This window comes from Dokdonia sp. Asnod1-B02 (genome assembly GCF_045063955.1).
Classification (GTDB): domain Bacteria; phylum Bacteroidota; class Bacteroidia; order Flavobacteriales; family Flavobacteriaceae; genus Dokdonia.
Genome location: NZ_JBEFNW010000002.1, coordinates 3,050,973 through 3,108,643 on the forward strand (window position 1 = coordinate 3,050,973; position 57,671 = coordinate 3,108,643).

At 37.5% G+C, this 57,671-nt stretch carries 59 protein-coding genes (2 of these 59 cut by a window edge); 31 read left to right on the forward strand and 28 right to left on the reverse strand.

The features are described 5' to 3' along the window. The 5 genes from ACJJVU_RS13650 to miaA all read left to right on the forward strand — a co-directional run. Window positions 1-777, forward strand: partial view of a DUF1015 domain-containing protein gene (locus tag ACJJVU_RS13650; protein ID WP_298326423.1) — the 3' portion only. The gene continues 444 nt to the left of window position 1, outside the view; the window shows 777 of its 1,221 coding nt (coding positions 445-1,221); its start codon lies beyond the left edge, outside the window; its stop codon occupies window positions 775-777. Further along, window positions 777-1,424: a YggS family pyridoxal phosphate-dependent enzyme gene (locus ACJJVU_RS13655; RefSeq protein WP_405226490.1), complete on the forward strand. Its 648-nt coding sequence runs from the start codon at window positions 777-779 to the stop codon at window positions 1,422-1,424. The genes ACJJVU_RS13650 and ACJJVU_RS13655 overlap by 1 nt, the downstream gene beginning before the upstream one ends. A gap of 68 nt (window positions 1,425-1,492) precedes the next feature. Beyond that, window positions 1,493-2,869, forward strand: coding sequence for an exonuclease domain-containing protein (locus ACJJVU_RS13660; protein ID WP_405227527.1), 1,377 nt, complete (start codon window positions 1,493-1,495; stop codon window positions 2,867-2,869). Between the two features lie 45 nt (window positions 2,870-2,914). Next, a complete protein-coding gene (locus ACJJVU_RS13665) occupies window positions 2,915-3,778 on the forward strand; it encodes an ion transporter (RefSeq protein ID WP_298326428.1) in 864 nt (287 codons plus the stop codon). Beyond that, window positions 3,771-4,682, forward strand: a complete 912-nt coding sequence (miaA, locus tag ACJJVU_RS13670) for a tRNA (adenosine(37)-N6)-dimethylallyltransferase MiaA (protein ID WP_405226494.1) — start codon at window positions 3,771-3,773, stop codon at window positions 4,680-4,682. The genes ACJJVU_RS13665 and miaA overlap by 8 nt, the downstream gene beginning before the upstream one ends. A 51-nt stretch (window positions 4,683-4,733) precedes the next feature. Here the strand turns inward: miaA and ACJJVU_RS13675 are convergent, their stop codons facing one another. The 13 genes from ACJJVU_RS13675 to ACJJVU_RS13735 all read right to left on the reverse strand — a co-directional run bounded on the left by ACJJVU_RS13675 (window position 4,734) and on the right by ACJJVU_RS13735 (window position 17,263). After that, entirely contained in the window at window positions 4,734-5,444 is a 711-nt protein-coding gene (locus tag ACJJVU_RS13675) for a response regulator transcription factor (RefSeq protein ID WP_013749909.1), read from the reverse strand. Between the two features lies 1 nt (window position 5,445). Continuing rightward, window positions 5,446-6,993 carry a HAMP domain-containing sensor histidine kinase gene (locus tag ACJJVU_RS13680; RefSeq protein ID WP_298326439.1) on the reverse strand — a complete coding sequence of 516 codons (1,548 nt, stop codon included), beginning with the start codon at window positions 6,991-6,993 and terminating at the stop codon, window positions 5,446-5,448. Window positions 6,994-7,099: 106 nt separating this feature from the next. After that, entirely contained in the window at window positions 7,100-7,699 is a 600-nt protein-coding gene (coaE, locus tag ACJJVU_RS13685; protein ID WP_405226498.1) for a dephospho-CoA kinase, read from the reverse strand. Window positions 7,700-7,703: 4 nt separating this feature from the next. Beyond that, window positions 7,704-8,648, reverse strand: coding sequence for a hypothetical protein (locus ACJJVU_RS13690; protein WP_405226501.1), 945 nt, complete (start codon window positions 8,646-8,648; stop codon window positions 7,704-7,706). Between the two features lie 31 nt (window positions 8,649-8,679). Next, on the reverse strand, window positions 8,680-9,675 hold the full coding sequence (locus ACJJVU_RS13695; RefSeq protein ID WP_405226504.1) for a glycosyltransferase: 996 nt from the start codon (window positions 9,673-9,675) through the stop codon (window positions 8,680-8,682). A 114-nt stretch (window positions 9,676-9,789) separates the two neighbouring features. After that, window positions 9,790-10,617, reverse strand: a complete 828-nt coding sequence (locus tag ACJJVU_RS13700; protein WP_298326453.1) for an enoyl-ACP reductase — start codon at window positions 10,615-10,617, stop codon at window positions 9,790-9,792. A gap of 91 nt (window positions 10,618-10,708) precedes the next feature. Further along, window positions 10,709-12,361: a DNA repair protein RecN gene (gene recN, locus ACJJVU_RS13705; protein WP_298326456.1), complete on the reverse strand. Its 1,653-nt coding sequence runs from the start codon at window positions 12,359-12,361 to the stop codon at window positions 10,709-10,711. A 120-nt stretch (window positions 12,362-12,481) separates the two neighbouring features. Continuing rightward, the gene (locus ACJJVU_RS13710; RefSeq protein ID WP_339847869.1) at window positions 12,482-13,369 is read right to left on the reverse strand and encodes a DUF4835 family protein; all 888 of its coding nucleotides are present in this window, start codon (window positions 13,367-13,369) and stop codon (window positions 12,482-12,484) included. Beyond that, entirely contained in the window at window positions 13,366-14,574 is a 1,209-nt protein-coding gene (gene coaBC, locus ACJJVU_RS13715) for a bifunctional phosphopantothenoylcysteine decarboxylase/phosphopantothenate--cysteine ligase CoaBC (protein ID WP_405226509.1), read from the reverse strand. The genes ACJJVU_RS13710 and coaBC overlap by 4 nt, the downstream gene beginning before the upstream one ends. A gap of 4 nt (window positions 14,575-14,578) precedes the next feature. Beyond that, on the reverse strand, window positions 14,579-14,920 hold the full coding sequence (locus ACJJVU_RS13720) for a DNA-directed RNA polymerase subunit omega (RefSeq protein ID WP_144783265.1): 342 nt from the start codon (window positions 14,918-14,920) through the stop codon (window positions 14,579-14,581). 11 nt (window positions 14,921-14,931) lie between these two features. Beyond that, window positions 14,932-15,744, reverse strand: a complete 813-nt coding sequence (locus ACJJVU_RS13725) for an outer membrane protein assembly factor BamD (RefSeq protein WP_405226513.1) — start codon at window positions 15,742-15,744, stop codon at window positions 14,932-14,934. A gap of 113 nt (window positions 15,745-15,857) precedes the next feature. Then, window positions 15,858-16,742 (reverse strand): 4-hydroxy-tetrahydrodipicolinate synthase, encoded by an 885-nt coding sequence (gene dapA, locus ACJJVU_RS13730; protein ID WP_405226516.1) that lies wholly within the window; start codon window positions 16,740-16,742, stop codon window positions 15,858-15,860. Then, window positions 16,742-17,263, reverse strand: coding sequence for a DUF6913 domain-containing protein (locus ACJJVU_RS13735; protein WP_405226518.1), 522 nt, complete (start codon window positions 17,261-17,263; stop codon window positions 16,742-16,744). Before ACJJVU_RS13735 ends, dapA begins: the two co-directional genes overlap by 1 nt. 56 nt (window positions 17,264-17,319) lie before the next feature. Here ACJJVU_RS13735 and ACJJVU_RS13740 point away from each other — a divergent pair, with 56 nt between their 5' ends. Both ACJJVU_RS13740 and ACJJVU_RS13745 read left to right on the forward strand, forming a co-directional pair. Then, window positions 17,320-18,093 carry a 5'-nucleotidase C-terminal domain-containing protein gene (locus ACJJVU_RS13740; RefSeq protein ID WP_405226521.1) on the forward strand — a complete coding sequence of 258 codons (774 nt, stop codon included), beginning with the start codon at window positions 17,320-17,322 and terminating at the stop codon, window positions 18,091-18,093. Further along, window positions 18,090-19,013 carry a metallophosphatase gene (locus ACJJVU_RS13745; RefSeq protein ID WP_339847883.1) on the forward strand — a complete coding sequence of 308 codons (924 nt, stop codon included), beginning with the start codon at window positions 18,090-18,092 and terminating at the stop codon, window positions 19,011-19,013. Before ACJJVU_RS13740 ends, ACJJVU_RS13745 begins: the two co-directional genes overlap by 4 nt. A 56-nt stretch (window positions 19,014-19,069) precedes the next feature. On the opposite strand, the gene ACJJVU_RS13750 is transcribed toward ACJJVU_RS13745, so the two are convergent. From ACJJVU_RS13750 to ACJJVU_RS13775, 6 genes are all read right to left on the reverse strand, one after another. Continuing rightward, window positions 19,070-19,699 carry a hypothetical protein gene (locus tag ACJJVU_RS13750; protein ID WP_405226524.1) on the reverse strand — a complete coding sequence of 210 codons (630 nt, stop codon included), beginning with the start codon at window positions 19,697-19,699 and terminating at the stop codon, window positions 19,070-19,072. A gap of 285 nt (window positions 19,700-19,984) precedes the next feature. Further along, window positions 19,985-20,350, reverse strand: coding sequence for a hypothetical protein (locus ACJJVU_RS13755; protein ID WP_339847889.1), 366 nt, complete (start codon window positions 20,348-20,350; stop codon window positions 19,985-19,987). A 343-nt stretch (window positions 20,351-20,693) separates the two neighbouring features. Beyond that, on the reverse strand, window positions 20,694-22,688 hold the full coding sequence (gene ligA / locus ACJJVU_RS13760; RefSeq protein ID WP_405226527.1) for an NAD-dependent DNA ligase LigA: 1,995 nt from the start codon (window positions 22,686-22,688) through the stop codon (window positions 20,694-20,696). Between the two features lie 114 nt (window positions 22,689-22,802). Continuing rightward, a complete protein-coding gene (locus tag ACJJVU_RS13765) occupies window positions 22,803-23,399 on the reverse strand; it encodes a TIGR00730 family Rossman fold protein (protein ID WP_298326492.1) in 597 nt (198 codons plus the stop codon). A 62-nt stretch (window positions 23,400-23,461) separates the two neighbouring features. Then, window positions 23,462-24,328: a peptide chain release factor N(5)-glutamine methyltransferase gene (prmC, locus tag ACJJVU_RS13770; protein ID WP_405226532.1), complete on the reverse strand. Its 867-nt coding sequence runs from the start codon at window positions 24,326-24,328 to the stop codon at window positions 23,462-23,464. After that, window positions 24,325-24,810: a GNAT family N-acetyltransferase gene (locus tag ACJJVU_RS13775; protein WP_405226535.1), complete on the reverse strand. Its 486-nt coding sequence runs from the start codon at window positions 24,808-24,810 to the stop codon at window positions 24,325-24,327. The genes prmC and ACJJVU_RS13775 overlap by 4 nt, the downstream gene beginning before the upstream one ends. 26 nt (window positions 24,811-24,836) lie before the next feature. Between ACJJVU_RS13775 and ribD the strand changes: the two genes are divergently transcribed. The 3 genes from ribD (at window position 24,837) to ACJJVU_RS13790 (ending at window position 27,221) form a co-directional block, all read left to right on the forward strand. Then, window positions 24,837-25,838: a bifunctional diaminohydroxyphosphoribosylaminopyrimidine deaminase/5-amino-6-(5-phosphoribosylamino)uracil reductase RibD gene (gene ribD / locus ACJJVU_RS13780; protein ID WP_405226538.1), complete on the forward strand. Its 1,002-nt coding sequence runs from the start codon at window positions 24,837-24,839 to the stop codon at window positions 25,836-25,838. Next, a complete protein-coding gene (locus ACJJVU_RS13785) occupies window positions 25,835-26,701 on the forward strand; it encodes a DMT family transporter (protein ID WP_339847903.1) in 867 nt (288 codons plus the stop codon). Before ribD ends, ACJJVU_RS13785 begins: the two co-directional genes overlap by 4 nt. 211 nt (window positions 26,702-26,912) lie before the next feature. Beyond that, window positions 26,913-27,221 carry a hypothetical protein gene (locus ACJJVU_RS13790; protein ID WP_405226541.1) on the forward strand — a complete coding sequence of 103 codons (309 nt, stop codon included), beginning with the start codon at window positions 26,913-26,915 and terminating at the stop codon, window positions 27,219-27,221. Between the two features lie 14 nt (window positions 27,222-27,235). Here the strand turns inward: ACJJVU_RS13790 and ACJJVU_RS13795 are convergent, their stop codons facing one another. The 3 genes from ACJJVU_RS13795 to ACJJVU_RS13805 form a co-directional block, all read right to left on the reverse strand. Further along, a complete protein-coding gene (locus tag ACJJVU_RS13795; RefSeq protein ID WP_405226544.1) occupies window positions 27,236-28,411 on the reverse strand; it encodes a GlmU family protein in 1,176 nt (391 codons plus the stop codon). Between the two features lie 80 nt (window positions 28,412-28,491). Next, window positions 28,492-28,959, reverse strand: a complete 468-nt coding sequence (locus ACJJVU_RS13800; protein WP_405226547.1) for a DUF4442 domain-containing protein — start codon at window positions 28,957-28,959, stop codon at window positions 28,492-28,494. A gap of 78 nt (window positions 28,960-29,037) precedes the next feature. Next, on the reverse strand, window positions 29,038-29,664 hold the full coding sequence (locus ACJJVU_RS13805; RefSeq protein WP_405226550.1) for a hypothetical protein: 627 nt from the start codon (window positions 29,662-29,664) through the stop codon (window positions 29,038-29,040). Between the two features lie 342 nt (window positions 29,665-30,006). Between ACJJVU_RS13805 and ACJJVU_RS13810 the strand changes: the two genes are divergently transcribed. The 6 genes from ACJJVU_RS13810 to ACJJVU_RS13835 all read left to right on the forward strand — a co-directional run bounded on the left by ACJJVU_RS13810 (window position 30,007) and on the right by ACJJVU_RS13835 (window position 35,323). After that, window positions 30,007-30,540 (forward strand): DUF4870 domain-containing protein, encoded by a 534-nt coding sequence (locus ACJJVU_RS13810; protein WP_405226553.1) that lies wholly within the window; start codon window positions 30,007-30,009, stop codon window positions 30,538-30,540. A 115-nt stretch (window positions 30,541-30,655) separates the two neighbouring features. Continuing rightward, the gene (locus ACJJVU_RS13815) at window positions 30,656-30,997 is read left to right on the forward strand and encodes a PadR family transcriptional regulator (protein ID WP_108878113.1); all 342 of its coding nucleotides are present in this window, start codon (window positions 30,656-30,658) and stop codon (window positions 30,995-30,997) included. Then, on the forward strand, window positions 30,994-32,847 hold the full coding sequence (locus ACJJVU_RS13820) for a PspC domain-containing protein (RefSeq protein WP_405226557.1): 1,854 nt from the start codon (window positions 30,994-30,996) through the stop codon (window positions 32,845-32,847). The genes ACJJVU_RS13815 and ACJJVU_RS13820 overlap by 4 nt, the downstream gene beginning before the upstream one ends. 112 nt (window positions 32,848-32,959) lie before the next feature. Next, window positions 32,960-34,006, forward strand: coding sequence for a serine hydrolase domain-containing protein (locus ACJJVU_RS13825; protein ID WP_405226560.1), 1,047 nt, complete (start codon window positions 32,960-32,962; stop codon window positions 34,004-34,006). Between the two features lie 2 nt (window positions 34,007-34,008). Next, window positions 34,009-34,455: a nuclear transport factor 2 family protein gene (locus tag ACJJVU_RS13830; RefSeq protein WP_405226563.1), complete on the forward strand. Its 447-nt coding sequence runs from the start codon at window positions 34,009-34,011 to the stop codon at window positions 34,453-34,455. A 130-nt stretch (window positions 34,456-34,585) separates the two neighbouring features. Further along, a complete protein-coding gene (locus tag ACJJVU_RS13835) occupies window positions 34,586-35,323 on the forward strand; it encodes a head GIN domain-containing protein (RefSeq protein WP_405226566.1) in 738 nt (245 codons plus the stop codon). A gap of 82 nt (window positions 35,324-35,405) precedes the next feature. On the opposite strand, the gene ACJJVU_RS13840 is transcribed toward ACJJVU_RS13835, so the two are convergent. Continuing rightward, window positions 35,406-36,161 (reverse strand): helix-turn-helix domain-containing protein, encoded by a 756-nt coding sequence (locus ACJJVU_RS13840; RefSeq protein ID WP_298326531.1) that lies wholly within the window; start codon window positions 36,159-36,161, stop codon window positions 35,406-35,408. A 266-nt stretch (window positions 36,162-36,427) separates the two neighbouring features. On the opposite strand from ACJJVU_RS13840, the gene ACJJVU_RS13845 reads away from it, so the two are divergent. The 7 genes from ACJJVU_RS13845 (at window position 36,428) to ACJJVU_RS13875 (ending at window position 46,199) form a co-directional block, all read left to right on the forward strand. Beyond that, the gene (locus ACJJVU_RS13845; RefSeq protein ID WP_013749943.1) at window positions 36,428-36,823 is read left to right on the forward strand and encodes a molecular chaperone Tir; all 396 of its coding nucleotides are present in this window, start codon (window positions 36,428-36,430) and stop codon (window positions 36,821-36,823) included. A gap of 11 nt (window positions 36,824-36,834) precedes the next feature. Continuing rightward, window positions 36,835-37,548: a PspA/IM30 family protein gene (locus ACJJVU_RS13850; protein ID WP_405226569.1), complete on the forward strand. Its 714-nt coding sequence runs from the start codon at window positions 36,835-36,837 to the stop codon at window positions 37,546-37,548. Window positions 37,549-37,607: 59 nt separating this feature from the next. Continuing rightward, window positions 37,608-38,324 (forward strand): hypothetical protein, encoded by a 717-nt coding sequence (locus ACJJVU_RS13855; protein ID WP_405226572.1) that lies wholly within the window; start codon window positions 37,608-37,610, stop codon window positions 38,322-38,324. A gap of 63 nt (window positions 38,325-38,387) precedes the next feature. Next, the gene (locus tag ACJJVU_RS13860; RefSeq protein ID WP_405226574.1) at window positions 38,388-40,454 is read left to right on the forward strand and encodes an SPFH domain-containing protein; all 2,067 of its coding nucleotides are present in this window, start codon (window positions 38,388-38,390) and stop codon (window positions 40,452-40,454) included. A 65-nt stretch (window positions 40,455-40,519) separates the two neighbouring features. Next, the gene (locus ACJJVU_RS13865; RefSeq protein ID WP_405226577.1) at window positions 40,520-40,786 is read left to right on the forward strand and encodes a hypothetical protein; all 267 of its coding nucleotides are present in this window, start codon (window positions 40,520-40,522) and stop codon (window positions 40,784-40,786) included. A gap of 3 nt (window positions 40,787-40,789) precedes the next feature. Further along, the gene (locus ACJJVU_RS13870; RefSeq protein WP_405226580.1) at window positions 40,790-41,287 is read left to right on the forward strand and encodes a hypothetical protein; all 498 of its coding nucleotides are present in this window, start codon (window positions 40,790-40,792) and stop codon (window positions 41,285-41,287) included. A 34-nt stretch (window positions 41,288-41,321) separates the two neighbouring features. Continuing rightward, a complete protein-coding gene (locus tag ACJJVU_RS13875; protein WP_405226583.1) occupies window positions 41,322-46,199 on the forward strand; it encodes a DNA repair ATPase in 4,878 nt (1,625 codons plus the stop codon). A 199-nt stretch (window positions 46,200-46,398) separates the two neighbouring features. Here ACJJVU_RS13875 and ACJJVU_RS13880 read toward each other — a convergent pair whose 3' ends face one another. From ACJJVU_RS13880 to trxB, 3 genes are all read right to left on the reverse strand, one after another. Next, window positions 46,399-46,983, reverse strand: coding sequence for an FMN-dependent NADH-azoreductase (locus ACJJVU_RS13880; protein ID WP_405226585.1), 585 nt, complete (start codon window positions 46,981-46,983; stop codon window positions 46,399-46,401). A 537-nt stretch (window positions 46,984-47,520) separates the two neighbouring features. After that, window positions 47,521-47,907, reverse strand: coding sequence for a hypothetical protein (locus ACJJVU_RS13885; RefSeq protein ID WP_405226588.1), 387 nt, complete (start codon window positions 47,905-47,907; stop codon window positions 47,521-47,523). Between the two features lie 3 nt (window positions 47,908-47,910). Next, window positions 47,911-48,909 carry a thioredoxin-disulfide reductase gene (gene trxB, locus ACJJVU_RS13890; protein WP_405226591.1) on the reverse strand — a complete coding sequence of 333 codons (999 nt, stop codon included), beginning with the start codon at window positions 48,907-48,909 and terminating at the stop codon, window positions 47,911-47,913. A gap of 283 nt (window positions 48,910-49,192) precedes the next feature. Between trxB and ACJJVU_RS13895 the strand changes: the two genes are divergently transcribed. The 8 genes from ACJJVU_RS13895 to ACJJVU_RS13930 all read left to right on the forward strand — a co-directional run bounded on the left by ACJJVU_RS13895 (window position 49,193) and on the right by ACJJVU_RS13930 (window position 56,202). Further along, entirely contained in the window at window positions 49,193-50,308 is a 1,116-nt protein-coding gene (locus tag ACJJVU_RS13895) for a PQQ-dependent sugar dehydrogenase (protein WP_405226594.1), read from the forward strand. After that, window positions 50,308-50,733: a c-type cytochrome gene (locus tag ACJJVU_RS13900; RefSeq protein ID WP_405226597.1), complete on the forward strand. Its 426-nt coding sequence runs from the start codon at window positions 50,308-50,310 to the stop codon at window positions 50,731-50,733. The genes ACJJVU_RS13895 and ACJJVU_RS13900 overlap by 1 nt, the downstream gene beginning before the upstream one ends. Window positions 50,734-50,911: 178 nt before the next feature. Beyond that, window positions 50,912-51,679, forward strand: a complete 768-nt coding sequence (locus ACJJVU_RS13905) for a ParA family protein (RefSeq protein ID WP_298326568.1) — start codon at window positions 50,912-50,914, stop codon at window positions 51,677-51,679. 1 nt (window position 51,680) lies between these two features. Further along, entirely contained in the window at window positions 51,681-52,586 is a 906-nt protein-coding gene (locus ACJJVU_RS13910; RefSeq protein WP_298326571.1) for a ParB/RepB/Spo0J family partition protein, read from the forward strand. Further along, window positions 52,576-53,178 (forward strand): DUF5683 domain-containing protein, encoded by a 603-nt coding sequence (locus ACJJVU_RS13915; RefSeq protein WP_339847951.1) that lies wholly within the window; start codon window positions 52,576-52,578, stop codon window positions 53,176-53,178. Before ACJJVU_RS13910 ends, ACJJVU_RS13915 begins: the two co-directional genes overlap by 11 nt. A gap of 3 nt (window positions 53,179-53,181) precedes the next feature. Then, a complete protein-coding gene (gene dapB, locus ACJJVU_RS13920) occupies window positions 53,182-53,886 on the forward strand; it encodes a 4-hydroxy-tetrahydrodipicolinate reductase (protein ID WP_405226601.1) in 705 nt (234 codons plus the stop codon). Between the two features lie 54 nt (window positions 53,887-53,940). Then, window positions 53,941-55,563 (forward strand): signal peptidase I, encoded by a 1,623-nt coding sequence (gene lepB, locus ACJJVU_RS13925; RefSeq protein ID WP_405226604.1) that lies wholly within the window; start codon window positions 53,941-53,943, stop codon window positions 55,561-55,563. A gap of 3 nt (window positions 55,564-55,566) precedes the next feature. Beyond that, entirely contained in the window at window positions 55,567-56,202 is a 636-nt protein-coding gene (locus tag ACJJVU_RS13930; RefSeq protein WP_405226607.1) for a WbqC family protein, read from the forward strand. On the opposite strand, the gene ACJJVU_RS13935 is transcribed toward ACJJVU_RS13930, so the two are convergent. Beyond that, the gene (locus ACJJVU_RS13935) at window positions 56,186-57,211 is read right to left on the reverse strand and encodes an endonuclease/exonuclease/phosphatase family protein (RefSeq protein ID WP_405226610.1); all 1,026 of its coding nucleotides are present in this window, start codon (window positions 57,209-57,211) and stop codon (window positions 56,186-56,188) included. The genes ACJJVU_RS13930 and ACJJVU_RS13935 overlap by 17 nt on opposite strands. 3 nt (window positions 57,212-57,214) lie before the next feature. After that, window positions 57,215-57,671, reverse strand: the 3' portion of a protein-coding gene (locus ACJJVU_RS13940) for a rhomboid family intramembrane serine protease (RefSeq protein WP_405226613.1). 428 nt of this gene lie beyond the right edge of the window; only the last 457 of its 885 coding nucleotides appear in the window; the start codon falls outside the window, past its right edge; it ends in the stop codon at window positions 57,215-57,217.

A 57,671-nucleotide genomic window follows, 5' to 3' on the forward strand; every position in this document is an offset into this window, starting at 1 on the left:
ACCTATAAAAATTCTGATGAGATTAAGAGCATTCTCAACAATGTAATGAGCAATCGCGCCGAGTATGAGTTTACAACTACCTATCGTGATACGCATCACTTATGGCCAGTAACAGACACAGCGACCATAGAAAAGCTGCAACATGCTTTTGCCAGCATGGATAGCCTTTACATTGCAGATGGTCACCATAGATCTTCTTCCTCTGCCCTACTTTCTAAAAATCATACAAAAAATCAAGAGACCTACCATTCATTTATGAGTTTCCTCATACCTGAATCAGAGTTACTCATTTATGAGTTTAATAGACTTATAAAGGACCTTAACGGCCTGAGTAAAGAAGCATTTTTAATAGCGCTAGACAGCAAGTTTAGAATTGAGAATCGCGGCACCACTCCCTATAAACCATCAAAGAAACATCACTTTAACATGTATCTGGATGGCGAGTATTACAGCCTTTACTTGAGACATAGCTTACGTAGTTTTGATACTCCACTAGACAGACTAGATACTCACATACTGTATGAAACTGTACTTAAACCTATTTTAGGAATCATAGACTTGAGAAATGATGACCGCATAGTATATGTAGATGGCAGACGCGATATTACAAGCTTAACAGACCGTATAGACAATAAGGAATATGCGGTAAGCTTTGGTATGCTACCAGTCACTATAAATGAGTTAAAAGAAATAGCAGACGCTGGATTAAAAATGCCACCAAAAAGTACGTATATTGAACCTAAACTACGCAGTGGCGTAACCATTTACGAATTTTAATGAGTATAGCAGAAAATATCTTACGCTTTCGCGAAAACATTCCTTCACATGTTACTCTTGTAGCTGTTTCAAAAACTAAACCTGTTTCAGACCTTATGGAGGCTTATGAAACTGGGCAACGCATTTTTGGGGAGAATAAGATTCAAGAAATGACAGACAAGTGGGAAGAAATGCCCAAAGATATACAGTGGCATATGATAGGCCACGTTCAAACAAACAAAGTCAAATTTATGGCTCCATATGTGAGCCTTATACATGCTGTAGATCGTTTAAAACTTATAAAAGAAGTAAACAAACAGGCGGAGGCAAATGACCGAGTGATTGATATTCTCATTCAGATTAAAATTGCTCGTGAAGATTCAAAATTTGGTATGAATGTTCAAGATGCCGTGAAGCTTTTTGAAGAAAACACATTAGAAAACTATCCCCATGTAAATGTGGTAGGACTGATGGGAATGGCAACTTTTACAGATAACCAAGATCAAATTGCGGCAGAGTTTGAGTTGCTAGAAGGATTATTTTTACGCTTTCGCGAAAGCGCAAATCTCACCATACTATCCTCAGGAATGAGTGGTGATTATAAACTCGCAATTGACAAAGGGAGCACCATGATTAGAGTAGGAAGCAGTATTTTTGGTGCTAGATAATTTTAATCACTTTGATTCACTTTTAAAATAATATAATTCCCTAAAACTGGAATTTTAAAAAATAGCATATTTACGCAATACTAGACATAGAAACCACTGGCGGTAAGTACAACGAAGAAGGTATCACAGAAATCGCCATTTATAAATTTGACGGACATCAAGTTGTTGATCAGTTTATAACTCTCGTTAATCCTGAACGCCCTATACAAGCATTTGTAGTAGGACTTACTGGCATTAATAACGGGATGTTAAAAGATGCTCCAAAGTTTCATGAGATAGCAAAGCGTATTATTGAAATCACCGAGGGATGTATTATTGTTGCTCATAATGCCCAGTTTGACTATCGCATTTTAAGTCTAGAATTTGACAGGCTTGGATATCCTTTTGAAAGAACAACGCTATGCTCTGTAGAGCTTTCTCAAGAATTGCTGCCAGGTCATGATAGCTATAGCCTAGGCAAGTTAACGAAGGCACTAGGAATCGCGATGTCTAACAGACATAGAGCAGATGGAGATGCTATTGCCACAGTAAAGCTTTTTAAGTTACTCCTAGAGAAAGACCCAGAAAAGACAATTATAACTAAAGCCATACGCTCTTTCCCAAAAAAGCATATGGACACCAAACTTAAGGACCTCATAAGAAGTGTACCTTCTGAGACTGGCGTGTACTTTATGCACAATGTGAATGGAACCATCATTTACATAGGCAAAAGTAAAAACATGAAAAAACGTCTTACGCAGCATTTTACCAACGATAATCGTAAGAGTAAGCAAATACAAGATCAGGTAGAAACGGTTACCTACCAGACTACAGGCACCGAACTCATTGCACTTCTAAAGGAAAATGAAGAAATAAAGGGCAATAAGCCAAAGTTTAATAGAGCCTTACGCAGAACTAAATTTAAGGTACAGCTCACTCACTATACAGATAGTGAAGGCTATATACACCTCAAGACCGAAAGAGCAGATGGCCGCAAGGAATCTATAACAACTTATAGCAACTCTATGAGTGCAAAGGCTAATCTAGAGCGCATTATCGACTCGTATGATTTATGCCAGAATAAGACACTGTACAATGAAAAGAGTGGCAACTGCTTTAATTACACTATTAAAAAATGCAATGGCGCTTGTATAGGTGAGGAATCACCAGAATCATACAACCAGCGTGTGCAAGCTTTTCTAGACAAGCATAGCTACAAAAACAAGAGTATGGTAATCGTGGAGCGTGGTCGTACCTCAATTGAACGCTCTGTAGTACTTATAGAAGATGGTGTTTTTATGGGAATAGGTTATTACAAACCTGATTTTGAACTCAACGATATAGAGACACTTAAATCTATTATAACTCCTATGGAAGATAATAGAGATGCTAGACACATTATCCAGAGTTATTGTCGTAGTAGAAAGCGACTTAAGATTATTCCGCTAGACCAGATTACTAACTAGCACAGAAAATACTATTTTTAAGCTTCTGTATAACAACTATATATTTTGACAAAAGAGGGCACATCATTTTGGCGCAGAAAACTGCACGATATTATTTACGAGGCAGACACGCCTGCCGGAAAATTGTTTGATGTGGTACTTCTCATTCTCATACTTGCTAGTATTGCACTAGTAATGCTGGAGAGTGTAAAAAGTATAGATGCAAAATATCATGATGTATTTGAAGTAGGAGAATGGATTATCACCATCTTCTTTACGCTAGAGTACTTTGCGAGAATTATAACGATAAAAAAGCCTACAAAATATATTTTCAGCTTTTATGGTCTCATCGATTTCTTCTCAACGATACCACAATATCTAGCCTTTTTCTTTATAGGCTCAAATGCTTTACTTACTGTAAGAGCACTCCGCCTCTTACGAGTATTCAGAATTTTAAAGATCACGAGATACGTAGGTGAGTCTAACAAGTTATCAAAAGCACTACGAGATAGTAGAGCCAAGATTAGTATTTTCTTATTTGCCGTACTCATTCTTTGTATAATTGCTGGTACTATCATGTACATGGTTGAAGGTGAAGAAAGTGGTTTCTCAAGCATACCTGTAAGTGTTTACTGGTGTATTGTAACGCTCACTACGGTAGGTTTTGGCGATATTGCACCCGTTACTCCACTTGGACAACTCATTGCCGCTGTCATCATGATTCTAGGATATGGTATTATCGCAGTACCTACAGGTATTGTAAGCGCAGAATATGCAAAAGACATGAGCTCAGAAAAAATCACAATAGATGGTGAAGATTATGTGCATATGAACACGCAAGCATGCGTAAACTGTAATGCAAAGAAACATCGTGATGATGCCGAATTTTGTCATAAATGCGGACACACGCTTAACGTCTCACATGAGTAAATACCTCATCCCCATCGTAGGACCTACTGCAATAGGTAAAACTGCTCTTTCCATTAAAGTTGCACAGCATCTCAAAACAGAGATTCTCTCTGCAGACTCAAGACAATTTTTTAAAGAGATGTATATAGGCACAGCCGTTCCAGAACCTGAGGAGCTTGCTGCAGCCCCGCATCATTTTATACAACACCTCTCTGTAGATCAAGACTACAGTGTGGGTCACTTTGAAAAAGACGCTATCCAGAAAATTACGGCACTACATAAAAAACACGACACACTCGTTATGGTTGGTGGTTCAGGCATGTACGTGGATGCCGTTATTAATGGATTAGATGAGTTTCCACCAGTAAAAGACGGTGTACGAGCAAAGCTAAAAGATTTACACGAGAACGAAGGTATTGAAGCGCTACAGGAACTTCTATTAGAAAAAGACCCAACCTATTACGAGCAAGTTGATATACAGAACACACAACGCGTTATAAGAGCTTTAGAAGTATGTCTTTCGGCAGATGAGCCTTTTTCATTTTATAGAAATAGACCTAAACCTAAGCGCAATTTTGAAACTATCAAAATAGGATTACAAGCAGACCGTAAAATTATGTACGACCGCATTAATTTACGTGTAGATCTTATGATTAAAAATGGTCTGGTTGAAGAGGTAGAAAGTTTGCTTTCGCGAAAGCATAACAACGCCCTTATAACTGTAGGCTACAGAGAGCTTTTTGAATACTTTGATGGAACAGTTACTCTAGAACGAGCTATTGAAAATATAAAAACAAATACCCGTCGTTTTGCAAAAAGACAAATGACCTGGTATCGCCGTGATGAGACTATCAATTGGTTTGACTACCAGACACCTTTTGAGGAAATAGCATCGTTTATAAATAAAAAAACGCACCACTCTTAGAGTGGCACGTTTTAATAGGTACACTAATATCGTTTATACCGATATTGGCTATTAGTCGTCTTTCTTTACAACTAGACGGAATCCTTCTCCGTGTATGTTTAAAATCTCTACAAGGTCATCCTTTTTAAGGTACTTACGTAGTTTTGCAATATATACATCCATACTTCTAGATGTAAAGTAATTATCATCTCTCCAGATTTTTGTTAGAGCTAGCTCACGTGGCATCAAATCATTTTCATGAAGTGCAAGCATACGTAATAACTCATTTTCCTTAGGAGATAATTTTATAGGCTCCTCTTCTTTATACGTTAAGAAACGTAGTTTTGAATTTAAGTGGAAATTACCAACATTAAATTCGAACTGCTTAGAATCTGCAACAGAATCAACAGACTTACGCTGTATGATTGCCTTTATTTTCATAAGTAGAACTTCACTATCAAATGGCTTATTTAGATAGTCATCTGCACCTACTTTATATCCTTTAAGTACATCTTCTTTAAGAGCTTTTGCTGTTAAAAAGATGATAGGAATATCTTCATTCTTCTCTCTTATTTCTTTGGCTAGTGTAAAACCATCTTTATATGGCATCATTACATCAAGGATACAAAGATCATAATCGTCTTTCTTGAATTTCTCAAATCCTTCCATACCGTTTTTTGCATGAGTGACATTGTAGTCATTCATCATAAGGTAATCTTTAAGAACTGTTCCGAAGTTCGGATCATCCTCTACTAGTAAAATCTTTTTGTTTTCAGTTTCCATATTAATATGATATTAGTGGTATTTTGATTATGAATGTACTTCCCATTCCTTTTTCACTTTCAACGGAGATTTCTCCTTGGTGGTCGTCTACGATTCTTTTTGCGTAGGCAAGTCCCAATCCGTGGCCTTTTACGTTATGTATGTCTCCTGTATGCTCACGATAAAATTTGTCAAATACTTTTTTCTGTACTGCCTTAGTCATACCATCACCCTTATCTTGAATCTTGATGATAATTGAGTCCTTTGTGTTTTCTGTATACACATCAATCTCTGGCGCTCTATCCTCTGGAGTATACTTTACAGCATTATCCATAATATTTACTAAGACATTAGTAAAATGTGACTCGTTTGCAAGTACCGGAGTACGATCTGCATCCAGATGAAGGTCTATATAACCTCCACGGTCTTCTACTATTAAAAGAACATGATTACTAGCATCCTCTACTAGTTCGTGCATATCTAAACGCTCTTTTTGAATATCTAGTTCGTTCTTTTCAAGTTTAGAAATACGCAACACGTTTTCTACTTGACCATGCATCCTTTTATTTTCTTCTCTTATGAGTCCTTGATAATAACTAACCTTCTCAGGGTTAGTAGATATTTTTGAGTTCTTTAAAGCATCTAGCGCAAGGTTTATAGTTGCTATAGGCGTTTTAAACTCATGCGTCATGTTATTTATAAAATCTGTCTTTATTTGAGAGATTTGACGCTGCTTATTAAGTTGATGCAATGCACTAGAATATGCTATAACAATAATGAGTGTAAATATTATAGACAAACCAGCCATTCCTAAAATAGAAGAAATTACAAATTTCTTTTCTCCTGGAAACTGTACATATAATGAGTAGTCACTTAAATCTTGATTATAAAGAAATATTGGCTCGCTATAGCCTGGAGCAGATTTTCTAAATTTAAAATTATCAGACCTTACTTTAGTAAGTAAATCATTACTATACACTCCAAAATCAAAATCTGTTTCTAGGTTTCTCTCTACAAGCTCTATTGTTAAGAGTCTTTCTATTTCTTCTGCAGTAAGTCTCTTATGAATAGGAATCTTAGTCGCTATCTCACTCACTATATCAGAAAATCTAAATTTCTCATAGTCAATAAGCCTTGAGAACTCTTGAATTCTGTTTGAAGTGGTTTCTTCTCCACCTTCTACATTATTCTTTCTTATAATTTGAGTAGACTTTCTGTTTGCATAACGTTTAAAGGCAATACTATCACCTTTTTCACCTATAAAACCAGGTGCTGTTATCTTAAAATCTTCTTGAAGGATACCGCTTGTATAAAGAATAAGTTCATTATTTACTAGATCTTCATTTAGGTAAAAATACTCGTCAAACGTAAGATCATCTGGCACTCCTATACTATCTACCATATTCTGCACTGGGTAGTAGTAATCTTCTAACTCTCTGTTTTCAATTTTATCGACAACGGCAGATAATGCTTGTCTAGCATTAAAGCTAAATTGCTCTCGCTTTGTCTCAACACTACTAGTTATCCAGTAGCCTTGAACAAAGATGATTCCTATGAGTGAAAGACTCATAAGAATGATTAATAAGTAAAACAGTTTTTTATTCACTATCCAAAAGTAAGATTTTAACATTTGAAGCCGATTCGGTTTAACCAAATGTTAACAAGCAGCTATTTTACTACTTCCAGCCCTTACCTATACGTGTCATAATATGAGTGTGAATGCGACTTACAGCGCTTTTAGACAACTCCAAAAACTCATTTTCTATGAGCACATCTGCCATAGCGGTCTTACGATTATCCGTCCATTGCGAATTCATGCGTTTAATTACGTCTTTTTCTGACGCTCGATCCCTTTTCATTACACGTTTAATTCGATCGCTTTTTGGAGCAGTAACTAGAATAGTATAATCACAATCAAGGTGACCACCGTTTTCAAAAAGTATAGCTACTTCTTTAATAACGTAAGGAGCGTTTTGCTCTGATGACCATTTTAAAAAATGGGCTTTTACCGCTGGATGAACTATGCTATTAAGCCTTTTCAATAATTTAGGACTACTAAAGACTTCGTTTGCGATATAAGCTCTATTTAACTTGCCGTCTATATAAGACTGATCGCCTAGTAAAAATGAAATTTGCTTTATTAAAACCTCATCTGTATTCATGAGCTTCTTAGCCTCCACGTCTGCAATATAGATAGGAACACCTAGTTCATTAAAAAACGAACCTATTGTTGTTTTACCACTTCCTATTCCACCCGTGAGACCTACAATAATCATACTCTTAGTTTACTACAATAAATTTAACTTGCTTATTAATAAGTCTTACAGACTTAACTCCCTTAGGTTCTCTAGCGATTGAAAGCGTTAAATATGCATCGGCATTATTTGCTGTGGCATAATCACAAGTAACTAAAAAATCTGATGGAGTTATACTTTCAAAATCTTCAAGCTCGACTAGATAAATAATTTCGGCTGTTTTAGGTAAGATTTTCACACGCTTACCTGGGTCGTTTAATACGTTTATAGGTACAGTAATCTTGCCTTCCGTAAACTTGGCGATTTCTTGATGGAACGTTATTGATTTATGAGAAACCTTAAGCTCATCTGGTAGCCCATCAAGTGATAGCAATACGCTGTTTGAAAGATCTGTATTAATATTTGTAATTTCCTTTTGCTCTGTAGGTATAGCTTCTATATTTAATAACAAAGAACTAGGCCCCACGACGGTAACACTATCGGGTACTATAGTCATTTTATTTCGACCTCCATACCCACTTTTATAGAGAAGGCTCGCCTTAGATATTACAGGGACCTTTTTTGAGGCAACAGAGTCTATTGTTATAGTAATTTGAGAAGGTGTCATCGCAATAATAGATAGCTCTCCATTAATAACGCTTTTAATTACCTGCTGGTTTTCATTTGTATCAAACGTAAACTCCCTATTAGACACTCGCTGTAACTGCTCATAGGGAATAGCTACCTCTGGCGCATCTAGCGCATTAGTAAGCAAAGAGAAGCCAGAACCCTCTGCCTGTATTTTGACGAGCTCCGGTATAATAGTCTGGATGGTTCTATCTAGAGGTACATCTGTAACACTTAATGCTACTTCATATTCTGTACTGTACGTTTTTGAGAGCTTGATAAGAGTAGCAACGATAGTAGTAAGCAAGAGAAAGAAAAAGAATTCTCGCGCAGTTACACTATTAATCTTAATTCCCTTAGACATAAATTACAAATCGTTTTACCCCTCTAATGTACTAAAAAAAAAGGTGCGGATAGTGTTTACGAGGCTCCTTGCCTAACCATTTAATATGTATCACAGAGGCCAGAAAGCCTTTGCCATACCCATAAAACTGTATGAATGTGGCTATTAGACTAAGCAATCCAATAGTGATACTTTTATTAATAATAGAAGCATGTAAAAATATAATAGCGGTGTAAAGTGAGTAAAAGCTTATTGCAAAATAATAGCCCACAAAAAGTAATCCTAAGCTCACAATGAGCCCTAATATAAAGAGTGTAGGAAACCAGTATGTTATTTTGGCCGTTGTAGGATGCCATTTATTTAAGATTGGTCTCACAAGTCCAAATTTATTCACTTGTGTATAAAACTTCTTCCAAGAAATACGGCGTTTGTGATATACAAATGCCTGCGGAATAAGTGCTGTTTGAAAATTAAGTTCCCATAATCTCAACACCAAATCTGGATCTTCTCCTGGGTGAATATTCCCAAAACCACCACTTGCTTCAAATGCTTTTTTAGAGAGACCCATATTAAAACTTCTAGGCTGGAATTTACCTGTATCTTCTCCTCCTCCTCTTATTCCTCCTGTGGTAAACAGAGAGGTCATACTGTAACTTATTGCCTTTTGTAAATTAGAGAAGTCAGGATGCGCTGCGTCTGGACCCCCAAAACAGTCTACATATTTTTTCTGTAATTGCTCATTCATAACGCCCACATATGATGGTGGCAATATGCAATCAGAATCTAAAATTATAAAGTAATTACCGCTTGCCCGTTGCATTCCATAGTTGCGAGAGCTTCCTGGTCCCGAATTTGGTTTTGGTAAATAGGTGATATTTAGATTAGGATATGCTGCAATTTCATCCTCACAAGAGATTGTAGATCCGTCTTCAATAATTACTATCTCGTAAGGAATTGTAGATTCTTGTGCGTCAAAACTTGCTAGTAATTCGGCAATTTCATCAGGACGATTAAAAACGGGTACAATAAAAGAATATGATAATTGCATAGAAGACAAAGCTAACGGTTACACAAAGGGTAAGCAACAAAAAACCACCGAGGATGTGTCGATGGTTTTAGTGTGTTTTTAGTACGCTTTCGCGAAAGCGTAAAAAATAAAAATCTATTCGTGCCCTTCTGCTTTCATAAAGGCTTCCATCACCTCGTTACTCACACCTGTATTGCTAAAACCTCCATCATTATAAAGGTTTTGCATAGTTACACGCTTTGTAAGGTCTGAAAATAATGTAATAGTATAATCTGCACAATCTTGAGCAGTAGCATTACCTAACGGGCTCATTTTTTCCGCATAAGCTATAAATCCATCAAATCCTTTTACTCCTTGTCCAGCCGTAGTAGGTGTAGGAGATTGAGAGATTGTATTTACACGTACGTTCTTTTCTTTACCGTAGAAGTAACCAAAACTACGTGCGATAGACTCTAAGTATGCCTTATTATCTGCCATGTCGTTATAATCTGGAAAAACACGCTGTGCTGCCATGTAGGTAAGAGCAACGATACTTCCCCACTCATTCATTGCGTCTTGCTTATAAAGCGTTTGCATCACTTTGTGGAAAGACATTGCAGAAACATCTGTTCCCTTTTGTGTCCAGTCATACTTTTGGTCTGTGTAAGCACGACCTTTACGTACGTTTATAGACATTCCAATAGAGTGTAAAACGAAGTCTAATTTACCACCTAGAATTTCTTGTGCCTTAGTTACAAGGTTTTCAAGATCTTCTAAAGATGTTGCGTCTGCAGGTATGATTTCTGAACCTGTCTTTTCGGCAAGGTCATTAATCTGTCCCATACGCATAGCGATAGGTGCATTTGTAAGAACAAAAGTCCCTCCTTCTTCGTGCACACGCTCTGCGGTTTTCCAAGCAATTGAATTAGGATCCAATGCTCCAAAAATAATTCCGCGCTTTCCTTTAAGTAAATTATAACTCATAATATTATTAATGGTTTGATGTGTTTTGTTTTCCTCCCTAGCTTGTTGTTGCTAGAAGAGTGTAAATATCGTGGTTTCTGTGTAAACAATCCTAATTAAGTAAATTTTTTGCGTGGTCTATTGCTGCTTGACTTTGCTGATTACCACCTAGCATTGCCGCTATCTCAACAATACGAGCATCTTCATCTAGCTGCTCGATAAAGGTTTGTGTGCGCTCATCTGTATCTTTCTTATACACTTTAAAATGAGAAGCTCCTTGTCCTGCTATTTGCGGTAAGTGTGTGATGCTTATAAGCTGCATAGTACGACCCATTTTTTTAAGGATACCACCCATTTTTACTGCAATATCTCCACTTACTCCAGTATCTATTTCATCAAATATAAGCGTAGGCAATTGCTTGTGCTTACTTAATACTGACTTGAGTGCGAGCATAACTCTTGAAAGTTCTCCTCCAGAAGCACCTTTTCCTAATGGTTTGAGCTCACTCCCTTTATTTGCCGAGAATAAAAACTCCAATACATCATTACCTGAAGCATGAAGATCTTCTTGCGTAGCTAGAGACACTTGAAATTGTGCATTAGGCATTCCTAACTCTATCAGTAATTTCTCAACCAGCGACTTTAAATGCGGCGCTGCCGTTGCGCGCTCCTTATGCAGCTTTGCTGCTAGTGTACTTGCTTTGTTATGTTGCGTTTTAATTTTATCTTCTAGTGCTTGAATCTTATCATCAACTCCTGCGATATCTTGTAAATCATTATCAAGATTATTTCTAATATCGATAAGCTCCTCTACTGTGGCCACTTGATGTTTCTTGAGTAGAGAATGTAATAATTGCATCCTGTTATTAAGTCGCTCTAGCGTAAGAGGATCTGCATCTACCGCATCAGACATCTCACTCAATGATGCTCCTATATCTTCTAGTTCTAAAAGCGCACTATTAAGCTGCTCATAAATTGCTGTATACTGAGTACCGTAGCTATTTAATCTTGACAATGCTGCTCTTGCATTTGTAAGTTGGTCTATTGCACCACTTTCATCTAGAGAAATATTTTGAACAGCAGTAGCAAGCTGCTGCATAATCTCGTCTGCATTACTTAACGTATTAAGCTCTTCTTCTAACGCCACATATTCCCCTTCTTTTAAAGAAGCTTCATCTAGCTCTGTAAAAAGGAAGGATTGATAATCATATTCTAGCTGTGCTTGTTTTTTTCTTTCTAGTAATTCTTTTAGTTCGCTCTGTAAGAGTTTCCAAGCTTTAAAAGATTCTTTGTACTGTCCAAGTAATTTAAGATTGTCTGAAAATGTATCAATCATCTCAAATTGAAAATCATTTTCCACTACCTGTAAAGTTTTATTCTGGCTATGTATGTCTACTAGTCTTGCTCCTAAAATTGTAAGCTGTGCTAGTGTTACAGGAGTGTCATTTATAAAAGCCCTGCTTTTTCCAGAAGGTAGAATCTCCCTTCTTACGATTGTCGCATTTTCATAATCAAGATCATGCTCTTTAAAAAAAGGATTCAGTTGATATCCTTCTATATGGAAGACACCTTCTACAATGCACTTCTGCGTCGCATCTCCAGCGCTTGACATATCTGCCCGCTTACCAGTAATAAGACCAAGTGCTCCTAGAAGTATGGACTTACCTGCACCTGTCTCACCAGTAATCACCGTAAAACCTTTATCAAATCTGAGTTGAACAGACTGGATAAGTGCATAATTTTTTATAGATAATGATGTAAGCAATAGTTATAAATATTTAATTAATCTTAGTGCTATTATACGTTTACAAATGTCGATTAAAGCTAATGAAAAATTCCCGCAAGACGGGAATTTTAAACACTGATTATTTTAGATAAAATAATTTTAAAACTTAATCTGCCTCCAAAAATTAGATTTAGTTGGCGCTACTTGATTAAGTACTTCTACAAGTGATGTTATATTAACTGAGGGTCCAGATGAGAATATAGATGCAATCTCTTCTGCCTTGGTATCAAAGAACACACGAGTTAAAAAATTATTAGGCCTTTTCTTATATAAAGATTGAAACTGAGATAAAGTGGTTGATATGGTTTGCTTACTGCGTTTTTTATCATCAACCATAAAATCTAAACCCGTACGGTGGTAGCTATACATGATTCCAGCAAACTCCCTAAAGTTAGGAGACAATAAATCTTCGTTTAATCTGTATCTAGATTGAGAACCATCTTGTGGATTCCATCCGGTCTGATTATTAGGTTGTGCTGTAGTAACAATTTGCTTTGCTTCTTGAAAATACTTATCCCCATCATTGAGTTTAAATGTATTTGCATCCATTCCAATAACTGTATAGGCATAAAAAGCCATCACAGAAACTAAGTTAGAGTCAAACGTATTAGGGTTATAAATTAGAGGCTGAAACTCTGTATATTCAAAATCAAACTGCTTGTCATTAAAATTAAAAGTAGCTGTATCATAATTAGATCCATAAACAGGTCTCGATGCTCCTACTTGCACAGTTGCTCTAAAATTATTTCCCTCTTGCTGAGTGATTATAATATTAAAAGAACAATCAATGCGCTCTTGCTGTTTGAATCTGCGATCTGTCCACTTTGTATTATTAACAAACTCTGTAAGTGATCTCTCTAGTGTTTTAAAAACCTGAAGATCTGCTTTGTTAGTTTGCTCTGCATTAATAACAACAACAGCGTTAAGCTCTTGAGCTATTGAATTAAAAGAAAACAATAAGACTATTAATAATGTAAAGATTCTCATAGTACTTGGGATGCTATTTTATCAAATATATCAATAGATACGGCAGCCTTAGATTTTAACTCATATGGTGTTGCGGTACCTTCTTTATCAATAAACGTAATTTTATTAGTTTTGGTCTGAAAACCAGCACCTTTATCATTAAGCGAATTTAAAACAATCCCGTCAAGATTTTTTTTCTTTAATTTCTTTCGTGCATTTTCAATCTCATTTTGAGTTTCTAATGCAAACCCAAGAAGGTATTGATGTGTTTTAATCTCACCTAGAGAAGCTAGAATATCCTTAGTTTTCACTAAGTCGATACTCATTGAGCTATCATTCTTTTTTATTTTTTCTGTAGCAACAGTAGCTGGTTTATAATCTGCCACAGCTGCAGATGCTATAGCAACATCCACATCTTTAAAAATAGCGTGTGCCGCATCATACATTTGCTCTCCAGAGACCACATTATGCACTGTGATTGCACTATTAGTAACTTTTATTGCACTAGGCCCTAGAATTAAATCTACTTGAGCACCCAGGCTTGCCGCTCTAAGAGCTAGCTCTACTCCCATTCTACCGCTACTATGATTACCTATAAAACGCACAGGATCTATAGCTTCATAAGTAGGTCCGGCTGTAATCATCACTCGCTTCCCTTTAAATGGAAGTTTATCAAGAACATCTTTCTCTATAAATGAAACGATATCCTCTGGCTCTGCCATTCTCCCTTTTCCCACAAGACCAGATGCTAGCTCGCCACTTGTGGCTTCTATCATCACATTTCCATAGGATTGTAATTTCTGAAAAGAATTTTCTGATGAAGGATGGATGTACATATCTAGATCCATTGCTGGAGCAAAATACACTGGACATTTTGCACTAAGATAGGTTGCAAGAAGCAAATTATCTGAGGCGCCATTTGCCATTTTTGAGAGTGTATTTGCCGTAGCAGGAGCTATCACCATAAGATCTGCCCATAGGCCTAGCTCTACATGATTAGTCCATACCGCATTCTCATCTCCTTCAATTGTAAATGAAGAGTGTACTGGATTACGTGAGAGTGTACTCAATGTAAGTGGAGTTACAAATTCCTTTGCTGCCTCTGTCATTACTACTTGCACAGAAGCGCCAGCCTTTATGAATGCTCTCACAAGACTGGCGCTTTTGTATGCTGCAATGCCAGCGGTAACTCCTAAAAGTATTTTTTTACCGCTTAAAACTGACATCTATCTACTCGTTACTTTTTCCTTCTTCAGTAACTGTAGTGTCTCTATGGTAGATACGATCTTCTAACCACTCTTGCACTGCAAGTGCATGAGCCTTAGGAAGACGCTCGTAAAATTTAGAAACCTCTATTTGTTCTTTGTTCTCAAAGATCTCTTCAAGACTATCATTAAATGTTGCAAATTCATCCAACTTTTCTGATAATTCCTTCTTGATTTCAGTGTTGATTTGTGTAGCACGTTTTGCGATGATAGATATCGCCTCATAGATATTATTTGTAGGTGCATCTACAAGATTTTTATCAATAGTCGTGGTACTCAAAGGTGCATCAATGTCCTTGATATTCATAGTATTCATCTTTAATTTAATAGATCATTTGCTTGCAGTGCTTCATTAATCTCTGCAAGTTCCTTTGCTGCCTCATCAGCATATTTACCTTGAGGATAATATTTCTCTAGTGCGTTGTAAGCTGTTTTTGCAGCTTCAAGACGCTCTGCTTGGCGACGTTTTACACTTCCCATTGCTAGTTGGTAAGCAGAGTTAAACTTCCAGTATAAAGCATCTTCTCTGTAAATAGAACCTGGATTATCAAGCAAGAAATTATCAAATGCACTTATCGCATTTGGAAACGTTCCTCTACTAGCTCCTATTTTGTTATATCCTTTTGCAATCTCATAAGATTTGCGCTCTAGTTTAGTGTTTAGTTCTTGCACTTTAGCATTAGCATCGTCCACCTGTTCAGAATCTGGATACTCGTTGATAAACCCTTGCAGCTTTTCTAGTGCTATATACGTGTCTCCTTGATCTAAGTTAAATCTAGGCGAACGCTTATAATAACTCTCTGCACTCTTAAATGCAGCTTCCTCTCTTTTTGTACTCTGAGGAAATGACTTTACAAAACGTTCAAACTGGTAACCACCATTATAATAGTCTCCTAGTTCATAATACGTATCTGCATATAAATAAGTAACACGTTCTGCTTGAGGTCTTCCTCTATACAAAGGAACAATCTGCTCCCAGAGCCTTAACGCTTTCTTGTATTTCCCTTGACTATACAAGGAATCTGCAAATTCATATTTTGCTTTAATATCATCGTTCTTGAGAACATCTTGATATGTTGAACAAGAGCTCAATAACACTACGGAAACTAATAGGAAAAATATATTCTTCATAAGGGTCTGAAACAGCAGGCAAAACTACGTAAAATCAATTACATAACATAACTTAATTAATAGTGCTCAAAAATAAACGCTTTGACCCTGCTAATTATTTTGTTATGATACGTTTAACTTTTTTGAATAACAGAAAGCGCGTTACCTATTTTTTCATGTAACACATCACTTGCTGCCATTAATGGCAATCTTACGTAAGGCTCGCAAATCCCTTGATGAGACAGTAATGATTTGATTCCTGCAGGGTTTCCTTCTTCAAAGATTAAATCTATCATTGATAGCAGTGGTAAGTGTTTTTGGTACGCTTTCGCGAAAGCGTTATTCAAACCATCATTCATAATCTGAGAAAAATAAGAAGGTAATCCTTGACCTATTACAGAAATAACACCACTTCCTCCTGCCGAAACTAACGGCAATGCAAGTGCATCATCTCCAGAAAGCACTACAAAATCTTCTGGCACCTTGTGTATCAAGTGTAATACTTGGGCCATATCATTTACAGCTTCTTTAATAGCTACAATGTTCTCAAAATCACTAGCCAGTCTTGCCGAAGTTACCGGCGACATATTACTAGAAGTTCTACCTGGCACATTGTATAAAATGATAGGCAAAGGACTCGCCGCAGAAATAGCTGCAAAGTGCTGATATATTCCCTCCTGTGTAGGCTTATTATATGCTGGAGAAACTGAAAGAATCGCTGTAATTCCATCAAAGTCACCAGTGGCAAGCTCCTCTACTATTGCAGCTGTATTATTACCTCCCACACCTAGCACTATAGGCAAACGCTTATTTGTAACTTTTATAATGTGAGCAACAATCTGTTGCTTTTCTTGAATGGTAAGTGTTGCTGTTTCGGCAGTGGTACCTAGTGCTACTAGATAGTTAATGCCTCCAGCAATGCAATGCTCTATAAGACGTGTAAGCCCGTCAAAATCTACAGATAAATCCTTGTGAAATGGCGTTACAAGTGCAACACCCGTCCCTCTCAACTCTTTCATTAATGTATAACTTTTAAAATCTTTAAATACTTCTCAAACTCTTTTATAAAAACTGACTCTTGCCCATCATTTACATGAATGGTAAGATCATTTACAGATTCCATTTCTGGAGACACTCCTATTTTTAAAACTGCATTAGACATAGCCGTCATAGCCCTAAGAGCGAGTGCATCTGAGTGGTAATAACTTATTAGAATATCAAAACGCTGTTTTTTAAAATCTTCAAGAGGTGCTGTTTTAAAAACACCTTTCCACCCTAATTGCTTTTCAGAGAAAAGTGATAGAAGCTCCTTTTGATCTTTAGTCATCGTTTTCACATACTCTAGCACGACCAAGTCCTTTTCTGAAAGATTTAAAATCTTAAGAATCTTCTTGAGAGATGCAGGATCAAAAGGCTTTGTACTGTCTTGTAATAATGCCACAACAACCGGCTTTGCCCCACTAGGCTTATAATCGCGTTTGCGTAGTTGCTTGTCTATTTGCTTATGAATAGATTTTGCTTTTAATCCGTTTAAAAACATGTAACTTTACTTTCATACAAATGTAGCCAAAATATACTGCTACTTATGACACAAAAATGAAGAGAACAACGCTTATAACTATCATTAGTTCTATTGTTATATATACAACAGTAGTCTCATGCAAAAAAGAACTTCACTACGCACCAGAACGTATAAAAAGCGAACTCATTACTGTAAATAATAACACAGAAGAAAACGCCGAAATTGTATCGTTTATAGATCCTTACAAAAATGCCATACAGGCAGAAATGGATAGTGTGCTTGCTGTAGCACCCGCATCTTACACAAAAAAAGATGGCAAGTTTAATACGGCAGTAGGAAATATGATGGCAGATGCTGTTTATGAAATGACAAATCCTGTGTTTGAAAAAAGGGCAGGTTATCCTTTTAATGCTGTTCTCTTAAATTATGGAGGAATACGCTCTGCGCTTAACCAAGGAGCTATTACTACAAGAACAGCATATGAGTTAATGCCTTTTGAAAATGAAGTAGTGGTTGTTGAGTTAAGTGGCAAGCAAATGAAGGCTATGTTTCAGTACTTAAAAAATGGAACTGCTCACCCTATTTCTGGAATGGAAATTCAACTATCTAATGATGGCGAAATAAAAAAGGCCCTTGTTCAAGGAGAAGAGGTTGCTGACAATAACACATACTTTATCGCGACAAATGATTACCTCATGAATGGCGGAGATAATATGACCTTTTTTGAAAACCCCGTAAGTGTGCTCCCTTTAGATTATAAAATTAGAAATGTGCTCATAGATTACTTCAAGAAATATGACACCATAGCACCAGTGAGAGATAATAGATTTACAAGAGACAGCAAATGATACGTAGAAAATTTATAAAACAAACTGCAGCTGCTAGTAGCCTTATAGGGTTAGGAGGGTTAACCATGGGAATGAATAGTAATTCACTCCTAAAACCAAGTAAAAAGCACATCACCATACTTCACACTAATGACGTGCACAGTCATGTAGAGCCTTTTCCATCTAATGATCCTAAATATGCAAATCTAGGAGGAGCCGCTCGTAGAATGAACATTATTCAGAATGTGCGCAAAGAAAACCCAAACACACTTCTTCTGGATGCTGGAGACATCTTTCAAGGCACTCCATACTTCAACTTTTACGGTGGAGAACTTGAGTTTAAGCTTATGTCTATGATGGGATATGATGCAGCAACGATAGGTAATCATGATTTTGACAATGGAATAGGTGGTCTTGCTGCCCAAATGCCTAATGCGTCATTTGAACTGCTTTCTTCTAACTATGACTTCTCAAACACCATTATGGATGGCCTTACAAAGCCATATAAAGTTTTTGTGAAAGACGGCGTACGCATAGGCGTTTTTGGAGTAGGAATACAACTCAGTGGACTTGTAAATAAAACGATGTTCAAAGAGACTACCTATCTCGACCCTATAGAGCTAACCACAGATACCGTAGATGCGCTTAGAAACAAAGAGCACTGTGATATCGTAATTTGTTTATCGCATCTTGGATATTCTTACAGGAACGAAGATAAAATTTCTGACCTCACACTAGCTGCAAAAACTGCTGGAATTGATTTAATTATAGGCGGTCACACTCATACATTTTTAGAAAAACCAACAATCGTTCAGAATAAAAATGAAAAGTTTGTGCTTGTTAATCAAGTAGGTTGGGGAGGTATTAATTTAGGTAGAATAGATTTCTATCTTGATGAATCTAATAACCTCAAATCATCTAGCTTAGTACTTGACGTGTAAATCTCGTAGCATCATTTTCTCTTAAACAACAAAACTGAAGAAATAGATGAAACCTATTAAATATATGCTTCATCTATTTTCTTAGTGCTTTCAAGTCGCGTTAAGAACATTGCAAAAATAACTTTGGCTATTCCTGCACAAAAGAGCGTTACTAGAAGGAAAAAATGAATATCAAGTATATAAGTGTAAATAAATGCAAAAGCAGACTCTACCAGCACTGCTGTAGCCACAAATGTCAACAAGAGATTTGATGGGTGCTTGTTAAATAAAGGGATTGCATATAACAAGGAAATAAAAACAAGTAATGCCACAAAAGAGACTAAAAAAACTGGAAGGTCAGCTATCTCCGGCAGTATATTGTAAGCCAAATAACTTATAAAAGTGGTCACTGAAAAGACACCTAAAAACACCTCTACAAATAAATGTTTTGGAAAGTTTTCAACCTTAAAATGCATAACTTCTCTTAGAGCATAAAGCATAGATAAGAAACAGAAAACCATTGCGATAGACACTAAATAGGTGTATTTATCAAAATCAATTAAAAAGAATATTTCCGCAATCATTCCAGAGACAAGCGTGATTAAGAATGGAAAGTGAAATTGTCCAGTTGCCTTATAAACGTATAGAAACATTAAAACACCAAATACTGGATATAGGTAAAAGGAGGCTTCGAGACTTAAAGCCATCGTTACTATTACGATTAAAATCGTGGTCGAAATTGCTGCAAGTCTATAGTTGCGCCCGTGTATGTAATATGCTTTATCGATGTATCAAAGCTAAATAATTCCACTTTAAAAAAAAACTAACGCACAGTTATTATGACAGTTACACAGTAAATCCCTTTTATAAATTGAAATAAGTATTTCAATGTACTAAATACAAAAGACGAGCAAATAAGCTCTTTTGAGACCTCTCAAAGTCTTACTGTTATTAGAACTCTTTAGAGAAAATTTCGCGAAAGCGTAAAGATCCTATACATCGGTACCATGACCATCATAATCTGCAATAGTATCTATTTTTGTCAAGAAAGTTGCCAGCACAACTTTTAAGTAGATGGTCATTATTGCTCCCACGAGAAGAAAACCAATTTCACTATAAATGTATTTATAAATAAAAGCAAAGACCATTTCTCCCATGTATGCACCGCCAATAGCAAAAAGAGAAATATTACCGGTATGCTTATTATAACTAGGAGTTAGAAAATACACCCCTATAGTGATAATAAATATGATTACAGAAATAATAAATATGCTTAAATCCGGAACTAGAGGCGCTATAGAGTAAATAAGATACCCCAGCACAAATCCAAATCCCAAAAAACCAATTATAAGCTCCAATACATAATGTTTTGAGAAGACTTTTGACCTTTTTTTAAGGACAGGCTTGAGCAAAAGCAGTAAACAAATAGATGAAACTCCAGAAAAAATAGAAGCTATGGTAACATAAGTTTGAAAATCGAACAGAAATAAGATTTCAGTAATGTTAGTACTTAGTAAAAACAAGAAAAACAAAAGATTGAATTTATTCGTCGCCTTGAATTCATATAAAAATAAACACAGAGAAAATATAGGGTACAGATAAAATGATAGCGATATGTCCCAGAATCCCATCACAAGCATAATCATCAGACCAGTTATTAAACCAGCTGTTCTATATGCCCTTCCGTTTTCTACATTAGTTTTATTCAACAACTAAATTTAAGAATTCTTGCTCAGAAATAATAGTTACCCCCAGGCTTTCTGCCTTCTGTAACTTACTTGGACCCATCTTATCTCCGGCGACAACATAAGTTGTTTTACTAGAAATAGAACTAGACACTTTACCGCCGTTGTCTTCTATTAATTTTTTTAAATCGTTACGAGGCATTTCAAAAACACCGGAAACTACAAATGTTTTACCCGCCAGCGTGTCAGATTGATTAGCAAGTTTCTCGGCAGATATTTCTAGCTGCACTCCGTAAGATTTTAAACGTTGTATAAGCGCTATATGTTCCGCTTTCGCGAAAAATGCTACTACACTCTCTGCAATCTTACTTCCTATTTCGTCTACAGCAACCAGCTCTTCCTCTGTTGCCGAAATAATCGCATCAATAGATTTGTAGTGTTTAGCTAGTTTCTTTGCTACAGTCTCACCTACATACCTAATTCCTAAACCAAACAACACCTTCTCAAAAGGAATCTGCACCGAGGCTTGCACTCCGCTTACTAGGTTTTCGGCACTTTTTTGAGCCATACGCTCTAGTGGTAATAATTGCTCCACTGTGAGCTCATATAAATCTGCATAATCTACTATCAACCCTTCGTTTACTAAGAGTGCCACGGTTTCCCCTCCTAGTCCATCAATATCCATTGCCTTTCTAGAGATGTAATGCTGTATTCTGCCTATAATCTGGGTAGGACAACCCATATCGTTCGGACAATAGTGTTGCGCCTCTCCTTCTTTACGCACTAGGGTAGTATTACATTCTGGACATTCTGTAATATACTTGGTAGGTTCAGAATCTGCAGGGCGCTTTGTAAGATCTACTGCAATGATTTTTGGGATGATTTCTCCTCCTTTTTCTACAAACACCTCATCACCTTCTCGTATATCTAGTCGCTCTATTTGGTCTGCATTATGTAAACTCGCTCGTTTTACAGTAGTTCCTGCAAGCTCAACAGGTTCAAGGTTTGCAACTGGTGTGATGGCTCCTGTGCGACCTACTTGGTATGTTATTTCGCGCAAGCGTGTAGAAACTTGTTCTGCTTTGAACTTATATGCCATTGCCCATCTTGGCGCCTTTGCCGTATAGCCCAGCTCTTCCTGTTGTTGTAATCCATTAACTTTTACCACAACACCATCTGTTTCATATGGCAAGTCATGTCTTGCCACATCCCAGTGATTGATAAATTCTAATACCTCATCTATATTTTTAGCAAGTTTTGCAGCATCAGGAACGCGGAAACCCCAATCACGAGCTTTCTGCAGGCTATCCATTTGGGTAGCAATACCTAGATTATTTCCTGTAATATTATATAGCAAGCATTGCAAAGGCCTTCTAGCAACCTCAGCACTATCTTGTAATTTTAAAGATCCGCTGGCTGTGTTTCTTGGATTGCGATAGAGCTCAAAACCTAGCTCTTCACGCTCTGCATTCATAGCATGAAAACCTTCCCATGGCAATACAATTTCCCCACGTATATCAAATTTTTCAGGATAATCACCCTTGAGCTTTAAAGGAACCGACTTTATCGTTTTAATATTTGTAGTCACATCATCTCCTTGTAAACCATCTCCTCGAGTAACTGCTTTGAGCAACTCACCATTTTCATAAGTAAGACTTATAGAAGCTCCATCATATTTGAGTTCGCAGGTATAGTTTACCTCTCCATCTACCATTTTCTTTACACGAGCTTCCCAATCCTCAAGATCTTCCTTTGAGTATGAGTTATCAAGAGAGTACATTCTATGCTCATGTACAATAGTCTCAAAGTTTTTAGTCACCGCTCCACCTACACGATGCGTAGGCGAGTTAGGGTCATCAAATTCCGGATGAGCCGCTTCTAGCGCTTCCAGTTGCTTCAGCTTTTGATCAAAGTCAAAATCTGATATCGTTGGTGTATCTAGCACATAATAGCTATGATTATGTGTTTGTAGTTCGTTGCGTAAAGCGAGGATTTGCTCTTCTATTGTCATAATAACAAAATTAAAAATTAAACCTCCGATATTCAGAGAATATCGGAGGTTTAATTAACCACTTACAAACAGTTTATATAAGTGATTTTCTACTCTAAAAATGAAGACTCCCTACTACTTCTTAGACTCTAGCGAAGCTTTTAACCACTTAGGCATTGCCATAGGCTTAAAATTCTCCATCTGATCAAGAAGTCCTTCTACCGTAGTATCTACAAGAAGGATATCATAATTTTCTTGCTTTAAAAATCCTTTATCGACCATATTTCTAAGCGCACTTAAAAGATCATCATAAAAGCCATTTACGTTAAGCATACCTACCGGTTTTTGGTGCAATGCTAGTTGGCTCCATGTAAGCACTTCAAAAAGCTCTTCCATAGTTCCAAAGCCTCCTGGAAGAGTAATAAAACCATCAGAACGCTCCTGCAATTCCATCTTGCGCTCGTGCATCGTTTCGTTTACGATAAGCTCCGTAAGCCCAGTATGCACAACCTCCTTTATTTTTAAAAATTCTGGAATAACACCTACTACCTTACCGTTGTGATCGAGAGCCCCTTGAGCTACGGCGCCCATAATACCAATTTTGGCAGCTCCATAAACTAGCGTAATATCTCGCTCAGCCAGTGTCTTACCTAGTATTTGAGCTTGCTCTACAATCTCTGGATCTGTACCAGCGCTACTTCCGCAGTACACGCATAATGATGTTAATTTCATAATAGCTATTTAGTTTTGAGCAAGCATAAACTGCTTCCCTTATTTATTGGTTATATCAATCTCTAGCGACTCGCTTTAATCATTCTATCTTTTCCAAACATATCTCTTTTAAGCTCGATATCACTAAAGCCTATTCCCTTTAAGAGATCAATCATTTCTTTTCCTAGGTATTCATTAATCTCAAAATACAAGAATCCATTTACAGAAAGACTTTCAAAAGCTAGCTCCCCTATTTTTCTATAAAAAATCAATGGGTCATCATCTGAGACAAAGAGCGCGCTATCTGGCTCATTACTAAGCACATTATTCCTCATCTCCTTTTTCTCTAGCATGCGCACATACGGAGGATTGCTCACAATAACATCGTATTTGTGCTCTAGCTCCTCTACGGCTAGTACATCTTGATTGTAAAAAGTAACATCTGCCTCATTCATTTTTGCATTTTGATATGCTGTGGCAAGTGCTTCTTGAGAAATATCAATCGCCTCAACATTAGCGCTTGATAGATTTTTTGCTATCGAAATAGCGATACATCCAGAACCAGTTCCTATGTCAAGAACCTTCAATTTTTCTTTCGTCTCACTCTTGACAAGGCTCTCAACTTTATCTGTAATAATCCAATCAACCAATTCTTCGGTTTCTGGTCTAGGTATTAAGGTAGCGGGATTTACTTGAAATTCCATCCCGTAAAACTCTGTCGTTCCTATAATATATTGAATAGGCTCGCTAAGAGATAATCTGCTAGTTAGCCCGTTTAATTGGGTAAGAGCTGATGTGGAGATGTCCATTTTTCGCGAAAGCGAGACCTCTACCCTATTCATTTTAAGAATATGCTCTAGCGTAAGAAAGCATAGATTCTCTATCTCTTCTGGCTCATACATGCCCGCGAGCTGTTCCCTAAAATAAATGCGAAACTCATCTATATTCATAAATCAATTATCATATGTACAGGGCAAGAAAAATGCCCAGTATCGCCCATAGGACCGTCTATATATCTAAAACCTGTGCGCTTGTATAATTTTTGTGCAGCCTCCATATAAGGCATGGTCTCGAGGTAGCATTGATCAAAACCAAACTCACGGGCTTGATTAAGACAAGCATCCATCATTTGCGATCCTAAGCCGCGGCCTCTTGCCTCTTTTAGAAAATACATTTTCTGCAACTCACACACATTGCCATCATAATTATCCAGCTGCGCAACACCTGCACAACCTATAACCTTGCCGTTATCTTCAACCACAAAGTACTCGGCTTTTGGTCTGCTATAATGCTCATACATGGTGTCTAAAGCAGCATCTGCATAAGCGGTACCTACCTTAGGAACACCTAGATCTACAAGCACCTTTCTCACAACTGCAGCTACTTGAGCATTGTCTTCTTTTTTAATCGGTCTAATGATTGGTTTGTCCATCACTTACAAAGGGTTATTTTTGTGCCGTGAAGATACATAACACCTATATAAATCGCTGTATTGCGCTAGCAAAAAATGGACTGCCGGCAGCGATGCCTAATCCATCTGTAGGAGCAGTGCTCGTGCACAACAACAAGATTATAGCCGAGGGTTATACAAGTGCATATGGTGGTAGTCATGCAGAGGTAAATTGTATCGCTTTCGCGAAAGCGAATACCCCAGAACTTATAGCAAAATCGACATTATATGTATCTCTAGAGCCTTGCTCGCACTGGGGGAAAACACCGCCCTGTGCAGATCTTGTAGTTGCGTCTGGAATTAAAAAGGTTGTAATAGGAACCATAGATCCTTTTGCCAAAGTAGCCGGCGCTGGTATTAAGAGACTAATACAAGCTGGAGTTGATGTTACCGTAGGTGTTCAAGAAAAAGAATGCCAAGAAATCAACAAGCGTTTCTTTACTTATCATGAGAAAAAGAGACCTTACATCATCTTAAAATGGGCAGAAACCGCAGATAGTTTTATCGCTCCAAAAACACGAGATGCTCAGCAACCTGTATGGATCACAAATTCCTACTCGAGACAACTCGTTCATAAATGGCGCAGCGAGGAAATGGCAATTCTCGTAGGCGGAAAAACCGTGCTAGAAGACAATCCTAGTTTAACCACGCGAGACTGGGAAGGTAAAAACCCATTACGTGTTGTTATTGATACTAAAGGAAATCTAGATAAAAACCTTACAGTTTTTAATAAAGAAGCTGAGACACTCGTTATCCCATCTACAGATCCTCAACTCATAAGTGAGACACTTTATGATAAAGGAATCCAATCTGTAATTATAGAAGGTGGCGCACAGACATTACAACATTTTATTGATGCAAATCACTGGGATGAAGCGCGTGTTTTTAAAGGCAACACTAGCTTTTCTGATGGTACAAGAGCACCTCAACTTTCGCAGTATTTTCTCTTAGAAAAAACGGACACTATTTTAGACAATACCCTACACTACTATAAAAATTCAAGCATTTGATTTACTTACTTCTTAGTATTGCTGCATCTAGCTTCATATTTGTAGTTTTTAAACTCTTTGCAAAGTTTAACGTAAACACCCTACATGCCATTATTGTAAATTATGTGATTGCCTGTTCTTGTGGTTTATTGCTATATGATGGGCCTACAACTATCGCTGTAATTCCTGAGCAACCTTGGTTTTATGCATCGGCTGGGCTTGGGGTATTATTTATTCTTGTCTTTAATCTGATGGCAGCGACCACACAACGCAGCGGACTCTCTGTAGTTTCTGTGGCTACTAAAATGAGTGTGGTTATCCCTATACTTTTTGGTGTACTATATTACAGAGAATCTCTAGGTATATTAAAAATTATAGGAATTCTAACGGCACTTGTCGCTGTATACCTAGCTTCTATAAAAGCAAAAGATGGGATTGCTATAAAGAAAGAAAACCTCATCTTCCCTATCCTTGTGTTTTTAGGCAGCGGAGCCATAGACACGAGTATAAAATTTATAGAAGGTGCTTATGTAAATGAGAGTGATGTGCCCATCTTTGGCGCAACTATTTTTGGAGCAGCTGCTTGTATTGGTTTTTTGGTCATTATGTATCAAGTCATCAAAGGCACATTTAAATTTGAGTTTAAAAATGTGATCGCAGGAATCTGCCTCGGTATTCCTAATTACTTCTCTATTGTTATGCTTGTGATGGCACTTCGAGATTCGGCTTTTGAGAGTTCGACCTTGTTTACTGTAAATAATGTTGCCATTGTGATGGTGAGCACTTTGATCGGGATTCTACTTTTTAAAGAAAAATTACTCACAAAAAACTGGATCGGAATTGGCTTAGCAGTGATTAGTATTTTGCTCGTTTCTATGTCTTAATACTCCCCAGAAATTAACAATCTTCTGATTAATTTTTATTTTTTTAAGTCCGCTTTCGCGAAAGCGTAAAAATCCTCGCCCTATAATTTTACTGTATTTTCTTGAGATAACACTCCGATGAACCCTTACTATCAAAAGGATTTACACATATTTACACTGTAACAATAAATTTCTTTTTGCTACATATCTATGTAACCAAAATGAAAATGATATGGGATTCGGTGGAGCAGCTCTTGCAGCAAATCAGGTAATACGTAATAATAGAAATCTACTTAAAAATAAGAGAAGTATAGGAAATCTATCTTTTGTATCGAGTACCAATGAGAAATGGGTAGACCCTAAAAAAGCAACTTTTGATCAGTTAATGGAAATAAGAACAAGAATACGTCATGAAAACAAAGTGCGTTTGTATAAAATCATTTTCCTCACCGTTTTGGGGTTTGTAATACTGATCTTGCTACTCGCTGTAATTCCTTGGGATTTGATATTTACAAATACGTTTAATCCTTATAGCCATTAAAATTATTGACAAGCTTACTCTCTACGATACTGTTTTGTCTCTTCAAAAACATGATTCAGGATTGCTTCATCTTGTTCTGTGAGTTCTAGATCACGACGCGCCATGGCAATTTTTGCAGTTTCGTAAGCCTTATCTGTTTTGTGTGTTACAAAGCCGCTAGCGCCTCCCCAAGAAAAAGAAGGAACAAAATTGCGAGGAAATCCGCTTCCAAAGATGTTTGTTGCTACACCAACCATTGTTCCGGTGTTAAACATGGTATTAATACCACACTTAGAATGGTCTCCCATCATTAAACCGCAGAACTGAAGTCCCGTATTTGCAAACCGACCTGTTTCATAATCCCATAACTTTACAGGAGCGTAGTTATTTTTTAAATTAGAGTTATTAGAATCTGCACCTATATTACACCATTCTCCTAATACACTATTTCCTAAGAAACCATCATGACCTTTACTTGAATACCCCATTAGTACGGAGTTATTTACCTCTCCGCCTACTTTACAATGAGGACCTATGGTTGTGCCGCTATAAATTTTGGCACCCATTTTTACAGCTCCATGATCACAGATTGCAAAAGGGCCACGTATGAGTGCGCCCTCCATAATCTCTGCATCTTTACCTATATAAATAGGTCCATCTGTAGCATTGAGATGTGAGTAATGAACCGTAGCTCCTTCCTCTATAAATATCTGTTCTTTATTTACCGCTATTACGTGTACTGGTATATCTTCAGAATCTCTATCCTCGGTAAGCATCTCAAAATCTCTAGTGATTGCTTCTCCATTTTTGGCAAAAATATCCCAAGTATGCTCGATTCTTAAAATATCTGAGGCCGTATAATCTATACTTTCATAAGTATCAAAATCCACTTCTTGACCTTCTTGTACTGAAAACGCGATTATTTCCCCCCCATCAAACAACACTTGCTTTGATGACAAATTTTTAATAATCTCAGCTAAGTTGTCTGAAGGAAGATATGATGCATTAATCATCACATTTTCTTCAAGCTCTATCATAGGCCACTTATCTGAAAGATACTCTTCTGTTACTGTTGAGGTAGTTGAACCTAGCACAAATTCCCATTTTTCACGTATAGTCATAATACCTATGCGCAAGTCTGCAACAGGTTTTGTGTACGTGAATGGTAAAAGCTGATTGCGTACGTTTCCGTCAAAAAGGATAAAGTTCATGGATTAGATTTTAGTCTCTACATAAAGCGCATGAGACAGATAGACTTAAAGATAAAACTTATTGAAAACGAAGTTACTTATTATTTACGAGGCTTCTTTACTAAAAGTGTCCACTCAAAGTTAAACTCAGACACTTGCACACCATCTTTGTTTGTCCCTACAGCTTTCATCCAGCATGTTTGCCCTTCTCCTGTAGCTACTGCATTTGCTATAGCTTGTTTAATAGCTAGACCATCATCACATACAAATTGAATTCTTCCTGTAGCTTTTTTTGTAAAGCTTGCATTATTGTTTGCAACAAGCATTGATATTTTCTGACCGCTTTCTTGTATGTGAGCAATCACTAAAGCTCCCGTAGCGAGCTCTGCAGCCATACCTTGTACTGCCCAGAACATACTATTAAAAGGATTTTGATTAATCCATCTGTGTTTTACAGAAGTTGTACAAGAATTAGGAGAAAGTTTTTTTACACGTACTCCAGTAAGCCACGCAGATGGAAGCTTAAACATTGTGAACGTGTTGAATTTACCAGGTAAGGGGAATGACATAATATCTTATTTGAGGCAAAAATAGGCAATAAAAAAGGTTCCCAAATGAGAACCTTTTAAGAATGAATATATAAATTTTTAATTGTTGAGAAGTTCTATTTTAAGATAACTACCTATACCAGTACCACTATTACCTACGGGATTAGCAAGTAGTACAAAATTCCCTGAAGCAAATCCAAAATTGTAAGATTCTCCAGCCGTAAGCTCTGCAATACCTGTATATGTTTTTGCACTCCCTACAGCTCCTGTTCCGTTCACCTCCTCTCTAGGCATTGAAAAACGCATAACCCATTTCCCATCAGTATCCATTAACCCTGCAACATAGTTTGCACTTGTAGTAGATATTCCAGATACAGTTAAAGTTATGGTCACTTCATAGACTCCATCTAGCGGAGCTACAAATGTACTTGTAGCATCGTTAAAGTCACTACCAGAATCAATAAGCTCTGTAATAGTATTAATCTTATAAATACCATTATCATTTGCAATATTACCGGCAAGTCTAGAATCATAATCAGAAATTAAGCGACCTCTAAAGTTACCTACTAGACTATTAAGTTGCTTCTTTACATTACCATGGCTATCAATTACTAGAGGTACATCATCTGTAGATGTACTAGCTGCTGCATTACGCACTCGCAAATCACCATTTACATCTAGCATTGTGGTGGGGTGAGCAGTATTAACTCCAACCTGAGACCACATTATCTGAGATAATAATAGCACTATTATACATAAGGGGGTTTTAAAAATATGTCTTGTTTGCATTACTATTTAATTGTAAGAAACCTTAATTAGCTTCTATCGTGCAAATTTAAGACGCTCGTGTAAATGTTAAATTTTAGAAAGTTGCAAACTAAAGTTTTTAGACAAAAGAACAATTTCACAAGCTGTAATACGCAACACCACTCTATTTACATGACATTAGTTATTTATTTCACCTCAAACAAGCAGATTCACAAATCTTAATTAAAAGTTAATTTTTAGTACTATGCGTAACAAAGTACCTTTTTTTAGACATATATTTGCATAAGACATTAATAGACTATGGAAACTAGCATTTCAACACATCAAAAAAATATAGGCACTTTAATACACCTATCTACATTCTCTAAATACTTATTTCCTTTTGGGAATTTTATCGCACCTCTCATTTTATGGAGCGCTCAAAAAAGGAATGCCGCTTTTATAGACAAGCATGGTAGGGATGCAATCAATTTTCAACTAAGTATTCTCTTATACCTCATTGCCTTAGTTGTCATTAGCATTCCATTCTTTATTTATTTCGCAATAAGTGCAGGTAATGGAAGCGAGAGCTTACTCACAAATGGTTACATAAATGACCCAAGTGATTTTGCCGACTTAGGAGGGTTTCTTGTTACCGCAATAGTGGTTGCCATTCTTGCATTGGGAATTTTTCTTTTAGAAATTATAACGGTGATTTCGGCAGCAGTTAAGGCATCACAAGGAGAAATATATCAGTTTCCGCTTACCATCAACTTTATTTCTGCGGCTTCGGTTTCAGATTCAGCAGAGACTCAAGAGACTTCATCACCTATTGAGGATAAAACGGTAGTTTAATATATGAGTTACGCTTTCGCGAAAGCGTAAAAAAAGAAAAATCATCAATCAATCAATCTCCCAATAGTTATTGGGACAAAAACGAACAGTTTAATGCATTTAAAAATGAAAATCTATGAAGATTGAAAACACCAAAGCGCAGATGCGTAAGGGCGTGCTAGAGTATTGTATCCTCTCTGTATTAAAAGACGAGGATGCCTACGTAGCAGAGATCTTAGGCACACTTAAAGACGCTAAGTTGCTGGTGGTGGAAGGAACGATATACCCACTACTTACACGACTCAAAAATGCTGGCTTGCTCAATTATCGCTGGGAAGAATCTACCAGCGGGCCACCACGTAAATATTACGGACTTACCGAAACAGGTAAAATATTTTTAAAAGAACTCTCAACCACTTGGGATGAGTTACAGACCGCAGTAACGGTAGTAACCGCCACTAAAACCGCAACAAAATGAATAAGACAGTAAACATAAATTTAGCAGGGGTTTTCTTTCACGTAGATGAGGATGCTTACGGTAAATTACAGAGATATCTTGCTGCCATCAAACGTTCTTTTGAAGGTGTACAAGGGGAAGACGAAATTATAGCAGACATAGAAGCGCGTATCTCAGAACTTTTTTCTGAACGCATTAAAGACGAACGCCAGGTCATAAGCACTAAGGAGCTTGACGAGGTTATCGCTATCATGGGACAACCAGAAGATTATATGGTAGATGACGATATTTTTGAAGACACAGCATCTTCTCAAAAATCATCTAGCCGCTCTTCAAGTAAAACGCAACAAGCTAAGCGCATCTCAGACCGCAGATTTTTTAGAGACACAGATAATGCTTACATAGGTGGTGTATCTAGCGGTATGGCGCATTACATGGGACTTGATCCTTTGTGGGTACGTGTAGGATGGGTATTGCTTATCGCTCTTACTTGGTTTACACTAGGTGGAACGGCTCTTATATATCTTGCGTTATGGGTATTTGTACCAGAAGCACAATCTACGGCAGATAAACTCGCAATGCGGGGAAAGGCTGTTAACATTGACAATATCACAGAAAAAGTAAAAGAAGGATTTGAAAATGTTGCAGACACGGTTAAGAATGTCGATTACGATAAGTACGGTAATAAGGTTAAAAATGGGGCTCAAGGAGTTTTTGGGACTTTAGGAAAGATCATCATGTTCTTCTTTAAAATCATTGCAAAAATTGTGGGCGTACTATTAATAATCACGGGTGCTACAGTGGTTATTTCACTATTAATCACGTTACTTACTGGAGGAGTGGTAGATATTTTTACTCCTAATCTAGCAGATTTACCTTGGGTTAATAATGAGACGGGGTTACCAATCTGGCTTGTACTTCTTCTCACATTATTTGCAGTTGGGATCCCTTTCTTCTTCCTGTTTTATTTAGGACTTAAAATTGTTTCTTCTAACCTAAAATCTATGCCGGTGAGTGCAAAGCTTAGCCTCTTTGGCCTATGGCTAGTATCTGCGATAGTAATAGGCGTATTTTCTGTAAAAGAAGCTATTAAGTATTCTAACACAGAAACTGGCAAAGTAGTAGAGCGCACAGAACTTGCTATTACAGCAAGTGACACGCTGCGCATACAGATGCGAGAGAGTGATCGTTATGATATTCCCTTAATGAGATCTAAAGGAAACAGAAAAATCACAAAGATTGACGGTCAAAATATGTTAATAGAACGAGATCTAAGGCTTATTGTGCGGAGTACAAAGGATAGCACTGCTTATATTCAACTAGAGAAACGAGCAGACCATTTTACTTATGACGAGGCTCGGGATATCGCTACAGGTATTAATTATACATTTGGACTTGAAAATAAAACGCTATTCTTAGACAGTTACTTCACTTCTACATCATCGGAAATATCATTAAGTAATTGGAATGATCGTGAGGTACAAGTGATTATCTACCTTCCAGAAGGTACTACGCTTATTGCAGACGAAAACACCTACTCCTATCATAAAAACGATAGACAGTCTCGTGATATTCTAGATAATGGTGATGAAGAAAAATTTCTTACCGTAGGTAATGGCAAGCTTATATGCAGCACTTGTCCAGAAGATCGTGACAATGATGATGATAATTCTTGGCAACAGTCTGATGATAATGACGCTTGGGAAGAGCGTAGTTATAGAGAAGGTGAAGATACACCAGCATGGGAGACAAATAATCAAGCTCCTGATGCTCCAGATGCTCCAGATACTCCTGATGCTCCAAAAAGCAAAGACCCTAATATGGCTCCTACTCCTCCACAGGCTCCTAGTACAGTAGGAGACGATAATTAGTTTTGGCTTTAGTGAAAGCCGCATAAACACTACCAATCAACCAATCAGTGCGCTTGCAAAATCTCAACATTCAATCTGTTGAGATTTCTGCAACGTACAATCCATCTATATTATGAAAACTATTTATGCTACGCTTTTTGCAATTTCTACAGCTATATCTGGTATTGCTCAAGAGAATTTAAATAAAATGGACAGTCTCATCACTAGCGGACATTTTAAAGAAATGTCAAGTGTTGTCATAGCACATAAAGGAAAAATCATCTTTGAGAATTACTATAATGATGCAACAGCCGCTACCTTACATAATACTAGATCTGCAACAAAATCAATTACTGGCACCTTAATAGGAACACTTATTAATGATGGTAAATTATCATCTACGCAAGAACCGGCCTGGAAATACGCTCAGGTAAAAAATCTTCAAAACCCAGATACCCGTAAAGAAAAAATTACCATCGAGAGCCTACTTACAATGTCATCTATACTTGAATGTGATGATTGGAATGATATTTCTCGTGGTCAAGAAGAAAAAATGTACCTCCTTGAAGATTGGGTAAAATTCTATTGGGATTTACCTGTTAAGGGGTATCCAGAGTGGGAAACTAAACCAGAAGACAGTCCTTACGGTCGAGATTTTAGCTACTGTACTGCTGGAACCGTTGTATTAGGAGATGTGATTAATACAATTTCAGGTTCCTTAGAAACGTATGCAGAAACTGCACTTTTCTCAAAGCTGGGCATTACAGATTATCACTGGCAGCTTACTCCTACAGGAATCCCTATGACTGGCGGCGGCCTAGGTCTTAAGAGTAAAGATCTCATTAAGATTGGACAACTTTATCTCAACAACGGTAACTGGAAAGGGGAGCAAATTATTAGTTCCGCTTTCGCGAAAGCGTCTAAAGAACCAAAAGCCGTTATGGGAAGTCCAGATTATGAATACGGATACTTATGGTGGATAGGAGAGTTTGGAAAAGACAAAAAAGAGACTGGATATTTTATGCTAGGTAATGGGGGAAACAAAATTGCCGTATTTGACGACCTAGACCTTGTTGTAGTTCTTACTAGTTCGCTTTTTACTAAAGGTATAGAAGCACATAATCAAACAGCCGAACTACTCGACACCTTTATCATTCCCGAAATTCAAAAATTAAACTAGTTATGAATACACTTAAAAACTTATTCTGGATCCTACTGTTAATCCCATTATTAGGAGTAGCACAAGTTTCTAAAGACAGTGGTCTTTACAAAGAGATTCTAGCTACAGATGCTGCCCTTTTTGAGTCCTACAATACGTGTGACCTCGAGACTCATGCTTCACTCATATCAGAAGATTTAGAGTTCTACCATGATAAAGGAGGACTGGCTACAAGTAAAGAAGATTATATGACCTCTATGAAGGCAAATATATGCGGCAAGGTAGAAAGAATACTTACTCCAGATACTTTTGAGGTGCATGAGATTAAGGATTTTGGAGCCATAGCTTTAGGGAAACATAGTTTTCATAACCTTAACGAAGACAGCTATTCTGAACCTAGTAAGTTTATCACCATATTTAAAAAAACAGATAAGAAATGGATAATTACGCGAGTAATAAGCCTGCACTAGTCATCTATTTGCAACTCATCCGTTAAAAACTACAATTGAGTAAGTTACGCTTTCGCGAAAGCGGACTTATCTACATCTTTACATCATCAATCAAAACAATCAATAATTCATCAATCTAAAACCAACCATCATGACAACAATCATCAAATTTATCATCGGAATTCTCGTCGCTACACTCGTAACTTCTTGTCAGTTTGACCTCAACTTAGGTCAATTACAAGGCAATGGAAATGTAGTTACAGAAGATTTAAATATCACAGAAGACTTCAACGAAGTCTCAGCTGGCGACGGATGGGAAGTTTTTCTAGAAAAAGGAAACTCAAACTCTGTGATTCTAGAAGCAGATGAAAACATAGTAAACGCTGCCGATATTTATGTAAATGACGGTAAGCTCAAAATCTATAGTGATAAGAGTATAGGTAGCGCTACCTCAAAAAAGGTTTTTGTAACCTACTCAGAAAACCTAACCGAAGTGAGTGTAAACAGTGGTGCTAGTCTTACTACAAAAGAAGCGCTCACTGGAGATGAAATAGATCTAGACGCATCATCTGGAGGAACTTTACGTGTTGAGGTTACTGTAAATGACGTAGAGACCAACGTAAGTAGCGGCGGTGTAGTACGCATCTCGGGGACAGCAAATCGTGTAGATGCATCTGTTTCTAGTGGTGGCGTAGCAAGAATAAGCAAGCTCAAATCTGTATCTGCTATCGCAGATGCTTCTTCTGGAGGAGTGATGGATGTATATGCATCACAAGATCTAAGAGCAGATGCATCATCAGGTGGTGTCATAAATTATTATGGGAAGCCAGCAAACGTAGACAAACCAAAGGAAAGTTATTCTGGAGGTATCATACGCTCAAAAGATTAAATACTACCTCATCAATCAAATCAATACACAACAAAGGCTCGATATCATCGAGCCTTTGTTATTTTAAAAATACAAGCTGAGCTTATAACTCACCTTTTATCTGTAAGAATTGCGCTTGAAGCATCGCCATTTTCTCTTCAAGTCCATCTGCAAGTTCTGGCACTCTGTGATAAAACACATAGCGTATGCGCCACAGTTCTTTCACTTCCTTGATAGGGAATTCAAGATCATCTATATTCTTATGATCTGCACGTAGTGTTATGGTATTTCCTGACAGATAGCATCGTCTCAACACAAGCTGATCTTCAAATACAGCGAGTACTAGATGACCATTATTTAGCTTCTTGTAGACATCTTTTGGGATCATCTCCCCTATTACAATATCCTTAGGAAAAAGTCCTTTGTCATTGCTACTCATCTCTAGATTATCTACCGTAAATGCTCTGAATTCCTTTTCAGGATTGATAGGTAACTGTAATACTTGCATATCACTTACAAAAGCTTCTTTATCATTATAGAGAAGATATTCTTTTGCATTTTTTGACGTTATGCAAGGAATACTTGCAAAGGCTTGCTTTGTGATGATCTCATGATCTGTTGTAAGATTTGCTTTGAATTTGAGTAAACTATTTACCGTAAGCTCTTTTGTGAGCAAGTCATCGATAGGTATGCTAAAATAATTAGCAATTTTAATAATAGTATCTATTTTGGGTTCACTCCTACCTTCCTCATAAGCTCCTAACGTCCCTCTTTTCAAGTCAAACAGCTCAGCAAACGACTGCTGACTTAATGTCTTGACAGTTCTAATCTTTCGTATGTTTTTTCCAAAAAATGACATATTTTGCTAATTTTATTTGCAAATGATAAATTTATCTGTATATTTACCTAACAATTTTAGCAAAAAGAATTCACTTTTGCTAATTTATTTAGCTTTTTCGCGAAAGCGTAATTGCATCATCAAACATTCATCAATCAAAAATCAATCATTATGACCACTTTAATTATTTACATCCTGAGCCAGTTATAAACAATTGGGTATTTACAGAGACAAGTTTTCGTATTATTAACCTTCCAACGCATTGGAATACAACATCAACACTCTTTATGAAGAACCATTTTAATATAACACGAGATTTTTTACTGGAACTTAACTTTAATATTACCACAGAAAATACAGAAGATGGTATTATGGTAGTACAAAAAGAAAACTCAGGAATTAAAAACCTCATTCTAGGCGTTGCTCCTCCTATCTTAATCATAGAGCAGTTTATTTTTACCATAAATAACCAGTCTGAAAAGATTTTTAAAAGTCTGCTACAAAAAAACCGCGATATCATTCACGGAGCATTTGTTCTAGATGAGACAGGGAAGAAAGTAATATTTAGAGATACCTTACAAATAGAAAATCTAGACTTAAACGAACTAGAAGGAAGCTTAAACTCGCTCAGTTTATTAATGAGTGAATACTCAGATCACATTATCGAATTTTCAAAATACTAAAACACAACGTTATGAACATATTTAAAAGACTTTTTAAAATAGGCCAGGCAGAAGCAAATGCTTCTATTGATAACATGGAAGATCCTATTAAAATGACCGAGCAAGGCATAAGAGATATGAAAGAAGATCTTGCCAAAAGTGTAGAAGCAATGGCTCAAGTAAAAGCAATGGCCATCCGTTCTAAAAATGAGCGAGATGAACACCAGGAAAAAGCAAAAGATTATGAAAGTAAAGCAATTGCTATACTTAAAAAAGCGCACGCAGGATCTATGGAAGCTACAGATGCAGACCGTCTAGCAAAAGAGGCGCTTGCCAAAAAGGAAGAAGCACAAGCTCATGCAGATCGCGCTGGTGAAGACACCACAAAATTTGAAGGAAATGTAGCCCAGCTTCAATCTACTATCCAGACTATAAAAGATAATATAGGCAACTGGGAGAATGAGCTTAAAACACTTAAAGCAAGAGTAAAAGTAAGCTCTGCCACTAAGAATGTAAACAAGCAAATGGCTGCTCTTGACAACACTGGAACCGTAAGTATGCTAGAACGCATGAAGGAAAAAGTAGCTCAAGAAGAAGCACTTGCAGACGCTTATGGCGATATTGCAAATGCAAATAAAAGCATAGATGACGAGATTGATGCCGCGGCAGATACTAGCAAAGAAAAAGTAGATGACGAGCTAGCAAAGCTTAAGGAACAACTAGGTCTCGACAAGGACAAAGCATAAGGACGCACCGCATTGCGTTACTAGCACTTTGGATTATGAACCATTAAAACCACTAACCATTGGATAACTATTTCGAAATTTTATTTTCACCAGTAAACATCACGTTAACGATACTACTGTCTCTACTCCTTGTCTATTGGATATTTACAATGATCAGCGGTGTAGACTTTGATCTAGATGTAGATGTGGACATCGATATCGATGTGGACGTAGATGCAGATATTGATCTGGATTCTGGTCTTGAAGGCGGCAATATGGATTTCTCAGATGTAGCAAATGCAGAGGTAGATCGATCACACGTTGTAAATAGAAAACGCAAGCCTCTTAAATGGTGGCAAGTCGTTTTGATTTACTTCAATTTTGTCGGACTTCCATTTATGTTTACGTTTACTTTTTGGATCTTTATATGGTGGTTTTGTTCCCTTATTGTAACATCTATTACAGGAAGTTACGAGAATACATTTGGGCACCTTATCGTCTTAGCTTTTATGATTCCTGCGCTATTTATTAATAAAATTATCACGACTCCTTTCAAGTCATTCTTCAAGAATTTGAATAAAGATGGGGACAAGGCAGTAGATTTTCTTGGTAGACAAGCCACTTTATTATCCACAGTTTCTGGAGATAAAATGGGTAATGCGGAGCTTCAGGCAGATGGCAATACGATGAGCATTTATGTGAAATCACTAGATGGTTCTGAGTTACGCTTTCGCGAAAGCATCCTAATCATCAAACAATCAACAGATAAAAATTATTTCTACGTCAGTAAAGCTTAATCTATGCTGATACCAATCATTACTATTTAAAAGAAAATTAACCAAAACCAAAAATCAGTTTCTATGGATGCAATCCCATCGTTTGTAATTACCGGAATAGGAATCCTCTTATTTCTCGTTGTCGTTTATTTCGCAATCATCGCGATGTTCTACAAAAAAGTACATCAAGGTCAAGCCTTGGTCCGTACTGGATTTGGTGGAACAAAAGTTGCAACAGACAAGGGACTTTATGTAGTTCCAGTATTCCACCGTGTAGAAGTAATGGACGTTTCTGTAAAGAAAATCCAAATTGAGCGTCTCGCGACCGAAGGTCTTATCTGTAAGGATAACATGCGTGCAGATATTAAAGTGGCATTTTTTGTTCGTGTAAATAACGAAGTGGAGTACATCAAAAAAGTGGCTCAAACCATCGGTGTAGAAAGAGCTTCACGTCAAGAAACACTTGAGGATCTTTTTGAAGCAAAATTCTCTGAAGCGCTTAAAACCGTAGGTAAGAAATTTGACTTTATACAGTTGTATGAATCTCGTCGTGAGTTTCGTGATGAGATTGTAGATATCATTGGTACAGATCTTAATGGTTATACACTAGAAGATTGTGCAATCGATTATCTTGAGCAAACGTCTGTTTCTTATTTAAAAGCAGATAATATTCTTGATGCAGAAGGTATTAAGAAGATCACAGATCTTACTGCTGCACAAAACGTGCAATCTAACTTGATTAAGCGTGATGAGGAAAAAACGATCCGTAAGCAAGATGTAGAGGCTCGTGAAGCAATCCTTGAACTAGACAAACAACTAGCAGAAAAAGAAGAACAACAACTCCGTGAGATTGCAAACATAAAATCTCGTGAAGGTGCCGAAACTTTAAAGGTAGCAGAGGAAGAGCGTCTCAAGTCTGAAACAGCTCGTATCGCAACCGAAGAAAAGGTAAAAGTTGCCGAAGAAAATATGCAACGCCAGATTATCGTTGCCGAAAAGAACAAGCAACGTACCGAGGCTGTAGAAACAGAACGTGTAGAAAAAGACCGTTTACTAGAAGCAACCGAAAGAGAACGCGTAGTTACACTCGCTCAGATTGAAAAAGAGAAAGTAGTAGAGGTTGAGAAAAAGAATATTCAAGATGTGATAAGAGACCGCGTAGTTCTTGAAAAAGGAGTGGTTGAAGAGCAGGAGAATATGAAAGATATTGAGGCTTTCAAAACTGCAGATCGTAACAAACAAGTTACCATCACAAATGCTGAGAGTGCTGCTCAAGAAGATTTGATTAAAACCATCAAAGCTGCTGAGGCATCTAAAGAAGCTGCTAAGCAAAAAGCTGAAGAAATTAATATCGAAGCGCTTGCACATAAAGAAGCAAGTGAGAAAGAAGCGGATGCACGTAAGATTCTTGCAGAAGCACAAGCTAAGGAAGAAGCAACCGTAGGTATGTCTGAGGCGCAAGTAATGCACGCTAAGGCAGATGCAAACGAGCGTCAAGGTATTGTAGAAGCGACTATCATTGAGAAGAAGGCACTTGCAGAAGCAGCCGGAATCCAAGCAAAAGCAGAAGCAAAACGCCAAGACGGACTTGCAGAGGCAGATGTAATCAAAGAGAAAGCTCTTGCAGATGCTGCGGGAATCGAAGAGAAGGCAAATGCAATGAAGAAACTTGACGGTGTAGGTAAAGACCACGAAGAGTTTAAACTACGTCTTGATAAAGAACTTCAAGTTGACCTTGCTGAAATCAATATCCAGAAAGATATTGCAGATGCTCAAGCACAAGTTATTGGTGATGCTCTTAAAGCTGCAAACATTGATATTGTAGGTGGTGAGACCATGTTCTTTGACCAGATTATCGGGCAAATTACAAAGGCCAAAGGATACGACAGATTAGTGAAGCATTCTGACACCGTGCATGAGGTAAAAGATGCCATTTTAGGTAGTGATGATGTAAAAGGAAACTTGCTTGAAAAAGTAAAAGAATTTGCAGATAAGTACGGCATCTCTTCTGAGGATCTTAAGAATGTGACCATCGCAAATCTTTTGATGGATTTAAAATCTAAGTCTTCAGATAATGATGAGCAAACCTTATTCAGCAACCTATCTAACCTTGCAAAGGGATTAGGATTATCTGATAAGAAACTGAAGTAAATCTCAAAATTACAGCAGTCTATATAACTAACTCAGACTGCTGTTTTTTTTTAATAAATAATTTTATGGCGGTTTATTGTATATCATACGATTTGAAGAGTAAAAACTACAACTCAATCATAGAGGCTATTAAAAGCTATGGACTATGGTGGCATCAATCTGAATCCACTTGGTTTATACAGACTACTCAAACATCAAGAGAAATTATAGATAACATAAGAAATTTTACTTCTGGAAATGACAAATTAATTGTTATCAGGGTTCAAAATGATTGGTGGGCGTCTGGTCATACCGAGGAAGAGTATAAATGGATGAGAGAAAGAAAATTTTAATTTATGGATTCACAGACTTTATTGAATATAGTGTCTATAGTTATTTCAACTATCCTCTCTGTAGGAGCTATAGTGCTATCATTTTGGTTCTATCGAGAAAGTACGAAACAAAATAAGGAAACTAGTTTAATGCAAATTGACATTAAGAATGCTATAGAAAAGTTGGAAAATATATCAAACAGAACTTACACTGATACATTTGGAGCACTTAAGGTTCAAATGGATCTTATGCAAAAACATATCTTCACATCTTCAATAGGGGAAACTAATACTAGTGAACCTGATAGATTGAAGTTTTATGTTTTAGGTTATTTATCTGATAAAAAGGAAACTTCCATTGACCAACTTTGCAGTGAATCTAAAGGATATGATAAGATGGAAATCAAGGAGATGATTTACACATTTCATCGAGATGGGATAGTAGATTTTGATGGGGAGAATGTTATCTATATCAAACCAAAACAGATGTCACAAAACTTAGGTGGAAGAATAATCGACTAATGTGAACTAAATAATACTACTCCCAAAAGCACCTATGGCAAACGAAACTCCAGATACACAACCTAAAGCATCACAGTCACTAGACGGCGGTACTTATGAGATCATACAAGGCAGACTGCAAAAGCAGAAAATCGATCTCCAAGAACGCCTTCAAAAACTGAATGAGGAACGTAAAGATGTCTTTGGCTCTCTTGAGACAAAGCTCATTGCAAATGACCGTATCAATACAGAAAACAACTGTATTGCTCGAGACATCGTTTCTCTCAATAATCTATGCCTTTTTGGATATAATGTGCATTTTGGATTGCGCACAGACATTCACTTGAGTGATGTTTTTAGTGCTTATGAATTCAAAGACAATCGTTTTGAGCCAAGACCACTAACATTACTGGAAGATGATATTTTTCTTCTTGATTTTGCAAATCTATACAAGTACTACCGAAATACTATTTTCTCAAAGTTTGCCATCATAGGGAATTACCTATATATGGTGTTTCAGCTAAGTGATAGTGTTACAGATATTAAAACATTTAAATGGCTTATAAGCGACGACACCTTAAAATACGTAGATAATCGTAGTGAACATGAATACAAGTTTCCAAAACAACATGATTTTAAGTGGCTAGAAGCTACGCGCGATATGCATCGTTATGGTGTGCACGCACACGTTTCTATACTTGACAAGGTTTTTGTAGAAACCATAGGTGGTGATCTTACTATTAAAATAGAGGACAACACAGAAGAAGGAAAAGGAATCCTTGATGAACCTGTGGAGCACATCGACCAGACACTTGATGATGGGCAATACCGTTATGCAGATCTTGGTAATTTACTGGCGCTTGAGATCAAACCTTTTCAAGAGGAAGCTCGTTATTTTGTCTATAATCATAAGCTCAAGCAAGTTCAAAAAATACAGAGTGTAAAAGACACTTGTGTACTGCTTCCAGATGATCAAGGTATCATTTTCCCGACAGGGTACTACTTACAAACGGGAGAGTATAACATCTTTGATAATGCAATCCCAAACGTAAAATTTCAAGAAAAAATCAGTTCGCCTAACGGAGAAGATTTCTTGTATGTTTTTTACTCCCCAGAGGCAGGACTTTACAACTTGATGTCATACAATGTGATTACTCAAGAAATCAAAACTCCTATTATCTGTAATGGATTTACCGTATTAAAAAATGGCGAACTCAGCTATTTTAAAACCGAAAATGAGCAAACCAAGCATCACGTCATACAGATCTGGCAAACCCCATTTTTAAAGGGCGATTATATGCCCTCTCAACACGAGGACACGCTACTATATAAAATAGGAAATAAAGATATCGTAAAAGCGATGGCAGAGGTTAACGGCCTTGTCACACTACTCAACAAGGAGGATAATTACGATGGATTATATAGTGATCTAGCCAAGTTTTCTAAAGATATTCTTGACGCCTATTACTGGCTTCCAGAGCCAGAAACGCAACAGCTTAACATACCACTTACTGAGATAAACGGAGCTGCAAATGCAGCAATCGATGAATTTGAAAAAGTGGTCCAACTTAAGCGTAATGCTGCCAAGCAAACGCAAGAGATTCAGAAAAAGGCTGACGAAATTTTTGGCAAAATAAAAAGCACTTCTTTTAAATCTATCAATGATTTTGTGGCATTGCTCACACAGCTGCGATCGTTACGTGGCGAGACCATCTCGTTAAATGACATACGCTATGTAGATCCCACTTTCGTGAAAACGTTAGAGGAAGAAATCGCGGTACAGACCCAAAAGATCTCAGAGAAGTGTGTACAGTTCTTACTAGACGACAAAGCTTTAAAACCTTATCATGAAGCGGTAGCTGAGAAGAAAGGCGAAATGGAAAAGATCAAGAAAGTGATCGAAGCCAAAAAGCTTGAAGAAGAAGTAAATCAGATTGCCACAGATCTAGAACTACTTATCGATATCGTGTCTAACCTTGATATAGAAGACACCTCCCACTCTACTAAAATTATTGATGATATCTCGCTCATTTTTGCGACTATCAATCAGTTGAAGGCTGGGATTAAGAATAAGAAAAAATCACTAGGAAGTGCAGAGGCGCAAGCAGATTTTGCTGCGCAGCTTAAGCTTATTGATCAGAGTATCATAAACTACCTAGATATTGCCACCACGCCAGAAAAGTGTGATGAGTTCCAGACTAAAATCTCTATCCAGCTAGAAGAGCTAGAAGGGAAGTTTGCAGATTGGGATGAGTTTATCACGCTTATAATTGAAAAGCGCGAGGAAGTGTACGGAGCTTTTGAAGCACGCAAAAATGCACTGATAGAAAAGCGAAATAAAAAGGCAATGGCATTAAAAAATGCCTCAGAACGTATCTTGAAAGGTGTACGTAAAAAAGCCGAAAGCTTTAAAACAGCTTCGGAAATAAACGGATATTTTGCCGCAGATCTTATGATCAATAAGGTGCGCGATATCGTACAGCAACTTAAGGAGCAAGAAGACACTGGAAAGGCAGAAGAGATTGAGACTGGACTTAAAACAGCTCGTGAAGATGCATTGCGCAAACTCAAAGACAAACTAGATCTCTATGAAGATGGAGATACGGTGATACGACTTGGTAAGCATAAATTTGGTGTAAACAAGCAACCACTTGACCTCACTATTGTGCTCAAAGATGGTGCGCTTAACTATCACCTTACGGGAACAGATTTTTACCAAGAACTTTCAAATGAAACGCTTCTCGCTTCTCGCCATATTTGGAATCAGGAGTTTGTTTCAGAAACTAGCGAAGTGTATCGCAGTGCGTATTTGGCTTATAAATTATTTAACAAACTTGACAAACACACGCTACTAGAAGCTGGCGATGATGCGCTACTTGCGATTGTGCAAGAAGAAAGTCGCAATGACTATGCAGAGGGTTATGTAAAAGGCGTACACGATGTAGATGCTTCAAAAATTTTAAAGGTACTCGTACATAAACACAACGAGCTAGGTTTACTCACCTACGCACCAGAAATTAGGGCGTACGCTCAGTATTTTTGGAACAGCATTGACCCAAACACTCAAAAAACGCTCAACCAGTCTATAAAGGCTTCGGGAGAGGTGTTACAGTTTTTTCCAGATGCAAAGGAATATCAATTTATTGTTGAGACTTTAAGTGATGAGATACACGCTTTCGCGAAAGCGGAATCCCTTTTCTCACCAGATTTGAGTCAAACTATAGCAAAGTACATTTTTGACGAATTACAAGAAGACACAGATTTTGTGCGCAGTAGCGTTGCTGTGCGATTGAAAGACGCTTTCGCGAAAGCGTTAAAGCAACAACAAGCAGATCTTAAGTTTAAGAAAAGTTATGAATCACTACCTAACTTCAAGGGGAAAGTTCAACTTGTAAAACAATGGGTAACGGCATTTGTACGTACTCAAGAAAGTGTTACAGACCTACGTTATGTAGATGAAGTAGTATGTTTGTTACTCTTTGAAGACGAGTCTATTTTAAAAACAAAAGCAGCTTCTCCTCATGAGAGAATCACAGGCTTGAGCGGTGATCACAGCTCAATTACTGACGGTGTTTTTACTTTTAATTACCATGACTTTACGGCGAGACTTAACTTATTTGTAACCGAACAAGTACCCGCTTTTGAAACATTTAAGAAAGCAAAACACGAGGTTACTGAAACGCTGAAAGAGAATTTAAAACTCGACGAATTTAAACCAAGAGTGCTTACATCCTTCGTGCGTAACAAGCTGATTGACCAAGTGTATTTCCCATTGTTTGGTGATAACCTTGCAAAGCAATTAGGAACCGTAGGCGATAATAAACGTACCGACCGTATGGGTATGTTGCTACTTATCTCGCCTCCTGGGTATGGTAAAACTACCCTGATGGAATATATAGCAAACCGTCTAGGACTCGTTTTTGTAAAAATTAATGGCCCTGCAATAGGTCACGAAGTGACTTCTGTAGATCCAGAAAGTGCCACAAATAGCGCAGCTCGTGAAGAGCTCAAAAAACTCAACGTCGCTTTTGAGATGGGTAACAATGTGATGCTATATCTAGATGATATCCAACACTGTAATCCTGAATTTTTACAAAAATTCATTAGCCTTTCTGATGGTACACGTAAGATTGAAGGTGTGTATAATGGTAAGTCCAAAACTTATGATCTGCGCAGTAAGAAATTCTGTGTGATAATGGCGGGTAACCCGTATACAGAGAGTGGAGAGAAATTCCGTATTCCAGATATGCTGGCAAACAGGGCAGACATTTATAACCTGGGGGATATTATAGGAGATACAGAGCATCTGTTTAAGCTGAGTCTTATTGAGAATTCGCTTACTGCAAATCCGCTACTGCAGCAATTGAGCAGTACGCATTTTGATGATATCTATACACTCATAGATCGTATTGAAAATGGGACACAAGACACCCAACTTAAAGGTAATCACACTGCACAAGAAGTGGCCGATTATACAAAAGTACTGGAGAAGGTAATTACTATAAGAAACACTGTGCTCAAAGTAAATGCAGAGTATATACGAAGTGCCGCGCAAGAAGATGCCTACCGCACAGAGCCTTCTTTTAAACTTCAAGGGTCATACCGTGACATGAATAAGCTCGTGGCAAAAGTGGTTCCTATAATGAACGACGCTGAGCTTGCGACATTGCTCCTATCCCACTATGAAAGCGAGTCACAAACACTCACCTCAAGCGCAGAGGCAAACTTGTTAAAATATCGTGAACTCATCAACTCGCTAGACGAAACACAAGCCACGCGATGGAACACAATGAAAGAAACCTTTGTAAAAAATAATAAACTCAAAGGTTTTGGAGACAAGAACGAGATGGCACAAGTGCTCTCTCAAATGATGGAATTCACAGAGAATCTGGAAGGAATTAAGAAAGCGCTGGAGAAGGGGTTGGAGAAATGATTTTAAAAACATCTCCCCTAACCCCACTTCGAAGAGGGGAATACTCACGATACTTTTCATTTTGCTTCGCAAAATAAAAAGTATCCAAACCACAACAGTGTCCCTCTTTGAAGAGGGAGTCAGAGAGATGTCTGCAAGAATAGTAAACAAAAAAACGACAGCTCTCGCTGTCGTTTTTTAATACTATCTAAAATCTAGATTAAATCTTTGAGATTACATCTTTAGCTTTAGCAATTCCTTCTTCTAGATTGACATTGACTAAATCTGCTACTATAAAGATTACATCTGTAATCCCTAGAAACCCTAAAAAGGTTTTTAAGTAAGGAGTTACAAAATCCACCTCGCTACCTACTGGTGTTCCTCCTGTAGTCACGACCACATAAGCCTTTTTATTTTTTAATAGACCTATAGGTCCTTCTGGTAAGTAGTTAAAACTAATTCCCGCTCTTGATATTAAATCTATATACGTTTTAAGTCCGGCAGTAACCCCAAAATTATACATAGGTGCCGCGATTATGTATGCATCTGCATTTGCAAATTCTATAGCAAGTTCATTACTCCCAGCTACAGCATCTTTTTGAACATCTGTTTGCGCTTCTGGCGGAGTAAAATATGCGTTCACACGATCTTCGTTACCTAAAGTCACTAACGCTTCATAATATAAATCGCGTTGCGCAGTGATTGTATTTCCTTGCGCTTCTAATTTTTGCTGTAGTACATCTGCAAGCTCACGACTTACACTACTTGCCCCTCTAGGGCTGCTATCTATTCTTAATATATTCATTCGATTTTCTTTGATAATTATTTGTACGTATTGTCGATTAAAATAAGGCTAGCTTACGTTTCGATTAGTTACAAATGCGCCAGTACTTCTACCTTAACTAATCGTTAAAAATAATTAATTGATGGTTTATGAAAAACATCTCCCCTAGCCCCTCTTCGAAGAGGGGAATACTCACGATACTTTTTAATTTTGCAAAGCAAAATACAAAGTCTTAAACCTCAACAGTGTCCCTCTTTGAAGAGGGAGTCAGGGAGATGCCTGCAAGAATAATAAACGAATTTAATCTCTTCGCTACTCATTATTTTGAAAGATACATACCTAAGAGGAAGAGGGGAAGTCGTCACTTAAAAACATCTCCCCTAACCCCTCTTCGAAGAGGGGAATACTCACGATACTTTTTAATTTTGCAAAGCAAAATAAAAAGTGTCAAACCACAACATTATCCCTCTTTGAAGAGGGAGTCAGGGAGATGTCCACAAAGAATCACAAACAAAAAAAACGACGGCTCCCGCCGTCGTTTTATTGTTATGGTCTAGACTATATTTCTGTAAAAGATTTAACGATGGTCAACCCAGTCCTACAATGCTGAACCATATCTTCAGGAAAATCATTTTCTTTTGCATTTCTAATCTTAATAAAATCCAAATCCTGACTAAAATAACACGTTCCCTTTATACTTAAGAAATCGAAAATGAGATTTTTTAACTCAGGATGATTAGAAGGTCTATGTATACAAAATAAACTAGAATCACTTTTACTAAAATCTGCATTTTCAAATAATTCGGTGTTATTAGAGACAAACTCCATTCCTAAAGATCCTTCTTCAATACGTCCGTATTTAGATATAACTTTTAACAATTTTTGGACTTCAATATCTACAGGTTCGCCATTACTAAATTTTCCTAAGAATACAGTAAAACTCATAATCTAAGCCTTCACCTCATCCACATAAGTAGAACCTACTCCTGGCTCGTCTTGTGGAAGCTCGTCTTTAGAAGCTAGGTAACGCTCTGCGTCTAGTGCAGCCATACATCCTGTTCCGGCAGCAGTGATAGCTTGGCGGTACACGTGATCTGCTGCATCTCCAGATACAAATACGCCTGGTACGTTCGTTTTAGAAGTTCCTGGTGTATTGATAATATATCCAGTCTCATCTAACTTTAAATATTCTTTAAATATATCTGTGTTAGGCTTGTGCCCTATCGCTACAAAAAAACCTGTTGCTGGGATATCATGCTCTTCACCAGTAACATTATTTTTTACTCTTGCTCCTGTTACTCCTACATCGTCACCTAATACCTCAACAGTTTCTGTGTTGAAAAGGATTTCAATATTTTCTGTTTTCTTAACACGAGCAGCCATAATCTTAGAAGCACGGAACTCATCACGACGCACTAGCATCGTTACTTTTTTACATAATTTAGAAAGGTAGTGTGCTTCCTCACAAGCACTATCTCCAGCACCTACGATTACCACTTCTTGACCTCTATAAAAGAATCCATCACAAACAGCACAGGCAGATACACCTCCACCCATTTTAAGATATTTCTGCTCAGAAGGTAATCCTAAATATTTTGCACTTGCACCTGTAGAGATGATGATTGATTCTGCATGTATTTCCTTTTCTCCGTTGATCCACGCTTTATGCACGTCTCCAGAAAAATCTACTTTCGTAACCCATCCGTCACGCACGTCCGTATCAAAACGTTGTGCTTGCTTCATTAACTGTACCATCATTTCTGGTCCAGTTACACCATCTACATACCCAGGGAAATTCTCTACTTCATTTGTAGTTGTAAGTTGGCCACCTGGCTGTTGCCCTTGGTATAGCACTGGTGCCATATTTGCACGTGCTGCATATATTGCTGCGGTATATCCCGCTGGTCCTGAACCTATGATAAGGCATTTTACTTTTTCTACTGACATACTGTATTATTTTTAAGCTTTCGCGAAAGCGTAATAAACACTTTTACAATCGCACAATTCTTATTTATATCTTCCTTACAAAAGTAGGTTTTACAAGCCAAACCTTACAATCAAGTTATCAAGAAAACCCATGGCTTTATCACCAAAATTGATATAACTGACTACGAGCTTACTCTTGCATAGATTAAAGATAAGATTCTAACCTCTAACACGTGTTTTCAAATTGTTAATACATCATAGAGTGTGGTGATTATTCTGTAATTTGCCATTAAAATCTGATACTATGAAAAGTCGTTTTACTTATATCTTATTATTACTTGTTGCGAGTGTCGCTTGCGCGCAAGAAACTAGAGAAAATGATGTCACACTAACCTCAAACCTAGATTATACCTATGAGGTTATTGTTCCAGAACTTACTAACCCTTGGGGACTGGCAGTATTACCAGATGAGTCTATGCTTATCACTGAAAAAAGTGGAGAGCTCATACACTTTAAGGATGGTGTAAAAACAATGATTACTGGAGCTCCAGAAGTTGTAACGCGTAATCAAGGTGGTTTACTTGACATACGCTTGCATCCAGATTATGTGACTAATGGCTGGATATACATCACGTACTCATCGCCAGAAGGTGAAGAAGATGGAGCGATGACGGCACTTATGAGAGTAAAATTAAAAGACGGCGCGCTTACCGAAAAGAAGGTATTATATAAAGGAAGCCCAAATACGAGAAAGGGACATCACTTTGGCAGTCGTGTGCGTTTTGATAAGGATGGATACCTCTACTTTTCTATAGGAGATCGTGGTGAAAGAGATCAAAATCCGCAGGATATTACTCGTGATGGAGGTAAGATTTATAGACTGAATGCAGATGGAAGTATCCCTACAGATAATCCTTTTGTAGGTCAAGACGGAGCAAAAGAGGCTGTTTTCTCTTACGGACATCGTAATCCGCAAGGAATGGCGGTACACCCTGAGACAGGTAAGATATGGATACACGAGCACGGACCACGTGGTGGAGATGAGATTAATATCCCTGAGGCTGGTAAAAACTTTGGGTGGCCAGTAATCTCATACGGTATTAATTACAGCGGAACTACGTTTACAGAAATTTCGGAAAAAGAGGGAATGGAGCAGCCTATATATTACTGGGTTCCTTCTATCGCTCCTTCTGGGATGACTTTTGCAACTAACACTGGTGATGCAAAACTTGACGGTAACCTGCTTATTGGTTCGCTTAAATTTGAATATTTAGAACTTGTCATTTTAGAAAACGACAAGGTAGTTTCTCGTGAGAAGTTACTTGAAGATGTAGGTCGTGTGCGCAATGTGATTAATCATAATGGCACTATCTATGTAGGTGTAGAAGGAAAAGGAATCCTTAAACTAGTTAAGAAATAATGAAACTACTTTTAAGTTTATTTACGGCAGGAGCTAGTGTTTTTTTATTTTTCGCGAAAGCGGAAAAAGAAATTTATACCTCCCAAGACCCACTTGCTCAATCTATCGAGCGTGGTGCAGAGGTATATCAAGACTTTTGCATACAGTGCCACTTAGGAAAAGGTGAAGGAGTCGCTGAAACATTCCCGCCGCTTGCTGGCTCAGACTGGCTCACAGAAGATTGCTATAAAGAGGCAATAAAAGCAGTAAAGTATGGACAGCAAGGTCCAATTATTGTAAACGGCGTTGCCTATGATGGCGTGATGGCAAACCTAGAACTTTATGAGGATGAAGTGGCAGATGTGATGAATTATATCATGAATAACTGGGGAAACACTCAAAAAGAAATGATTACTGAAGAGGAAGTAAAAGCTATCTCAAAATAAAAATAAGTGATTTTATTTTATAATTACAAGAAATAGTAGTCCTCGTTTTATCACTGTAAGCCACTACTTTTTAAAATATCGATGAGCCGAGAATATTCTTCTCGGCTTTTTCATTTCTAATCCATTTCAATAACCCATTTTAAATTGTATTTTTACCTCCTAATCGTCCTCAAATTTTATGGGTAAAATAATTGCTATTGCAAACCAAAAAGGTGGTGTGGGCAAGACCACTACTTCTGTTAATCTCGCTGCCTCTCTAGGTGTGCTAGAGAAAAAAGTACTCCTTATTGATGCAGATCCTCAGGCTAATGCGAGCTCTGGGCTAGGCATTGATGTAGAAGGTGTAGAGATAGGAACTTACCAACTGCTAGAACATACTAACAATGCAGAGGAAGCGATTATAAAAACGTCTTCCCCTAATCTTGATATCATACCTGCACACATTGACCTTGTTGCTATAGAAATAGAACTTGTAGATAAGGAATCTCGTGAGTACATGATGAAGAAAGCTATAGGGCATTTGAGAGAGCAATATGACTATATTCTTATAGATTGTGCACCATCATTAGGCCTACTTACACTTAATGCCCTTACTGCGGCAGATTCTGTAATTATCCCTATTCAATGTGAGTACTTTGCGTTAGAAGGATTAGGAAAATTATTAAACACCATAAAAAGTGTTCAAAAAATTCACAACCCAGATTTAGATATCGAAGGTCTCTTACTCACAATGTTTGATTCTAGACTACGATTATCTAATCAAGTGGTCGAGGAAGTTCAAAAACATTTTAGCGAGATGGTTTTTGAGACAATCATACAGCGTAATGTACGTTTAAGTGAAGCACCTAGTTATGGCGAAAGCATTATAAACTACGATGCAGCAAGTAAAGGAGCAACTAATTACTTGAGCCTAGCTCAAGAACTTATTACAAAAAATAATAGCTAGAATGGCTAAAGCAACAAAAAAACAAGCGCTAGGTCGCGGACTTTCGGCACTACTGAAAGATCCAGAAAACGACATTAAGAGCGCCGAAGATAAAAATGCAGACAAGGTTGTAGGTAATATCATTGAGCTTGACCTAGGTGATATAGATGTAAACCCTTTTCAACCTCGTACAAGTTTTAATGAGGAAACTTTAAGAGAGCTTGCCTCATCTATACGTGAACTAGGCGTTATACAGCCTATTACTGTGCGTAAGATGAGTTTTGGTAAGTACCAGCTGGTTTCTGGAGAGCGTCGTTATAGAGCTTCAAAGTTAATAGGCAACGCTACCATTCCTGCATACATACGTATCGCAAATGATAATGAGAGTCTTACGATGGCTCTTGTTGAAAATATACAGAGACAAGATCTTGATCCTATAGAAATCGCACTTTCATACCAGCGATTAATAGATGAGATTAACCTAACGCAGGAGCAAATGAGTGACCGCGTGGGTAAAAATAGATCTACAATCACAAATTACTTACGCTTATTAAAGCTTGATCCTATTGTACAAACGGGAATGCGTGATGGCTTCTTGTCTATGGGACATGGTCGTGCACTCATCAATGTAGATGATACTAGTGACCAACTGGATATTTACGAAAAAATCTTACAAGAAAAACTTTCGGTAAGACAGACTGAGGCACTGGTAAAGAATTATCATGCTACCTCTACTATTGAAACACCTACAGAGCAAAAGGAAGAAACTCCTAAGTTCATTAAAAAAGGAACTAAAGACTTTGCCGAGTATTTTGGAGCTAAAGTTGATATCAAAGTAGCAAAGAATGGTCGCGGAAAAATTTCTATTCCCTTTTCTTCAGAAGAGGACTTTAATCGCTTACAGAAATTAATCAATAGTGCAAAGTAACAAATACCTCTTACTGGTTTTTTTATTGTGTTTTTACGCTTTCGCGAAAGCGCAACAAGACGCTCCTGCAGAAGCTATCATAGATGCAGATAAGGTAGAAGGCGCATCTAGTAAAGAACCTTACGACCCATTGAGACCGGCTAAAGCCGCATTTTATGGTGCCGTACTTCCAGGTCTAGGTCAAATTTATAATAAAGATTACTGGAAACTTCCATTAGTATACGGAGCTCTTGGCTCTACGATATATGGTGTATCCTTTAATGGTAATCAGTCAGAGCGTTTTAGAACAGCTTTTAAGGAAAGACTCGCTGGTCGTATAGATGAGTTTACCACAATAAATGAAGATGGCACCACCACCGAAATCTTTTCTGATGATGCACTTCTTAATGGTCAAGAACAATTTAGAAAAAGAAGAGACCTTTTTATCCTAGTCTCTGCTGGCGTTTATATTCTCCAGATTATAGAGGCAAATGTAGATGCTCACTTATCGCAATATGATGTAGATGATGACTTGACCTTTGGTCCAGCACTCTATTTTGACGACTTAGGGCAGACCATGAATTATGGACTCTCTTTTAATTACAAGTTTTAGTATATGAAAATAGCACTCCTAGGCTATGGAAAAATGGGTAAAACCATCGAAAGCATTGCCACAGATAGAGGTCACAAGATTGTAGCAAGAGTAAACTCTCCTGAGAGCTTTACACTAGCAGATGCAGATGTTGCCATTGACTTTAGCATCCCTGATAGCGCTGTAGACCATCTTACAAAATGTTTTGAAGCAGGAGTACCCGTTGTTTCTGGAACGACAGGCTGGTTAGATAACTATCAAGATATGGTTGCTCTTTGTACTAAAAATGAAGGTGGATTTATTTACGCTTCAAACTTTAGCGTAGGCGTTAATTTATTTTTTGAGTTTAATAGAAAACTCGCAGCTATCATGGCACCTCATAAAGACTATAAAGTTGATATGACCGAGATACACCACACTCAAAAACTAGACGCACCTAGCGGGACCGCTATCACACTAGCAGAAGGTGTTATTGAAGCATCAGACTATACAGGCTGGGATCTCAATGAAGGACAGAACATACAGGAAAATCACCTCCCAATCACTGCCGAGAGAGAAGGAATTGTACCTGGCACTCATATTATTAATTACAAGAGTGAGATAGACACAATCACCTTAAGCCACGAAGCTCATTCTAGGCAAGGATTTGCTTTAGGAGCCGTAGTTGCAGCAGAATGGTTACAAGGAAAACAAGGAGTTTTCACTATGAGAGACGTTTTAGGTCTTTAACTTGTAACAATATCTAATAACGTAAGACCAACTTACAGATTCAAAACATTACAGATGACACTTATACAATGGTTTATATTTTTCCTAATCGTTCAAGCAGTACACTTTGCTGGAACTTGGAAACTCTACGTACGTGCTGGTCGTAAAGCATGGGAAGCAGCAGTACCAGTTTACAATGCAGTAGTACTCATGGGTATTATAAATCGTCCTAAGTGGTGGACAATTTTACTATTTATACCTATTGTAAACCTTATTATGATACCTGTAGTATGGGTAGAAACTGCGAGATCATTTGGCTTTAACACATTTAAGGATACAGCACTTACGGTGCTCACAGGAGGTTTGTACTTATACTACATTAACTATGCGACAGATGCTCCGTATAAACACGACAGAGATATTAATCCAAAATCTTCTAGTGGAGAATGGACAAGCTCACTGCTATTTGCAATAGTAGCAGCCACATTAGTGCATACATATTTCATGCAGCCATTTGTAATCCCGTCTTCATCACTAGAAAAAACATTACTTGTAGGCGATTGGTTGTTTGTAAGTAAATTTCATTATGGAGCGAGAACACCTATCACTACCGTAGCAACACCTATGCTACATGACACCATCTACGGTACAAAAACAAAAAGTTACTTAACACGACCACAATTACCATATTTTAGACTTCCTGGTTTTCAAGATATCAAACGTAATGATATTGTTGTATTTAGTTGGCCAGTTGATACGCTTACAGATATTACACCTGGGCACATGCGTGGTAGTGTGCGTAAACCTATTGACAAGAAGTCTAACTATGTTAAGAGAGCTGTAGGAATAGCTGGAGATTCTCTCGAAGTACGCGATGGCTATGTATATATCAATGGAGAGCAAAATGATCTTCCAGATCGTGCTCGTATACAGTTTAGCTATAAGATTGTGTCTAAAGAGCTACTCGTAAAACGGGCTACAGATGCTAATGGGAATTATGTAGTACCTACAGATCTGGTAAATGGTCGCTATGAGATTTCTGACATTTATTTATCTGGAGCAGAAGGACCAAACGGACCTTATGAGCACATGGCACACGCGAGTGAAGCAGCCATTGAAAAATTAAAAAACAATGCCAATATCATAAGTATTGAACGCACACGATATGAGGTTAGAGAAAATAACACAGGGATCTTTGGAGCTATGCCAGGCAGAGCTTCTAGTGTAGATAACTTTGGACCTATTTACATTCCAGAAGAAGGTACAACGGTAGCTATAAACTCAGAAAGTCTTCCTTATTACCAGCGCATCATTGAAGTGTATGAAGGTTATGAAATGGGTAGAGAGCGTGAAATCACAGTTAATGGTAATCAGATATTAATGAACGGCGAACCTCTTACCGAGTATACTTTTGAGCAAAATTATTACTGGTTAATGGGTGACAACCGTCATAACTCTCAAGATGCAAGAGCGTGGGGTTACGTTCCTTTTAATCACGTGGTAGGTAAGCCTGTGTTTGTATGGATGAGTTTAGATGCAAATGTTCCTGGGTTCTTTAATAGTATACGATGGAATCGTGTATTTACTACTGTAGGTGGCAATGGACCTTTAGTGAGTTACCGCTACTGGTTTTTAGGAGCCTTATTATTATACATAGGATGGTCTTTCTTTAGAAAGAAAAAACAGACTAAGAAGTAATCTATGAAACCAGCTCTTATTACCGTAGGCTACTGTGCTCCTATTATACAATACGCAGTAATTTATCAAACCGAACAACTTCACATTGAAGCCAAAGGAAATTTCCAAAAGCAATCGTACCGCACGCGTATGAAGATTGCTACATCTACTGGTGAGTTAACACTCATTGTTCCTATTCTTCACCGCAAGGATAAAACGGAACGCCAGCAGTATTATGATGTGAAGATTGAGAATAAATTTCACTGGCAGCGTGATCACTGGAGGTCTCTTAAAATTGCATATCAAACCTCACCATACTTTGAGTATTATGAGGATGATTTTGAGCATTTATATCATACCACTTATGATAGTCTTATAGACTTTAACAACGCTTGTCATGCTGTTATTATGGAGTGCTTGCAACTAGAAATCACACCTATTCTTACTGAAGAGTTTTTTAAAAATCCTGAACAATTAGATTATAGAGATCTCGTTCAAGCAAAAAAAGAACCGAGCTATCCTTTACCAGAATATCACCAACTCTTTAACGAGAATCACGGGTATTTATCTAACCTAACCATTCTTGACTTACTATTCAATTTAGGCCCTAGCGCACAAGATTATCTAGCAGAGGTTGATCTATCTAACGAGCTAGCATAAGAGTCGCCATAGAAGGCTTGTGATCGCTTAAATCTACATCGTAGGTTTCAAAGTTTGTAACCGGTAAAGAATCGTTTACTAAGATAAAGTCTATACGCAAAGGAATGATGTCAAACCAGAAGGTTGCTCCTGTTCCTGATCCCGCTTTCGCGAAAGCGTCAACCTTATTACCCTTTACCTTGCGATACATATAAGAAGTAGCGCTATTATTAAAATCGCCAGTTACGATAACCGGATAGGGAGATGTAGCTTCGTTATTTAAAAACTTAGCAACCTGAGTTTCTTGCTTTTCAAAAGCTTGACCCAATCTACCCAGTAATTTTTTTGAGTTCTCCTTTTGCAAGTTTGCTAGATTAGGAGATAAACTGAAAGATTGAAAATGCATATTATACACTCTTACTGTATCAGTAGCAGTCGCTATATCTGCGTAAATTCCATTATTACCAGTATTTTCAAAATCCAATGAACCACTATTGATAATTGGATATTTTGAAAAAATCACCTGACCAAAAGATTTACTAGGGGATTTCATCACTTTATACTCATAAGGATAAACCCTCTCATCAGGTTTAAATCCTGGGTAATATTCTTGAAAAGAAATAACATCAGGATTTTTATCTGAGATTAGCTGTATGGTACGTTCACCTACTTTCACTTCATCAGACCAACCATGAATATTAAACTGTCGCACATTATAGGTAAGTACTTTTAATGTGGCTCCATCACCTATATCCTCACCTCCACCTATACGTACAAGAGAGAAAATATGTGTAATCCCTAAGGCTAGAATAATAGCAGATAATAACAATTGCTTCCTCCCTCTGAAAAGCCAATACATCAAGAATAAAAAGTTGATGATAAGCAATACAGGAAGCACAAGGCTAAGCACTGAAAGTGCTGGAAAGATATGTGGAGGTATAAATGGTAATAAATAACTAGCTAGTAGGAGTACGGCAAATATGCTATTTACAAAGAAGATAATCTTACCGAAGAATTCGAGCTTTTTCATCTCTTATTCCTTACCAGCTTTAAATAGAAAGTCCTTCTCAGCCTTAGACAGACTGTCGTAACCGCTTTTACTTATCTTATCAAGAATAGCATCTATACGTTGCTGCTGTTCAGATTTTGATCCAGTTGCAGTACTTCTTGTTTTAGATCCCGCATTCTTTGCTGTTCTATGTACCGTACGAAGCGGAGATTTCTTTTCTTTTTTAGGTGTTTTAGTGAACCAGCCCGTTACTGAATCCATGATTTTTTCAAACCACAATCCAATGTCATTACCTTTAAGTAATTGCTTTGCATATATAAATCCAAAGGCCGCACCACCTAAGTGAGATATTAATCCACCAGCGTTTCCAGAATCTAACATTAATAGATCTCTAAGCACTACAAACACAGCAATCCACCATAGCTTGATATTAAATGTAAATATTCTTATCTCTGCATTAGGTGTGTATGTCCCTATGAAA

Excerpts from the sequence above, each read along its gene's own strand:
- ACJJVU_RS13880 (WP_405226585.1), bottom strand. The coding sequence starts at position 46,983 with ATGAATATATTAAGAATAGATAGCAGCCCTAGAGGGGCAAGTAGTGTA.
- ACJJVU_RS13765 (WP_298326492.1), bottom strand. The coding sequence starts at position 23,399 with ATGAAATTAACATCATTATGCGTGTACTGCGGAAGTAGCGCTGGTACA.
- ACJJVU_RS13850 (WP_405226569.1), top strand. The coding sequence starts at position 36,835 with ATGAACATATTTAAAAGACTTTTTAAAATAGGCCAGGCAGAAGCAAAT.
- prmC (WP_405226532.1), bottom strand. The coding sequence starts at position 24,328 with ATGAATATAGATGAGTTTCGCATTTATTTTAGGGAACAGCTCGCGGGC.
- ACJJVU_RS13700 (WP_298326453.1), bottom strand. The coding sequence starts at position 10,617 with ATGAGTTATAATTTACTTAAAGGAAAGCGCGGAATTATTTTTGGAGCA.
- dapA (WP_405226516.1), bottom strand. The coding sequence starts at position 16,742 with ATGAAAGAGTTGAGAGGGACGGGTGTTGCACTTGTAACGCCATTTCAC.
- ACJJVU_RS13885 (WP_405226588.1), bottom strand. The coding sequence starts at position 47,907 with ATGAGTTTTACTGTATTCTTAGGAAAATTTAGTAATGGCGAACCTGTA.
- ACJJVU_RS13800 (WP_405226547.1), bottom strand. The coding sequence starts at position 28,959 with ATGTCATTCCCCTTACCTGGTAAATTCAACACGTTCACAATGTTTAAG.
- ligA (WP_405226527.1), bottom strand. The coding sequence starts at position 22,688 with ATGACAATAGAAGAGCAAATCCTCGCTTTACGCAACGAACTACAAACA.
- ACJJVU_RS13820 (WP_405226557.1), top strand. The coding sequence starts at position 30,994 with ATGAATAAGACAGTAAACATAAATTTAGCAGGGGTTTTCTTTCACGTA.
- ACJJVU_RS13790 (WP_405226541.1), top strand. The coding sequence starts at position 26,913 with ATGGGATTCGGTGGAGCAGCTCTTGCAGCAAATCAGGTAATACGTAAT.
- ACJJVU_RS13655 (WP_405226490.1), top strand. The coding sequence starts at position 777 with ATGAGTATAGCAGAAAATATCTTACGCTTTCGCGAAAACATTCCTTCA.
- ACJJVU_RS13905 (WP_298326568.1), top strand. The coding sequence starts at position 50,912 with ATGGGTAAAATAATTGCTATTGCAAACCAAAAAGGTGGTGTGGGCAAG.
- ACJJVU_RS13775 (WP_405226535.1), bottom strand. The coding sequence starts at position 24,810 with ATGGACAAACCAATCATTAGACCGATTAAAAAAGAAGACAATGCTCAA.
- trxB (WP_405226591.1), bottom strand. The coding sequence starts at position 48,909 with ATGTCAGTAGAAAAAGTAAAATGCCTTATCATAGGTTCAGGACCAGCG.
- ACJJVU_RS13745 (WP_339847883.1), top strand. The coding sequence starts at position 18,090 with ATGATACGTAGAAAATTTATAAAACAAACTGCAGCTGCTAGTAGCCTT.
- lepB (WP_405226604.1), top strand. The coding sequence starts at position 53,941 with ATGACACTTATACAATGGTTTATATTTTTCCTAATCGTTCAAGCAGTA.
- ACJJVU_RS13835 (WP_405226566.1), top strand. The coding sequence starts at position 34,586 with ATGACAACAATCATCAAATTTATCATCGGAATTCTCGTCGCTACACTC.
- ACJJVU_RS13795 (WP_405226544.1), bottom strand. The coding sequence starts at position 28,411 with ATGAACTTTATCCTTTTTGACGGAAACGTACGCAATCAGCTTTTACCA.
- ACJJVU_RS13895 (WP_405226594.1), top strand. The coding sequence starts at position 49,193 with ATGAAAAGTCGTTTTACTTATATCTTATTATTACTTGTTGCGAGTGTC.
- miaA (WP_405226494.1), top strand. The coding sequence starts at position 3,771 with ATGAGTAAATACCTCATCCCCATCGTAGGACCTACTGCAATAGGTAAA.
- ACJJVU_RS13710 (WP_339847869.1), bottom strand. The coding sequence starts at position 13,369 with ATGAGAATCTTTACATTATTAATAGTCTTATTGTTTTCTTTTAATTCA.
- ACJJVU_RS13750 (WP_405226524.1), bottom strand. The coding sequence starts at position 19,699 with ATGGCTTTAAGTCTCGAAGCCTCCTTTTACCTATATCCAGTATTTGGT.
- ACJJVU_RS13845 (WP_013749943.1), top strand. The coding sequence starts at position 36,428 with ATGAAGAACCATTTTAATATAACACGAGATTTTTTACTGGAACTTAAC.
- ACJJVU_RS13910 (WP_298326571.1), top strand. The coding sequence starts at position 51,681 with ATGGCTAAAGCAACAAAAAAACAAGCGCTAGGTCGCGGACTTTCGGCA.
- ACJJVU_RS13720 (WP_144783265.1), bottom strand. The coding sequence starts at position 14,920 with ATGAATATCAAGGACATTGATGCACCTTTGAGTACCACGACTATTGAT.
- coaE (WP_405226498.1), bottom strand. The coding sequence starts at position 7,699 with ATGATTATTGTAGGTCTCACGGGTGGAATAGGAAGTGGTAAAACAACA.
- ACJJVU_RS13830 (WP_405226563.1), top strand. The coding sequence starts at position 34,009 with ATGAATACACTTAAAAACTTATTCTGGATCCTACTGTTAATCCCATTA.
- ACJJVU_RS13870 (WP_405226580.1), top strand. The coding sequence starts at position 40,790 with ATGGATTCACAGACTTTATTGAATATAGTGTCTATAGTTATTTCAACT.
- ACJJVU_RS13865 (WP_405226577.1), top strand. The coding sequence starts at position 40,520 with ATGGCGGTTTATTGTATATCATACGATTTGAAGAGTAAAAACTACAAC.
- ACJJVU_RS13840 (WP_298326531.1), bottom strand. The coding sequence starts at position 36,161 with ATGTCATTTTTTGGAAAAAACATACGAAAGATTAGAACTGTCAAGACA.
- ACJJVU_RS13735 (WP_405226518.1), bottom strand. The coding sequence starts at position 17,263 with ATGTTTTTAAACGGATTAAAAGCAAAATCTATTCATAAGCAAATAGAC.
- ACJJVU_RS13725 (WP_405226513.1), bottom strand. The coding sequence starts at position 15,744 with ATGAAGAATATATTTTTCCTATTAGTTTCCGTAGTGTTATTGAGCTCT.
- ACJJVU_RS13860 (WP_405226574.1), top strand. The coding sequence starts at position 38,388 with ATGGATGCAATCCCATCGTTTGTAATTACCGGAATAGGAATCCTCTTA.
- coaBC (WP_405226509.1), bottom strand. The coding sequence starts at position 14,574 with ATGTCAGTTTTAAGCGGTAAAAAAATACTTTTAGGAGTTACCGCTGGC.
- ACJJVU_RS13680 (WP_298326439.1), bottom strand. The coding sequence starts at position 6,993 with ATGAGTCTTTCACTCATAGGAATCATCTTTGTTCAAGGCTACTGGATA.
- ACJJVU_RS13900 (WP_405226597.1), top strand. The coding sequence starts at position 50,308 with ATGAAACTACTTTTAAGTTTATTTACGGCAGGAGCTAGTGTTTTTTTA.
- ACJJVU_RS13690 (WP_405226501.1), bottom strand. The coding sequence starts at position 8,648 with ATGTCTAAGGGAATTAAGATTAATAGTGTAACTGCGCGAGAATTCTTT.
- ACJJVU_RS13740 (WP_405226521.1), top strand. The coding sequence starts at position 17,320 with ATGAAGAGAACAACGCTTATAACTATCATTAGTTCTATTGTTATATAT.
- ACJJVU_RS13935 (WP_405226610.1), bottom strand. The coding sequence starts at position 57,211 with ATGAAAAAGCTCGAATTCTTCGGTAAGATTATCTTCTTTGTAAATAGC.
- ACJJVU_RS13825 (WP_405226560.1), top strand. The coding sequence starts at position 32,960 with ATGAAAACTATTTATGCTACGCTTTTTGCAATTTCTACAGCTATATCT.
- ACJJVU_RS13675 (WP_013749909.1), bottom strand. The coding sequence starts at position 5,444 with ATGGAAACTGAAAACAAAAAGATTTTACTAGTAGAGGATGATCCGAAC.
- ACJJVU_RS13810 (WP_405226553.1), top strand. The coding sequence starts at position 30,007 with ATGGAAACTAGCATTTCAACACATCAAAAAAATATAGGCACTTTAATA.
- ACJJVU_RS13805 (WP_405226550.1), bottom strand. The coding sequence starts at position 29,664 with ATGTGGTCTCAGGTTGGAGTTAATACTGCTCACCCCACCACAATGCTA.
- ACJJVU_RS13695 (WP_405226504.1), bottom strand. The coding sequence starts at position 9,675 with ATGCAATTATCATATTCTTTTATTGTACCCGTTTTTAATCGTCCTGAT.
- dapB (WP_405226601.1), top strand. The coding sequence starts at position 53,182 with ATGAAAATAGCACTCCTAGGCTATGGAAAAATGGGTAAAACCATCGAA.
- ACJJVU_RS13875 (WP_405226583.1), top strand. The coding sequence starts at position 41,322 with ATGGCAAACGAAACTCCAGATACACAACCTAAAGCATCACAGTCACTA.
- ACJJVU_RS13815 (WP_108878113.1), top strand. The coding sequence starts at position 30,656 with ATGAAGATTGAAAACACCAAAGCGCAGATGCGTAAGGGCGTGCTAGAG.
- ACJJVU_RS13930 (WP_405226607.1), top strand. The coding sequence starts at position 55,567 with ATGAAACCAGCTCTTATTACCGTAGGCTACTGTGCTCCTATTATACAA.